Genomic DNA, 57,671 nt, shown 5'->3' with positions numbered 1-57,671 from the left:
ATAAAACAAAGGCACCGATGACAAATAAGACTGGGGAGAGTCCTTGTAATAAGCCTGCCGCTTTATCAAGGATAAATGAATCTAAATACGTTTTAGACATCAAAACAGATGCCCCGCGAGCAACTACGATAATTAAAACAACGGATAACATATCTTTGGCACCGTCGATAAATGCTTCAATGGTTTCTTTTTCAGTAAAGCGACCAATCAAGGCAGCAATGATCCCTAAAAGGAAGAACCACATCGCTAAGTCGCCAAAGTACCAGTCACCGAAACTGTTGCCTGTTAAAACAGACGTCCAGCCTTTGAAAATCGTCACTCCAAAGTCGTTCCATGGAATTAAGGAAACAATCATAACGACAAAACAGAAAGCGAATACCATTAAGATTTTTTTATGACGATTCGTAAATGGCATTTCTTTCGACGCTGCTTGTCCATACGTTTTTTCCATATCCTCTTGTTCTTGTAAAGATAAAATTGTTGAACCTTTGTCCGCCTTCACTTTTTTCGCATAACGCATCACAATGAAAATAGAATAGCTGGTAGAGGCCGCCCACAAAATAGCACCGACAATTAAAATAATTCCTGTATTCGGCTGAATGCCAATACCTCGCAACGCATCCATCGCTACCCCTGTGGAGAAAGGGTTAACCGTTGAACCGATAACACCTGATCCTGCACCCAATAGCACAGTCCCCACTGCGACAAACGTATCAAAACCAGCGGCGACCATGGTGGCACTCAATAAACCATAAAAAGGAATTGTTTCTTCTGCCATTCCATAAGTCGACCCACCAATAGAAAATAAAATCATTAAAATCGGAATGATTTTCAATTCGTTCCCTTTTAACTTTTTAACGACTGATTGAATCCCTGCTTCAAGAGCCCCAGTTTGCGTCACAATATTTAAAAAGCCACCGAGTACTAAAATAAAAATATTAATTTCAATGGCATCTTTAAACCCATTGAATGGAGCCATGATAATATCCGATAATTTGGCCCCTACCACGTGGTCAACCATTTTGCCATCAATTTCTCTTGGGGTAAATGGCTGGCCATTTAGCAAGACCGTTACGATACCTAAAACAATTAAAATAATAAATAAAATACTAAAAGACGAAAGCTGTTTTTTGTTTTTCTTCTTTTTTTCTGCCATATCCTTTTATACAGGAACCTACTTTCCTGTATCTCCCTTCTCTATGATTAATTACTCAATCGATCAATAAAGAATGGCGTATCTAGAAAAGTTAAGAATTTATGACTGTAGCTAATACGGTTCATTTGGACTAATTTTTTCATAACACTGCTTGCTGTTTCCCGCGTGGTTCCACTCATTCGTGCAATGTCATTAATGGTAATTGGACAAGCAATTGCAACGCGTTCTCTGTTGTCAATTCGTTCTCCTAAATCATTTAATAACATCGCCAGTGATGTCACAATCCGTTCACATGCATCATTGGTTGTTCCTTTTTGGATTTTGATCATACTTTCTTTTAAAAGGACCGATTGTTCTTGAATCCAATGAATCAATTGCTGGGGATTATTTTGGAGAAAACGCTCAAACAGTTTAACTGGCACAAACACAACCTCAATATCCGTATAGGCAATCGCGGAGTCGTAATGAACCTCATCTTGAAACAGTCCGATTCTCGGAAAAAGAGCCTGCTTTTTCATAAAATGCAGATAGGAAAAATTACCACTGCGATCATTTTTTTCAATTTTAATGACACCCGAAACCAATAAAATCAAATGATTTCTCGGATCACCTGGATAAAAAAGGACTTGGCCTTTTTTATAGGAGCGAACGAAACTCTCGTTGCGCAATTCTGTTAGTTCTGATTCAGAAAAGTATTGAAAATCTTGATTATTTTTAGTGATTATTTTCTCTATCATCATCTTAATTCTCCTAAATACTATACTTTATTTTGTCACAACCGTTCCTACGATTTCATCGCCGCTCATACTTCCTAAGTTTTCCAAAGAAGTGATAATTGCTTGTTTATTGGGTTGGCTTTCTACAAACTGAATGGCGGCTTCAATTTTCGGTAACATACTACCTGGTGCAAAATGACCCGCTTGTTTGTATTCTTCCAACTCTGCTACAGTGACATTGGTTAATTGTTTTTCATCTGGTTTGCCATAATTAATACACACATAATCCACGCCAGTTAAAATAACTAGTGCATCCGCATCCACTAATTCTGCCAGTTTTTCAGAAGCAAAATCTTTATCGATTACTGCTTCGACACCTTTTAATTCTTGTCCTACGACAGGGATGCCACCACCACCACATGAAATGGTAATTATATCATTTTTTATTAAGGTATTAATAGTCTCAGCCTCGTGGATGTCAATTGGCTTAGGACTTGGAACGACTTTGCGCCAGCCACGTCCTGCATCTTCTTTAAAAATAGCACCTGCTTGCATTGCTTCTTTGGCTTCAGCTTCTGTTAAAAATGGACCGATCGGTTTTGTTGGATTTTTGAATGCCTCATCTGCTGGATCTACGACCACCTGTGTTAAAACAGTAGCCACTTGTTTCTTGATTCCTGCTTTGTTTAATTCTTGATTAAGCGCATTGGACAACCAGTAGCCGATACTTCCTTGTGTCATAGCAACACACGTATCTAGCGGCATCGCTGGATTTTTTTCAGAATCAGCTGCTTGTTGTTGCAATAATAGATTACCGACTTGTGGACCATTGCCATGTGAAACAATCAACCGATGCCCTTGTTTAATTAAATGAACTAAATAGGCAGATGTTTGAACTAATGCTTGCTGTTGTGCGTGTGCGCTAGCATCATTTGAAAGGATGGCATTTCCGCCTAGTGCAACGACCATTTTTTTCCCCATTACAAATCCTTCTTTCCTATCATAATAAAGAATAGGCCGCCCTTCAAAAGAATCTCTTAAAGGGCGAAACGACTATTCTTTTTTCAATGTTTTTTCAGTTGCTTCCTACACACGAGGAATGAATAAATTGCCTAAAGTAGCTGCCATGATCGCTTTAATGGAATGCATTCTGTTTTCTGCTTCTTCAAATTGACGACCATATTTACTGCGGAAGACTTCATCCGTAATTTCCATTTCAGTAATGCCAAATTTTTCAGCAACCATTTCACCGTATTGTGTTTTCGTATCATGAAAGGCTGGCAAACAGTGTAATACGATTAAATCGCCATCCATATTTTCGGTTTTTTCTAACATAGCCATATTAATTTGATAAGGTTTCAACAGATTGACACGTTCTTCAAATTTATCTTCTTCACCCATGGACACCCAAACGTCTGTATATAACACGTTGGCTCCTTTAACACCTTTAGCAACGTCGTCTGTAATCATTAATTCTGCACCAGATTCTTTCGCAAATTCTTTTGCGTAATTAACGACTTCATCAGAAGGGAACAATTCTTTTGGTGCACAAATGCGAACATTTACGCCTAAAATAGCACCTGTCACTAACAAGCTGTTTGCCATGTTGTTACGGCCATCGCCGACATATACTAAAGTGATTCCTTCTAAACGACCAAAGTTTTCTTTCACTGTCATAAAGTCCGCAATCATTTGTGTTGGATGCCATTGATCCGTTAAACCATTCCAAACAGGAACACCAGAATATTTCGCTAAATCTTCCACTACTTCTTGACTAAACCCACGGAACTCAATCCCGTCAAACATACTACCTAAAACAATCGCTGTATCTTCAACAGATTCTTTTTTACCTAATTGAATATCGTTGGCGCCTAAATACTCAGGATGTGCCCCTAAATCAATCGCTGCTGTCGTGAATGCAGAGCGTGTCCGTGTCGAAGTTTTTTCAAATAAAAGAGCGATATTTTTTCCTTCTAAATAGTGATGTGGAATCCCTTTTTTCTTCAATTCTTTTAAGTGAATACTGAAGTCTACCAAATACTCTAATTCTGCTCTTGTAAAATCTTTTTCTGCTAATAAACTACGTCCTTGAAATACTGAATTCATGATGATTCCTCCTATTTTTGGGTGTTTTTTAAAGATCTTCACGGTAAAGTGGCATACTCATACAACGAGGGCCACCACGGCCACGTACTAGTTCACTTCCTGGAATGTAATTCAATTTCACGCCTGCTTCTTCTAGCGCTTTATTCGTAATCGTATTCCGATCATAAACAACAACTTCCCCAGGGGCAATTGCTAATGTATTTGAACCGTCGTTCCATTGTTCACGGGCTGCTGCTGTTAAATTTCCAGCACCGCAACGGATTAATTGAACATTGTCTAAATGCAAGTATTTGCATAAAATGTTATCTAATGTATCTTTTTCTTTTGTAATTTGGATGTCTCCATCTGCTTTTTCAGTGATCGAGTAAACAACCAAACCACCTTCGATTTCTGGATGAATCGTAAATTTATCATAGTCAATCATGGTAAAAACGGTATCTAAATGCATGAATTTACGATGTTCACCGATATCAAAAGCCAAGATATTTTTAAACCCTAATTTTTGTTCAAAAATATTTCTCGCAATTTTTTCAATTGACGCGGCATCCGTTCTTTGAGAAATCCCAATGGCCACTACTTCTTTTGAAAGAATTAATTCATCGCCACCTTCAATTCTGGTTGATTCTGAACGATCATAGACTCTAGGAACCTCTTTTCCAGCAAAACGAGGATGATAATCAAAAATGTATTGCCCAAAAATGGTTTCCCGTTGTCGAGTTACTGAATACATATGATTTAAAGAAATCCCGTGCCCCATTGTCGCAAAGTTATCACGCGTGAAGTATAAGTTAGGCATTGGATCAATAATGAATGGATAATCCGCTTCAACCATATCTGTTAAAAATTCTTGCTCATATTTAGGTAATTCTTGTTTTTGAATGCCAGCAATCGCTTTTTGAATAAGTTCTTCGTTGTCGTCAATTTCTAACATTAACTCTCTAACTTTTTCTTTTGCTGATTCGCTGCGAATATTGGCTTCTTCTAAGAATTGGTCAATAAATTGTCGGCGGACCTCTTCATTAATCAACGCTTCAGCAGCTAAGTCCTCTAAATAGACCACTTCGATATCTTTTGATCGTAACAACTCTGCAAATGCATCATGTTCTGCTTGTGCTTTTTCTAAAAACGGAATATCATCAAACAACAATCTCTCCAGATAATCTGGCATTAAATTTTCTAATTCCTTACCTGGACGATGTAACATCACTGTTTTCAATTTCCCGATTTCAGAAAATACATTAATTGGATGACTCATGTGAAATAACCTCCTCAACTTAATTACAAACACAGAATAACAGACCTGATTAACCTAGGACGTGAGCCATTTGCCAAACAAAATACCAAATATACAACGGTATTCTTTCTTATGCATATTTTCAACCTAAAAGAATGCGCTTTCATAGATATTCTAAAAAAATAATGCATAATTAAATAAAAAAAAATGCATTTATTCAAAAAAAATTATTTCTCCACACACTTCATAAAGTTATAATCTTATATAGGTAAAAGGAAGGGAGCCAGAAGTCAAAACGACTTCTGGCTCCCTTCCTTTTATGCGTTACTTTTTGACAAAGGTGTTGGCTGAATAAATTGTTGAAAATACTGCTCTAGTTCTTGTGCTTTTTCCTCGGATGATGAAACAATAATAACAGTGTCGAAGCCAGCGACAGAACATTTCTTTTCACACAAAGACACTTCATCAAGTACAGCTGAAAACAATGTTGCGTTGTCTGGTAATGTATGAACCACTAGTAAAAAGGCGACACGTTCAACTTTGGTCACTACCTCACGAATTGCTTGTATCAACTGTTCTTTTTTTCGTTCTTCTAAAGAAGTGAATTGTTCAAAAATCGTTAAACGGATCTCGCCAGAATCATCTAATGCTTTGACGACTTTTAATTCCCATAAATCCCGTGAAATCGTTGCTTGTGCGACATTTATCTCGCGCTTTTTTAATTCTCTTAACAACTCATTTTGACTATGAATTACAGTTGTTTGAATGATTTCTTTAATCAAACTTTGGCGTGTTTGCTTATTCACAAATAACACCCTTCCTCCAGACATTTACAAAGCAATACTAGCAGAATCTCTCTAATTAGAATAGAAAAAGGGTCGTTTAGCTAAAAGGTTCTCATTGATTTTGTCGGATATTTCGCATTCAAAAAAGTGAGACTTGCACAATTTAGTAAAACGTTGTACAGTGATTTTAGGGAATTACTGGCACCGTTTTAAATAACAGCAATGATGTTTTTTTGCATGATTAACTGAACTGGAGGAAAGTAATGAACCGATTAAAACGCCAAACGATGATTAAGCGATTGGTCACAGAAAATGAAATCCATACACAAAGTGAATTACTAGCATTATTGGAAAAAGAAAATATTCACACCACACAAGCAACTATTTCTCGTGACATTCGTGAGCTGAATTTAAACAAAGTAGACAATGGTCAAGGAGAAGCCTATTATCGTATCTTGAATAATTCTGCCCTTCGTCCAAAATATAAAACAGATGAAGAACGTCTTGTTGACATTATTATTGAAACTGGTGTTTCTTTAACACAAATAGAGTTCACAAATCTTTTAACCGTCTTACCTGGCAACGGGCAAGCCATTGGGGTTTTAATTGATCGCATACGTATCCACAACCCTCATATCTTGGGCTGCATCGCTGGGGATGATACCATCTTAATTCTTTCAAAAAATAAAGAAGATGCCCTTGAAGTTAACAACTATTTCCAGCAGTATTTGTACCACCCATAATTCATCACTTAGTAAAATCGACTATTTTTTGACATCATTGCTATTTTTATTAAAGATAAATAAAAAAAGGCGTCTCAGTGAAAGCTGAGGCGTTTTCTCATGAGTTTTTCTTTTGAACACCGTCTTTTTTTTGTATAATAATCAAAAAGCAAAGAAAGGGTTTCTTATGACTGAACAATTCATACTCACTTCAAACGATCAACAAACACAGCTCAATGTACGTCATTGGCCCTGTCCTTCACCCAAAGCCGTAGTTCAATTGATTCACGGCATGGCAGAGCATATCCAACGTTATGATGAATTTGCTCGTTTTTTAAATCAATTAGGGTTTGCCGTAATTGGGCATGATCATCTAGGTCATGGCGAATCTGTACAACCAAGCGCACCGATCTATGGTTTTTTTGGAGAACAAGGGCCTGAAAATGTCGTTACAGATATTCATCAAGTGAAACAATGGGCTGTGAATCGCTATCCACAATTGCCCTATTTTATGATGGGTCACAGCATGGGATCTTTCGCCTTGCGCAACTATCTGCAAGACTATCCTGTGACTATGCAAGGAGTCATTTTCATGGGCACTGGAACAAGTCCGTTACCTTTAACCGCAGCATTGCCTTTTATTAAAAAAATGGCCGAGAAACAGCCGAAAAAACCAGCTCCGTTCATTGATAAGCTGGCATTTGGTTCTTTTAGCAAAAAATTTCCTGAAGCAAGTTCCTTTAATTGGCTTTCTAAAAATCAAGCCAATGTGGCTGACTATGAAAATGACCCATTAATGGGCTTCGTATTTACCAACAATGGTTTTGCTACCCTTTTTTCGCTTGTTAAACGAGCCAATCAAAGGAATTGGTACCAAGCGATCCCAAAAGAATTGCCTATTTTAATCATTAGTGGCGCTGAAGACCCAGTTGGTGATTTCAGCAAGGGGCCAGCGAAAATTCAAAAGCAATTAAAGCATGCAGGTTTTCAGCACGTGACGTTACGACTATTTCCCACATTGCGTCATGAAATTTTATTAGAAACGGAAAAAGCTACAGTTTTTCAAGAAATTGGGCATTGGTTAACGGATTTAACGAATTAAAAAAGAAGGTTGATGTTGTGACATCAACCTTCTTTTTTAATCTATTTTCGTTAAACCGCCCATATAAGGACGTAGAACTTCTGGAATCGTTACCGTGCCATCTTCATTTTGATAATTTTCCAAAATAGCAGCCACTGTTCGACCAACAGCAAGTCCTGACCCATTAAGTGTATGGGCATACTGAACATGACCCATTTTATCACGATAACGAATCAACGCCCGACGTGCTTGGAAGTCTTCACAGTTTGAACAAGAACTAATTTCTCGATACGTTTTCTGTGCCGGAATCCAAACTTCTAAATCATAGGTTTTCGCTGCCGAGAAGCCCATATCACCTGTCGAAAGAGTAATCACTCGATAAGGGAGGCCCAATTTTTCTAAAATGTCTCCAGCATTGTTGGTCATTTTTTCTAATTCTTCATAGGAGTGTTCTGCATCACTAAATTTAACCATTTCTACTTTATGGAACTGGTGTAAACGAATTAATCCTCGGGTATCACGGCCTGCGCTACCCGCTTCCGAGCGAAAAGAAGGACTTAAAGCAGTAAAATAAATCGGTAACTCTTGCGCCTCTAAAATTTCATTATTATAGTAGTTAGTTAATGGGACTTCCGCTGTGGGGATCAGCGTCAAATCACTTTCTGCAACTTGGAAAACATCTTCTTTGAACTTAGGAAACTGACCGGTGCCAAACATTGCTTTGCTATTGACCAAATAAGGAGGAATCACCTCGGTATAACCATGTTCATTAACATGTTGATCTAACATAAAATTATAGACCGCTCGTTCTAAACGAGCCCCTAAGCCTTTGTAATAAAGAAAACGGCTACCAGATACTTTCGCGCCTCTTTCAAAATCTAAAATTCCTAAGGCTTCACCGATTTCCCAATGTGGTTTCGGTTCAAATGAAAAAGTTTTCGGCCTACTCCACCGCCGAACTTCTACGTTGGCGGCTTCGTCTGCGCCAACAGGTACGCTCTCATGAGGTAAGTTAGGCAGACGTTCTGCAATGGCTGTGCATTGTTCTTGCAAATGAACAACTTCTTGGTCTAAAACTTTAATTTGCTCGCTAACTTCTTGCATATTTAGTAATTGTTGTGAAGCATCTTTTTGTGCACGCTTTAATTGTGCAATTTCTCCTGATACCTGATTACGGTGTTTTTTCAGTTCTTCAACTTTAACAAGTAACGCTCTCCGTTCTTCATCTAAAGCCAAAAAGCGTAATAAAACTTCCTCGTCCACACCACGTGTTTTTAACTTTTTCTGTACCACTTCTACATTTTGGCGAATTTTTTTCATATCCAGCATCTTATTTCCCTCTTCATGATTAAATTTTAAACAATGGTGAATTTTACTTTTTCAAAAATTTCATTCTTCATTCGTTGGCCAGTCGCTGTGCCAGCTAAGCCACCTAAACCCGTTTCTCTCAATTCTCGTGGTAATTGACGGCCGACTTTATTCATGGCTTCCACCACTTCATCTGCTGGTATTTTATTTACAATTCCAGCTAAAGCCATATCTGCAGCGATTAACGCATTGCCTGCACCTACTGTATTTCGTTTGACACAAGGAATTTCGACTAACCCAGCCACTGGGTCACAAACTAAACCTAATAAATTCCCTAAAGCCATAGCAAAAGCTTCAGAAGATTGGCGTGGTGTTCCGCCAGCCGCTTCAACAGCTGCAGCGGCGGCCATCGCTGAAGCACTGCCTACTTCGGCTTGACATCCACCAACAGCACCAGCAATCATCGCATTGTTGGCTGTGACCATTCCAAATAAAGAACTGGTAAATAAGAAACGAATTTGTTGATCACGCGTTAAATTCAAGGTATTTTTAATCGCTGTTAAAACCCCTGGTAAGGTGCCACTTGCACCAGCGGTTGGCGTTGCGCAAACAACGCCCATTGCTGCATTGACTTCATTAGTACCTAGTGCGGCTTGAACTGCAGACATCATTAAATCACCTGATAACGTTTTGCCAGCTGCGCGGTATTTTTTTAAACGAGCCGCATCACCGCCCGTTAACCCAGTAGGAGAAAAAACGCCTGCTCCTTCTTGCGAGCGTTTGACAGCAGCATCCATGACATCCAAATTTTGACCCATCTGTGTCCAAATTTCTTCATAGCTTTTTTGGCTACGCTCCATTTCTTGCTCAATCATCAAATCAGAGATTTTTTTTCCTGTTTTTTCAGCTTTATCGATAAATTCTTCAATCGAAAGGTACATATGTCAAACTCCTATCATAATAAGATTATTTTCGATGTGTCATCTAGTGAAAACAGTTGTTCTTTCACCGAGGAAATTGGTGCCGAATCTAAGTCAAAGATGAATAAAATTTGATTCCCTTCCACATAACGAGACACCGCATTCACTTGAATATTATTTTTTTGTAACGTATCTTTAAAAGCTTGCATCGCCTGCTCTTCTTGATTAATGACTAACAAAATAGGTAAAGGACCATGTAGTTGTACATTGAAACCGTCTAATTCAATGTATTTCACCTCGATAGTGCCGCCACCTACAGAAATTCCTGTTAAATGAATTTCGTGCGTTGCATCACTGAGTGTCACACATGCTGTATTAGCATGCTTCACTGGACTTTCTTCACTCATTTCTAAAAATTGAATCTCGATTCCTTGTTCTTCCGCAAGTTCAATGGATTGTGTTACGTTGGCATCATCTGCTGCTAGTCCAAGAATTCCGCCAATAATTGCAAAATCAGTCCCATGTCCTTTATGCGTGTCTGCAAAAGATTCATAGTATTTAATCACAATTTTTTCTGGCGTTCCGCCGAATAACTTTCTTGCCGCTAAGCCAATCGCTAATGCTCCAGCTGTATGCGAACTAGAAGGACCAATCATAATAGGACCGATAATGTCAAAACAACTTTTGTAGTTCATTACTTTGTTCACTTTTTTAGGTTTATTGATGGCCATAGCTGTGTTCATACGTAACTCCTCCTTTGGTTTTTACTGCTTCTTTTTCTTTTTCACTGGTTACTTCCGTCGTTCCTTCAAATTCTGGTGTATTATCCACCGCTTCAATTCTGTAACGTTTAAAGACCAGCGCACCTAAAAATCCAAACATCAGACTGACCACTGTGATAATCGCTACTGCTAGTAAAGTCGTTTGAATGGCATTGTTACCTAATGTCACAAGTAAACCAGCCCACGGCGTTGCCATTCCTGTCACAGGTACTTTTAAGCCAAAGAAAGTCACTACAATACCACTAACCATTCCTGAAAATAAATTCGTTGCGTAAATAGGAATTGGATTGGAGCTGATGATATCGACTTGTGTTAATGGCTCAATTGCCACAGCTAACGGGGTTGAAGCTGTGCCTAGTTTTAACTTTTTAAATAGCGCCGCATTGACAATGGAACTGCCGTAACAAGTCAACGCACCGACAGCCATTGGTACACCAGTCAAACCAATCAAGGCAGTTAAAACCATTGAACTTAACGGTGTCATACCAACAATCGGGATAATAGCACCTAAAATTGCGCCCATCACATATGGATTGCCATCTACTGCACTTAAAATCGTGCCCCCAATAACTTCTAGGACACCTAATACAACGGGTTGAATAAAACCAGCAACTAACGAAGCAGCGACTGGAATGACTAAAATAACGACTAATAAGTCAATCCCTTCTGGAATACGTTTTTGCATCTGCTCAACAACAAAAGATAAAAGATATGCGGTAATAAAAGCTGGTAACAAGCTGACTTTAATCAATGACAGACCTAAAATAATTGAAAAAACTGGACTAACCCCGAAAGCGAGCGGCACAAGAGCTCCAGCTGCTAAACCACCTAGACTACCCATAGTTTCACCAATTTGCGACACATAATCTAAATGAAAAACGCCGCCTACTGCATACCGCAAAAATGCTTCTGGTAGAAAGGTGGCACAAGCTGCACCAGACAAAGCACTTAAAGATTTTTTCCCTCGCGGTGCTTTAAAAGAGAATAGGGACATGCCACATAAAACTAAGACTAACATCAAGATTCCTGATAACGTTTTCATTTCTTTGCCTCCAACTATATTTTTTTATAACGGATGGTACTCCTGAATAAAATTTTTATTGCTCAACAAGTGAAATAATGAGCGAACATTCCGATGAACTAAAGTACAATGAGTAACAAAAATTTCATTCCACATTCAGAGTATACGACTAAACAAAAGTTTAGTCAATGTATTTTTTTAACGTAAAGAATCTTATTGCTTTTCCATTAAAAAAGTATTACACTAAAATTAATTTCAGTGTAGGGGAGGATATCACTTGGAGTCATATTTACGTTTAAGTGAAGTAGATAAACAAATCTTACATTCACATGCCTTAATGCTTGATGGATTAGGGAACTTCTTTGGTAGTACCCATGAAGTCATTCTTCATAGTTTAGAAAATTTGGAAAGTTCAGCTATCAAAGTCATCAATGGACATTTCAGTAACCGCAAGGAAGGTGCCCCCATTACTGATATGGCGTTAAAAATGTTAAGTCAAGTAGAGTCGGAACATGATTACGCTGTGAAACCCTACTACAATAAAAATCAAAAAGGGGTTATTTTAAAATCTTCCACCATTCCAGTTATCGGTGAAAATGATCGTATTATTGGATTGATCTGTATCAATATGCATTTAGAAATGCCATTAATTGATTACTTGCAAGACTTATTACCTTCAGGACAACAAAATGATATGTCCCAAGAGCTTAAAAATTCTGAACATTTTTCTGACAATATTGACGAATTAATCACTACTTCACTGACAAAAGTAAAACAAGCAGTAGAAAGCGATCCAAATGTATCACATTTGAATCAAAATAAAGAAATTGTTATTCGTTTATATGATCAAGGAATTTTTAATCTCAAAGATTCTGTCATAAAGATTGCCGATCGATTAGGTATTTCAAAAAATACCATCTATTTACATATCCGCAATCATAAAAAAGAAGAAGCTTAAAACATCAAAGCCACCAACGCTAACTAGCGTTGGTGGCTTTGATCACTTCTCTTCTATTTTAATTTGGTAAATCAAACAAGTAAGGTGTCCCTATTTCTCCATTTAACGTAACGTCTAAGCGATTTTTTGTGCCGGGAACTAAATTACTGGCTGTGAAATTCCCTTGGGCATCCGCAGTAAAACTTGCTAAAATCACCCGCGCATCATCTGCACGTGACACTAAAATAGTTGCATTCGGTGCTGTTTTACCAGAAATTGTCCCTTGTTTCGGATCAATCGTAATATTGCTAAAAGAAAGCGCTGCTTCTTGTCCTGAACTTGGAATGTCAATTTGGACAGGTGCACTATTCCGTTGATCAACGGTTGCGATTAATTGAGTAGTCGCTCCCGCTCTGGGACTAATTACTGTAAAATTGCCATTGGCATCCGCATAAAAAACACCTGCTTGTGCAGAAGCATCACCGACTACCGTTGCTGTAATGGTTGCATTAGGTAATGTAGTACCATTAATTTCATTTCTTTCAGGATTGAAAACAACATTGGTAATTGTAATGTTTGTATCAGGTGCTTGGTTTTGAGGGACTTCATTCGTTTCATCAGTTCCTGCAGAAGGCTGCGTGGCATTTTCTGACGGATTTTCCCCTGTCACATTAGAATTTTGACCCGTGACAGACGAATGACTACTTTTCATTTCTTGTTGACTAGAGGATTTCTGCGTGGCTTTCTTTGTTTCTTGTTTTGGCTTAGAATCATTTGTGCTTGCTGTTTTTTTGTTTCCACATCCTGCTAGACTTAAAGACAATACACTGAACGTTAACATACTGAACAAAGCAATTTTTTTCATTTTTCGTTACCTCCAGAAATCTTTTTGTAACATTAATGTAACATTGTTTTAAAAATCTAGCAATAATTTTTCAACCGTTTTCCTTTTTGTTTAAAAAGAAAAAACCTGCACAAAGGCATTTAGCCTTTGTGTAGGTTTTTATCTGCTAAATAGATTTAATGTTTGCGATAGCTTAAATAGTAAAAGCCAGAAACAAAAATGGCACCACCAATGATATTACCTAAATAAACAAAAACAAAATTACGGAAAAAATCCCCCCACTGAACGCCGCCTTCAAAAATTGCGGCTGGAATGATGAATGCATTCGCCACACTATGCTGAAAGCCAATTGCAACAAAAATCATTACTGGAAACCAGATACCTAATAGTTTCCCCGCTGCATCTTTCGCACCATAACAAAGCCATAAGGCCAGACCTACGAACCAGTTACAGCCAATGCCTGAAATAATTGCTTGAAGCCAAGTTGCTGCAACTTTATGTTCTGCAAGAGAAAGAACCTGATTTAAATAGGCGCCGCTACTGGTTAAACCTAAATAATGGCCAAAAAAATAGGCAACAAATAGGGCGCCAACCATATTTGCCAATGTAATTGTGACCCAGTTCACGAGTAATTCTCTGAAAGAGACCTTTTTAGCAAACCAAGCCGTACTCACCGCCATCATATTTCCTGTGATTAACTCACCACCAGCCATTAAAATAACAATTAGACCAATTGGGAAAACCGCAGCTCCCACTAAAGCTTGAACACTGGCTAAATCTGCTGGAATAGAGGCGGAAACACGCACATAAGCCAAATAGCCGAGGGAAATCATAGCCCCGCCGATAAATCCTAAAATGAGTTTTGCTACCAAAGGCTTTTGAATTTTTTTCTGACCATTTTCAATACTGATACTTAAAATTTCATCTGGTGTATACAAACATTTCACTTCCTTTGTTTTTTGTCCTCCTTTACTTTACCCTTATATCACAGAAATTCAAGTACTTTTGTGTATTTTTTCACTAAAAACTGTAGTTCTTTTAATTTTATATGAAAACATCCTGAAACAAGTCCTATTTCTTGTTTCAGGATGTTTACTTATCCGTTTTTAAAGAGTTATCTTTTCACTTTAAAACAATAGGTTGCTGCAGTTAACGATAACAAGCTCAGGCCTAGGAAGCTCCCAACTGCTGAAGATTGTTCCCCTGTTTTGGGGAATTTTTTCTTGGCAATTTTGGTCGTATTATCCGCTTTTTTGACTGTTCCTGACGATTCTTGATTCGTCTGTATCTGTTTAGTTGCTTGGTTTTCTGCTACTGATTCCTTTGTTTGACTAGCCTTGGCAGAGGGCTTTGAATTACTTTGAGCGTCATTAGGATCTTGATTAGACTCTACCGCGTAAATGACAGAATTCTGGCCTTTGCTTTGACTGTTTTCGTTTACAGGGCTTGGGGTGCTACTCTCACTTGTACTGTTGGTTGCGCTGGTCGTACTTGAAGCACTACTTTCGCTGGTACTACTTGTTTTACTGGTTGTACTTGGTGTGTTGCTTTCATTTGTATTGCTTGTTTCACTTGTCGTACTTGAGGTACTACTTTCGCTGGTATTACTGGTTTCGCTGGTTGTGCTTGAGGTGCTGCTTTCGCTGGTACTACTGCTCTCACTTGTCGTGCTTGGCGTGCTGCTTTCGCTGGTATTACTGGTTTCACTGGTTGTGCTTGAGGTGCTGCTTTCGCTTGTGTTACTAGTTGTCTCTGTTGATTTTTCAACTAACAGAAGTAACGCCGTTTTTATGGTTTGTGTTAATTGGTTAATACGCTTTTGTGCATCTGCAGGCGTTTTAAAGCCACCAAGTGTTGGCTCTAATAATTCTTCATCTGACCAAGCAAGCAGTTGTTGTAACTGCTTAGAGCTTCCTTCGCCAGTTGTTGTATCTATTAAGGCTTCTTGCATGGCTTGCCAAGAGTCTGTGGTATATACAGATTCGTCTAATTTATGGACGATTGCCAGTTCATTTTCTGCTTCTGTACGCTCTAGCGTGATATCGGCTTTTTTGACTAATACTTTCATTGCAGATTGCAAATTACTTGTTAACTGATCCACTTGCTCTTGGGTTTTGTCCTGACTCTCCTGACCTTCTGCTAACAATTGTGTCGCCTGCTGATAATAGGAAGGAACAATTGTTTTAGGCCCAATGGCAGTGAATAGCTGCCAAGAGTAAACTGTATATTGGTTTGCTTCACCAATCGAAGCATAAACGGTTTGTAGCTGGAACAAATCAAGCTTTTTTGCCGGAGCCTCTACCGTCACCGGTACGTTCACTGTTACCAATGAACCTGTTTCATAAGTTAATTGAACAGTCACTTTTTGTTGGCCGATTTCATTTAAGACCTCTGGATTGACGATTTTAGCGGCTGGGACTGCTTCATCCGCGTCATTTGTATTAGCAACCAGTTGCTGCGGATCGATTGATTGTCCTTGCACAATCGTTGTAGCCACAGGGGTTGCTAAAGTATTTCTAACCGGAATTGGCGTATTTTTGTATTGCTCATAAAGTGTTGGTGAAATTAATGATTCCCATGTTGCTGGCATTAAGCGATAGTCCTCCTCTGTCCAATTTTCTACCAATAATTGGCCGTTTTTAAGGCCATCATCTCGAGTATTGTCTTTCACAAAACTCGTTTCTGGTCGGAAACCACCGCCACTAGCGATTAACAATTCCCGACGTCGATTTTGCGGAATATTATGGTAGTTAACAAACTGATTGTTGATAAATACGCCATTGAACACATTGTTATTTCCTGTATGTCGATTGTATTCCATCCCAATTGCATATTGATTGTCCCAATACTTCCAATCAAAAATGTTATTAGCCACTAGCCAGTTGGATAATTCTGAAATAGCTCCCTCTGCTTGCGTTTCTGCCAAACCAATCTCTGGTGTTCCATACATAATGAGGCCTGTATTTCGCAAATAATTATTCATAATCGTAATATTACGACCTGATTTAAACTTAAATCCGCCAGCTGGACCATTTTGTAGTCCACGTAAATGATTCCCCACCACCGTGATGTTTTGGGCGCCACGGAAATAAATTGCATGATCTCCCACTAGACCATTCAAGTTTTCATTATCATAGGGTGAATAGAAAAAATTATGTTGGACAGTTACATCCTTCAACATATTAAAAGAATTAACCCCGGTGGATAGATAATTTTGTTCATTAGGTACTGAAATAGCACCGGCTTCAATGGCTGTTTGCAAACGTGTAATAGTCGCTGCTAAGTCTGAACGACTGGTACTTTTAATCGCATCTAATTCTGTCACTTTTAAACCAAATAGATTGTCCACGATGTCTACATCTGACATATACTGGAAGCGACTTGGCGTTGAATAACCACCAATGTAAATCGCTCGGTTAAAATCACCTCCCGATTGCATATGTGCCGTGTCTCGCATGAAAATATTACCTGAAATTTTAACGCCAATATCTGCATTTAAATTGACCACGAATCCTTTTAATGGATTATAAAAGATATTGTTTGCTAGCGTTAATTGATTCGTCAATTTTAAGGTCACATTGATGCCGTCAAAAGCAATATTTTGAAGTCGTACATTGGTTTTCGTCCCGTACGTTGTGTCTGTTAGCTGAATCGGTGCACCTGTAGCATTATGTAAAATAGTGGCTCCTGTTGTATCGCCAATTAATTGATAATTTGAAGAAATCACAATATCTTTTGACAGAGCATAACTTCCCTGTGGTAAAAATAATGCCCGTCCTTCCCTTGCTGTCTGACTCAGCAACGTCTGTAACTTCTCTGTTTGATCCTCTGTGCTATTAGGCACCATCGCTTGCGCACCAAAAATCGTTGTATCTGTTGCGTTAACTGGTTCAACCGCTTCAGTCACCATTGGTAGACCCACCACTGTCAATAAACCAAATAGAAGAATGAGCATTGTTTTCTTCATGTGTTTCCCACTTTTCATTCCGTTACTTCCAACGGCTTATTTTGTAAAAGTTGATACAGCGTAATAACACGACTGTCTTCGTATGCATAAATTTTTTTAAATTTTGGATTCATATGTAAGATACTTGTTACCTTTAACAAGTTTTGATTTGTGACTTCTAATTCTAAAGCCTCAACCAATTCCTTTAAGCGAACACCGGCACTATTTTCTTCACAACTTAAAATTTCTTCAATTTGTTCCATCCGTTTTTTCATCTCATCCCGCCTTCCTTCCCTTGCTCTTTCTATTATATAGAAAAATTCTTGTGAGAACCCTCAATATTTTTTAACTGACTGTTAAAAAAAGTAGTAGTTCCTTTGCTATCAATAGCTAACCATCTATTATTTACGATAAAAAAAGCAAAAAAAGTACCTTTTTGACATAATTTTCAGAAGAATTGACGCAGTATTTATTAAAAAACAACGAGAAAACGTCAATAAGTAGGTAATCAACACCTACTTATTGACGTTTTCTTCTTGTCTTTTTTTACTTTTTAGAAAAATTTTTTTACAATTTATCGGACATATGCATCAAAAAAGCCCATTTTTTGATTTTTTATTAAAGTGACGTGGTTCTTTTCTCGTTAATTTTTACTATTTTTTGGTTCAAACGATTATATTGCTCAAACGTTAACTCACTTGAAAGTAAAAAGATCTCTGGATGGCCCGTTTCTACATCTGCCAAAGAAGTCACTAATAGTAAATCAATATTTTGCCATTCTTCTTTGCTTGCTTCACTGTATCGTAAAACTTCCAATGCATAAAACCGACGAAAATTATTTTCAATCGAAAGTTTCACCCGTTCTTCTTCCAGTACTGGCAAGCCTGATTTTAACCCTAAAACAATTTTTTGTTCACGATGAATTAAATCATTAGAAAGCGCCAAAACACTAGAATAACGCAAAGCCAAAAATTCTTTATTTGTAAATAATTCATTGCCTGTTTGTTCGTAAAGTTGATTTAAGCCTTGGCTTAATTCTTCTAAAAGAACCGGATATTTTTCTTTGACTTTATTCCAAAAGACATTATACATTTTCACATTTTGGACATAGTAAAGTTCGGCAAATAAATGTGTAGCAAACAAATAATAAAAAATTTGCGGACGAATTTTTTCCAATTGCGGCGTCATTTGTATTTCTTCTAATAAGAAATGTTGGACTAAATGAGTCAACATATAAACAGGCGCTTCAGACTCATCAAAATGCGCTAAAATTGCTTGTGCAGTGGCTTCATCTTGATAAAATTGGTCATTGGCTAACAAGAAAAAGTACACAAAAGTTAAATCGTTTTTGTTAAGGAAAAGGGTTGTAGCTGTCATCTCTTCTATAAAGGCTTGGTAATGTTTATTACCTTCTAAATAAGTTTCTTGCTCGGCTGAAGGTCGATATTCGGCGCCTTGCGCACTACGGACTTTTGAGATAGCGACCATATATTTAACTCGGCTAATCACCGTTTCCGCAACTTCTACGTTGAAAAAAGCCATCATTTTTTGGACAGTTTGTGCGACTTCCGTTTCTTGTATATAGTCAAAAGGCCACGTATCACGGATTAAGTCCATAAAAATAGTGTAAGCAAAATGGCGCAAATACGCTTCATTGCCTTCAATTTTCCAAGTACTTTTATTAATTACTAAACCCAATGGTGCTAAAATTTCTGTAAACCCTTTGAGCAAGCGCCGAATCGTGGCATCACTGGTATGATATTTTGCTGTCGCTGGCACAATCCCATTAAATCGACCCCAGAATAAATCTTCCATTACTTGATAAGTTAAACTATCCCGAAAAATTGCTGTATAAAGTTTCTGGAACGCTTGGCTAGACGCCAAGTTCAAGCGATAGCCATGCCCCTTTTCAAAAGCCAAAGAAGCATCATTATCCACAGCATAATACGTAATGTCATCTTTTAGGAGTTCTACGTATTTTTTGACTGATTTTTTGTTTAATTGTAATTCTTCTGCTAACTCATTGATGTCAATCCAGCCTTCATTAATTGGCAAGTTTCTTAAAATAATAATTTTAGAAACGACATCTGTATCGAATATATCAACATATTCATCCCATTTCACTGTTCACTCAACTGCCTCTCTTCTGTTCTATTGTACACAAAATGAGAAATCTATTCCACGAAAAAATAACAGTTGTTTCTTTTATTCTTTCGTAGATGTGGACGTTTCAGGAACAAACACGTTGAGTCCCCCAGCTTCCACCGTTACTTTAATCGGTAAATCATCGGTAGGATCGCCATCTGTTCGTGTTTGGACTTTCTTGTCTTTTTCGCCCCTAATTTTAAATTGACTCCCAGAGAAATACACGACACCAGGAATTTCATTTAATTGTCCTCTGATAATTTTAGGTAAATAATAGACAAACTTGTAAAAAACTAACTTAGGCAAAATGATAATGTGCACTTCGCCGTCATCTGGCGTGGCATTGGCATCGAAATTGGTAAAGCCGCCAGCAGAATTCGTCATGGTCATCGTTAATAATTGGGCTTTGCCATGCCAACGTCTTTCATCGCCATCAATTTTTAGTTTGTACTTTTTCTTTTTCATTAATAAGCGGAAAAATTGCTTTGTAAAGGCTAAAGGACCATATTTTTGTTTCTCCTGTTGGGTCACATTTGCTGCTGTGTCCGCTAATAGTCCAATCGTTAAGGTCGAAATCATCACATCTTGATTTACCATTCCAAAGTCAACTGGCGTGGTCTGTCCTGCCAAAATGGTCTCAAAGGCGTCTTCTTCTTTCAAAGGAATACTTAACACACGCGCAAAATTATTGACTGTTCCACCTGGAATAATCCCTATTTGATAGTCACGAATGGTGTCTTTAAAATTTTGAACGGCATGATGAATGGTCCCGTCACCACCAATGACGACCAAGACACCCACTTGATTTTCTTTGGCATTTTTCCGCATTTCTTCAGGATCAATGTCTGGATTGGAAGGTTGCAAAATAACCGCTTCCCCTTTCGCTTCTGCAGCTTTTTTAAAGCGTTCTGCAATCTCTTTACTTTCACTACTTCCTGAAGTTTCGTTGTATAAAACCATCATCTTTTTCATCATTCTATCCTCATATCTCTAACTAAATTTCTTGCACATGTAAAGTGTACAATATTTTAGCCAAAATACCTAAAGATAGCATCGAAAAACAAAGGCTGAGGCACAAGCGATTTGCTCCAAGAACTCAGTAAGTTCTGTTCAAAGGCTAAACTGCGATGAAGGCTTACCTGAGAATGTCAATAAGAAGGAGCTACTTTTGTTCAGTTGATTAGCTTAAGATGAAAAAACAGGCCATCCGTCGAAAGGACGGATGGCCTGTTTTTTTATAGCTTTTGCTTATTTCTTGCTCTTTTTATAGAAGAGCCAACTTGCCAAACCGACCAACAGGAGGCCGATAAAGACAAAGAAGTAATTGACTTGTGTGTTGGTTTTCGGTAAACCAAGCCAACCTGTCTCTCTAGCTACTTGTTTCGTTGTTGGCTGATTTGGTTTTGTTTTTTTGGATACAGGTTGTTTCTCGTTAACAAACGTGCCCGCATCCACGAGTTCAGGTTTGTCTTTCGCTGTTGCCGCAATAGTGAATGCGACAGCTTGCTTAGACAGTTGGTAACCATCCGGTGCTTTTGTTTCCACAAAGGTATATTTTCCTGGTTGTAAGTGGTTCACTTGAACTAACCCTTGGTTGTCAGAACGTAATGAACGAGCGACAGTTTGCCCTGTCTCTGCATCTGTCACTTTAAATTCAGCACCTGCTAAGGCATTCTTTTGCTGATCAATTTTCACCAGCTTGGCAGCACCTTGGTAATTAATAAAAGGTGCTTTAAGTACCACAGTGGCTGGTTTGCCTTGGTTGTCTTTGGCAATCGTAAAGCTTGCGCTTGGCGTTTCATTAAGAAGATAGCTAGTTGGCGCTTGTGTCTCCACAAAACGATACGTTCCCGGTGCTAAGTTTTTCGCAATGACTTTGCCTTGCTTGTCAGACATCAGATTGGTTTGTCCATCTACGGTTTGCCCTGTTTCATCAATGACCTTAAACACCGCACCTGCCAATGCTTCACCTGTTTCGTTTTCTTTGGTTAATTGAGCAGTTCCTTGATAATTGATAAGATCGCCTAAAGCAATTGGCTGCTCTTTTCCTAATTGGGCGGTTACATCAAATGGATGTGGCGTTGTGTCTAACAGATAGCCTGTTGGTGCTTTCGTTTCCACTAAAACGTAATGCCCTTCATTCAGCCCTTTAGCGTAAATTTCGCCAGTCTTATCCGTTGTTATTTCAGAAACCTTTTCTCCTGCACGATTCAAGAATGTTATCGGTGAACCTTGTGGCTGATTCTGCTCATCGGCATTGTAAATTGCAAAAACTGCACCCGCTAAGTTTTGACCTTGCTCGTTGACTTTACGTCCCGTTACTTCCGCTTGATAATTTACAAACTCTAACTCATCTAGTGGTTGTTTATCATTTGAATTCTTCTTCACTACAAAATAAATGGGTTGTTTATTGACGATATAGCCATCCGTTGCATCCAGTTCATCTAATTCATAGCTACCAGCGCCTAAATCCTCCATAGCCAATGAGCCATCTTTTTCAGCAGTTACTTCTCTTTCAAAGATTTTTTCCCCGTTTTCGATTCGATACAATTTAAAAATTGTTCCTGGAAGTGGGTTCGCATTGGCATCAATTTTCTTAAAGACGGCGCGTCCTTTGAAATTGGCGAAGGCCCCTAATTGGAAGATCTCCGGATCGCCTTTGAAATCACCACGAATTTCTACTTTTACTAATTCAGGATAAATAATATAATCTGCGCCATCTGGTAATTTTGGTGCTTTGATTTCTTTGTAATAATAGGTACCTGGCGCCAAGTCTCTAAAGATAATTTTGCCATCTTTGCCACTCGTTGCTGTAATCCCTAATGATTGTTTATTGTGATCATATAATTCAAAAACAGCACCTGCTAATGGTTGGTCTGCGCTATTCGTTTTCACGATTTGGAAAGCCCCTTTGTAATTCACAAAGTTGTCACTAGCAACAACGACCGCTGGTTTACCAGCATTTTTCTCAGCAATTTCAAATGGGACTGGCGTGGTATTTAATAAATAGCCTGTTGGTGCTTTGGTTTCTACAAAGCGATATTTACCTGGGGCTAAGTGCTCTGCAATAATTTCCCCTTGATTATTTGTCGTCAAGCCTGTTTGAATCGTTTGTCCCTTCGCATCAAGCACTTTAAATGTCGCACCACTTAATAAGTGTCCATTCACATCTTTTTTGATTAATTTAGCTGCTCCTTGATAGTTAACAAAGTTAGCCGTTGCTATAACTGTTGCTGGTTTGCCCCGATCGCTTGCTGCAATCGTGAAAGCACTTGGTTCAGTGTTTAAAAGGTACCCTGCTGGCGCTTTAGTTTCCACAAATTGATATTTTCCTGGGGCTAAATCCGTCACTGTGACTTTTCCGTTTGCATCCGAAACTACGTGTTCTCGAACCGCTTGTCCTGTGGCATCAAGGACCGAAAATTCAGCATCTGCCAATGGATTCCCTGCTTGATCTTTTTTAATTAGCTCAGCAGAACCTTGGTAATTCAGCATTTTAACGTGAACGTCACGAATTTGCCCACTCATACTTTGTGTCACAATGAATCGTTTTGGCCTAGTATCTAAAAGATAGCCTGTCGGTGCTTCGATTTCTGTAAACTGATAAAGACCTGGTTTTAAACTATCCACCTCTAACTGGCCATTCGCGTTGGTTCGATCCGGCGCAAGGGGAACTTCTTCCCAATGAGTAAACGGCGTGGTTACGGCATGCTCTAATTTAAAGCGAGCATTGACTAACTTTTTACCCTTCTCATCCATTTTTTCTAAAAATACTTTATTGACATCGTTTTTAATAATGGTTGGTTGTGCTCCTTCGGCTGAAGTTTCTTCATCAATAGTAATGACTCGGCCTTTAGCTAATTCGTCCGAAACTGTATAGCCTTCTGGTGCTTTTGTCTCCACCAAAATGTATTGCCCTTGCGGCAACCCACCAAATGTGATAACCCCAGTGGCGTCTACTGTACCTTCACGTAGGACTTGTGTTTTAGCTTGGTCCCAAATTTGGAAATGGGCGCCTGCTAAAATAGTCGTCCCATCCATGGCTGTTTTCTTCAGCTGAATTTTGCCTTTGGTCCCTGTAGCATGCCCGCCACTGTGATCAATGTCAACGACCACATCGCCATTGTCATCCCCATGAACGACTTCTGAACCATTTCCAGTAATTGACACTTGGTTGGATACCGTGTCTGTACTCCCCGCTGCTGAAGAAGTCACTAAACTACGATATTCCATATAATAAGGTGCTTCAATATGGGCCATTTTAACGACAATTTTTTGTTGTCCTGTTTCATTATCGGTGGTAACTTCCAGTGTGTAATCTTTTCCTTCTTCTAAAATAACAGATTTATCTGGCGTAATCGTTCCGTCTTCTGTTACGTTGGTACCGTAAATCACCCATGATTCGGGATCTAGCACTTGGTTTGGTGAGGGTGTATCAGTAATAACCACATCGTCTAAAACCGATTGGGCGCCATTGATCATTACATGCCAGTACACATGATCTGGATCATCTTTGTGGTATTCGCCACCTTTTTTCACTGATTCGCCACCATGTTGAATAGAAACTTTTCCTGTCACATCACGTGAAGAACCTTGGTTTGTATAAGATGCGGTATTGTCATAACTAGCCGAACCTTCGATAACTTTTTCATCAACAGACGTCTTAAATTCAATCACATACGTACGACTATCATTAGGAAAATCAACACGCCAAGTATTTTGGTTTTTCTCGCTTGGTTCTTCCATTGTGATATCCGTCAACGGTTGCGTTGGTTTCACTTTTTCAACCGAACCATCTGGCTTCGTATTGCCTTCATAGACCTTCAAACTCCCAGCCAAATAGGTTTGATTGGCTAAAATTGGATCCGTTAAAAAGGCGTCGACTAAACGATTATTACTTAAATTAACCGCAAGCGTCCAAGTGATTTCTTTGGTGACGGCATTGTAAACACCGCTTTTTTGCGCATTTAAATCAAAAGCAGGTAAAGGTTTAAACGGTTTACTATCTTCTGAATGATGATTGTTTCCCGCTTCATCCGTCCAATCAATGGCAGCGGTATTTCGATAATGGTCCAACGCAGGATTGTTAGCATCTAACTCGGTAACATCGAAAAAGGTAGTATAGGTTATGTGGAAGGCATCACTTGTTTTGGCATACGCCCCTATAAAACTTACCTTAAAGCCTGTTTCACCATCTGCATTGCGAGTTATTTCTACCATGAAATCCTTACCTAACGTCAACTGAGCACCAGTGGTTGTATCTTTAACAACCAACGAATTGGGTACCATAGTTAAGCCAGGAACTGGTTCGTACGTATCCGTAATCACGGCATTTTCCATCAAATAATTATTTTGATTCACAGCTAACGTCCAACCAATCGTTGAATTTTGATAATCAACTGCGCCAGTGTTTTTAATAATATTTTGTTGACTGGCTGTGCCATCACCTTCTGAATGCTGACCAGTGCCGACATCCACACGATTATTCACGGCAACATCGCCTTCGACAATTCCATCAACTTTGGTTTTATAATCAATCTTGACTGCGCCATTCACATCATGTAAAAAGTCAATTGCAAAGGAACCGTCTCCGTTGATTACCACTTTGTAATCTTTTCCTTCCACAAGTTCTGCTCCAACGACTTCATTTCCTTTGTCATCAAACGTCACTGAATATAAATGTAAAGAATCTGGTTCAAACGTTAAATTATCCCCCATTGTGTCTGTAATGACTGCTTGGTCTTTTGGAATAGTTTGTTCACCATAGTTGTAGTTAATTTCCCAAGTGAATTCTTGATTGGCTTCGTCGTAATCTATATTGCGCTTGTCTAGCATTTTGCCATAGGTTGCCGTCACAGTTGCTTCAGCATCTAACCCATTTGGATTATTATCACTTGTTAACGTCGCGTGATTTTTAAAAGGCACGTCGCCGCCGCCATCTGGAATAACCGCCTCGTCAATCGTCGTTTGGTACTCAAGACGATACGCTTTATTCGTGTCACCTTTAATCATCACATTGCCATTTGCATCATACGTATATTCATCTGGGCTAAGTTCGCGCCCCACTTCTTTAATTGTTCCATCAAGATTCATCACTAACTCATAGACTTTCACGGACTTAAAGGTATTCCCTGTTGGCCATGTTTCCGTCACAGTTGGATTTGTTTGATCTTTCATCGCTTGATTGATATCTACCGTCCAAGTAATCGCACTAGGATTGGGCGTTCGATCAAAATGGCCTTGTTTATCAATTTGTTGTTCGGTATCTGGGACAATCGGAATCACTACAGGCGGCAAATCTTCTTGTGTAGGAATATCAATCACCCAATCTCCTGGGCCCCGCCCATCTGAATCATTCAAATGAGTATCTAAAGAAAAGTCCCCGTGAATGTCACTTTCAGACGTGATTCGCTCATTAAAGGTAAAACGAACCGTACCATCTTCACTAATTGTGTAGGTTCCATAGACATTGCCTTCTGCATCAACTAAATCACCTGAACCTGGTTTATTAGGTTTCAAATTGCCAGGTAATTGAAACTCGAAGTAATCGCCTGCTTTCATTTGTTCCCGCACATCTTCTGGAATCGACCAGTTAAAGTTCCAATGAATGGTCACATCTTCTTTGTACGGCGGTGTTGCTGGTGTGCCATCAGGATTTAAATAAATCGGATCCTCAAAATTATCGATAATCGTTGTTTCATCACCTGTAAAATAGTTACTGATATTTGTTGGTCCTGCTACGCGCGGTTTGACAGTCGTCGATTCAGTTGTTTTACTTTCTATCGCTTTTGTCGTGCTGGCGACAGTTTCTTCGGACGAACGAGGAACAGAGGAGTTTGTAGATGCTTCTTCTGTTGAACCTTCATTCGCTGATGCGGCTGGCGAACTCGTGATTGTCGTTGATTCTGTCGGATCAGTACCAGTATTTAACGTCAACGCTCGTTGCTGTTGTCCATAAGAAAACGTCACATCTTCTGTAGTTGATGGGTTCAACGTTAGTACCAGCGTGTCTGCTAACGCTTGCTGATTCAATTCAATTTGAATCTGTTTCTTCTGGTCATCTACTTGAATCTTGCGCGTATTATTGGGCGCTGCCCAATGTGCAGCTTTGATTGACATATTGGCACTATAATGCACTACAACCTCTTGTGTTGCTGGTTGTGCTTTTCCTTGAAGCGCTAAGGTCATTTCTTGCTGGCTGGTTTGCGTCACTTCTCCTAACGTTAGCTGGCCATCGCTGTTAACCTCTTCCGCCAAAGCCATGAGTGGTGTGCCATAATTTAGAACAAGTAACAAACACATCAACCCGTAGAGCCAACGGTTTACCATTGGACCATTCTTTCTCATTTCTTTCATCCTTCCTCTACTAACGACACATAGAAGAGAACGTTCACTTCGTACCAATTTTTTATTTTAAACCAAATAAGTGAGTGCTCTTCTGTTGTCTTTCTTCCTTGCTAAAACAGACAGCCAACACACCTTTTCTTTTTATCTCCTCAAAACGCACTCTTACTTCGAATGCGGATTCATTTTCTGCTTTTTCCTATAGACTCTTCTATAAGAATAAGAAGAGTATAACGAGATTTTTCAGCAAAAATTATCAACAACTTCTCCTCCAAATAGAAAAAGTTGATGAAATCCCAGAAACCCTTTTCATCTTTATGAAAACACTCCTTTAATCCTTTTTTATTTGTACTAGTCCTTCTTCCACTATACCGTTTTTTTAATTTTTTTTCATAAGAACTAACCAGACAAAAAAGCCTATTTGTATAAGCTATTTAAGCTAAAAAATCAATAGACTCAAATTGTCATTTTCGTTATTTAAATGTTTTATATAAACCATTTGTTTTTCTTAATAATTTTTTGCTCTATCATTTTTTATCCGCATTTTCTTCTATTTAACACATTTAGTTCTTCTTGATTTTTAAGAATAGATACAGTAGCATAAGAACAACTAGTTCTTTCACTGGCAATTGTCAATATCGCTTAGAAAAGAATGCTCTATCTGTATTATCTGAAAAATCAAACAAGCGTAACCAATAGAAAGGTGGTTATTATGCATAACTTATTAACCAAACAGGAAATTCAGTTGCTTTCCCTAATTGAATACTTGTATGACAGTAAAGAAAAAGTCCCCATGCAAGTACTCCGGCGAAAATATGAATTTTCCCATTACAATATCAACAATTTATTGAATCAATTAACTTTATTAATTTCTCGAGTCAATACACATGAAAATGTACATATTCGCATTATTAATAATCAACAGTCCATAGAATTAGTCGCCGATGAAAATATCCCGATTGAGTTAATGAAAGAAGCCGTAGTTCGCGGGTCATTAACTTATATGTTAGCCTTAGATTTACTTTTAAAACGCTATACTTCAGCCAAAGATTTCTGTGAAGAGCATTTCATTAACTTTTCTATTTTTAAACAAGTCAGTGACCGTTTAAACAATTATCTAGCTAGATTTAATTGTTATTTAAATTTAAAAAGGCGAGAAAAAATTTGTGGCAAAGAGAAAGATTTTCGTAGTTTCTTTTACTCCTTATTTTTCATTTCAGGAACGTCTCTCGTTCCTTTTTTATCTAAAACCAATCAAGCGCAATTGCAGAATTTTATTGAAATCATCAAAAACCGTTATCCTTACTTTACATATACCGATTTACGCAAATTAAAATTAATTATGTCCATAGGTTTACTCCGTTACCAATCTGATTTTACAATCAGCGATTATCCTGAAATTGCTACGATCAATTTAGCCTTTCCTTATTCAGAATTTCAATTATTAGTGAATGATTGTTTTATTAATGAACAAAAAGAACCCGACACATGGCGGGCTGAAATTCGTTTCTACTATGATTTTTTCAGCACATTAACGATGTATTCACTTGAACAAATAGAAACGGTCAACTTTGCCAACTTAGCGATTATGGGCATGGATGAAAGTCCCCATGTCACCTGGATTTTTGAAAAATGTACGCAATTACAGTTGGATTTAAGCGCAATAGAAGTAGTCTTTTTGTTGGTTAATTTATCCAATGCCAGTGAACGACTGATTCATTTCCCTGTGGAAGAGGAATTGAGCTATGAGGTTGCTAATGTCTCTTTGTATGAAAAACAATACCCAAACGTTTCACGAACAACCAACTATTTCTTAAAACGTTTGCCTTTTGACAAACAACATCCACTAGATGCATTATTTAAAGAAACCATTTTTTTAATTATTCGGAGTGTTTTATTAAACAAACAAATTCCGGTTAAAATTTTACTTCATTCATCTATTAATCAGATACAAGAAAATTGGTTAGCGAAGGAAATCAATAATTATTGCGATGTTCCTTTGAAATTTGTTAATCATATTCAAGAAGTGCCTGACTTAGTCATTACTGACAAAAATAATCCGCTTTTTCACGCCAGTAAAACCTTTTATTGGCATCCCGTTCCTTATTTAGACGAATACCATAACTTAAAACAAGTCGTCCGCAAAATTTATTTTGCCAAATTACGTGGGGAAAACAGTTTGGAGGGAATCGGATGTTAACAGGATTACTTGATGTACCTTATCGTAAAAGTTTTGCTCTTTTAGAAGAGTTACTCGAACGTCGTGAAGCAGAAGAGCAAACATTGGCGATTTCTACTTTAGCCACTCAATTAAAAATGCAACAAAATACCATTCTACAATCTGTAGCTTTGCTCCAAACAGAAATTGAAAAAAACGGCTGGGAGAACTTATTTTCTTTATCAGCAAATGCCAAAGAAATCACATTTTGGTTTGCACCCTATTTCCAACTATCGTTCTTGATGCCTTACTTTGTCAAAAAAAGTTTCGCATATCAAGTGTTGACCTATGCCTTTAATCATAATGCAATTGATAGCAAACATTTTGAAAAAGTCCTAGAAATTTCTTCGTCAACCTTTACACGAAAAATTGGTCAACTAAACCAATGGCTCCAAAAATATCAGATTGAAATCAATTTAAAACGTACCAATGTGTTGGTGGGCAAAGAAAAAGATATCCGGATTTTCTTTATGATGCTTTTTTGGAACAATTACTCTGAAGGGGATTGGCCGTTGCACACGATTACTAAAAAAGAAGTCCATAGTCTCTTTCGACGTTTAAAACACTCTGTTTCTTTCAATACAACACAAGATTTTACAAAAGACTTAATTTTTTCTGCGGTGATTTTAGCGCGTTGGAAAGAGGGCTTTTTTATCAAAGAAACTTTCGTAGAGGAAGAAGCGATTGTTAATCCCTTTGTTAATCTGAGTGAATTTGAATTATTTTTTAAAGAAGAAGCTTTACACCAAGTTCCAACAAAATTTATACAAAAAGAAGGGCTTTTTGCCTTTTTCTTATTAACGATTAGTGTCAGCTACGCCACACAAGAGGTCTTGGAAATTCCAGCAGCACGGATGCATATGGTCCAGCTATTAGGCTCACCCATTAAAGAGATCATTTATCAACTGACGTCTTTTTATCAAATTAAATTGACATTTCACGAGTACCTTTATCTATATACTTCTATCCAAAATTTAAGTGTCTTTTTTAAGACCTTTGTTACGATTGCCAATCCATTTGTGCAAGAAAGCTTTTTAAAAGAAGCACTTCAAAAAAATCCGAGTCTCTACAAAGATGTGAAGCGACTTACAATTGAAATGCTTCCAACATTGATGGGCAATGAAAAATTGTTAGTTGACTGCTTGTTCATTCTTTTCTGTACACTGAAAACGAAATCTTTACCACCGATTCGTGTCTTAGTACGGACTAACCAAAGTAACTTAATTTTAGATACCCTTTATGAAAAGCTAAGTAAAGCCGTGGATAAAAAATTAATTTTTGTCGCTTCACCAGAAAAGCCTTTCGATGTAATTATTACAAATATCTTTTCAGAAATTAGTGTCAAATCAACGATTCCTACTTATTATGTTGATTTTTCCGCTAGCATTGGTGAACTAGCGCAGAGCTTAGAAAACTTAAATACACAAATTGTCACCAAACAAAGTCCACGCCACTTTTAAAAGTTTTCACGTGAAACATTTTAAGTGATAAAAATTACAAAAAACGCCAAAAGGTAGCAGAAAAACTGCTACCTTTTGGCGTTTTTTACGAAAATTTTCAATGTTCCACTCTAGTGATACCGAAACGTAGAACATTCATTTACTAACTACTCATTTTACATGACGTTGTTATTTTCTGTCACCAATTCTAGCTCTTGCAAGTAATGATCCAAAGTCGCATGATGTTGATCGACATCGGCTAACTCTGTTTCAATTTTAGCTAAACGCGTGTTCATACGTTGAATTTCCGTTAGTGTTTGTTGTAAAACGTTTAAAATCCGTTCATCGTTAGGCATTGAAATCACTCCTTGTCCATTTATAGTTCTGAGCCGTGTTCAATCTCTTCAATCGTTTCAAGAGACAAATCTTTGGCATCATTTTTAGCTTTGTGGAAGACCATATATAAAATAGTACAAACGATTGGGATACAGCCTGCTAAGAAGTACATTTGTTGGAATGACATAAAGTTACGTAATTCACCTAAAACGTACGGACCAACCCCTAATCCAAGGTCTAAACCAATGAAATAAGTCGATAAAGCAATCCCGATACGGTGAGGACTTGGGCTTTCTTGAAGACAAACCGCTTGGCCATTTGACATGAAAGTCCCATAACCTAAGCCAATTAACCCACCTGAAACTAATAACATCCAACCCGACGTAGTCATACTTAATAAGAACAGGCCTAGTGTTAAGAAAATGTAGCTCGGATACATGACGTAGCGTTCACCTTTGACATCGAAAATCCGACCTGTCGATGGACGTGTTAAGGTAATCACGACCGCATAGACGATAAAGAAGAAAGTGCTGACGTCAACTAAATCGATTACTTTGACATAAGAAGATAAGAAAGACAAGACACTTGAATAAGCAAGACCCATTAAAAAGGCGATAAATGTAATAAATAAAACTTTCTTTTCAACAAAACTATCAAAATTCCATTTAGATAAAGCTTCACGATGTTCAGGTGTTAACTCAATATTTTTCACTGGGAAAATGAAGCAAGCAATGGTTGTTAACAAAATTAAAATAATTGAAAAGTTAATAATGACATGGAAGTTGGAAACATTTAACAATAACATCCCAATAAATGGCCCAATGCCGGCTGCTAAACTAGTACTCAAACCATAATAATTGATCCCTTCCCCTTTTTTGTTTTTAGGGATATAGGCGGTAACAATTGCGTTGGTCGCTGTCGAAACGGTTCCGTAACCAAACCCATTTAAAAAACGGACCAGATAAAGAATGCCCATACTTGGCATATACATATACGCAACAGTCGTTAAAAGATAAAACAAAGCCCCATAACGTAAGACTTGTTTGCGCCCAATCAGTTCAAGGAGTTTTCCCATGAAAAGTCGTGCAAGCAATGTCCCGATGATGTAAATTCCTGAGGCCAAACCCGCTTGACCTAAAGTAGCGTGTAAGCTATCTTGCGCAATCACCGCAATAATAACCATTAATAAATAATAAACAAGATAGACAATGAAATTAATCACTGTAATACTGATAAAGCCTTTATTCAAAAGCTTTGTTGGTGTTTGTTCTGTCATAATTCTTTGAATTCCTCTCTCTTTTGTTCTGTTTATTTTGTGTTGCTATTTTTCAATAAAAGACCGCTATCCCCTCACTTTGATGACTTATCAAAAAATTTTCTGAAATTCATTTGCAGTTATTACTATACGAGATATCCGTTACAAAAAAATGTAAATTTGTGAATGATAAACGTTATCTACAAATAACTTCAACAAATGTTGTTGATTTTTGTTGAAGAAAGAGTCCTCAACTATTCTCAAAATATCGAATGGTTGAGGACTCTTTCTTTTAATTAAAAATAAGTTCACATCTATTACAAACTGTCTATAGTTTGACTCTGTATGTCTAAGACATCGGTTACTTTTTTACCAAATTGTCCTTGGACCGACTTTTCTAAGCCAGTATTTGCATTTTCTATTGAGCGTTTGGCTTGTCCTAAAGCATTTTTTTCCCTTCGCTTGCTTTTCTGTACTTTTTTACTCTGTTGTTGTAACAGCGATAAACCGAGAGACTTCGCTGTTACTTTTTGCAGATTCTTTTGGTATTCTTTCCATAATTTCTCCAATAACTCCATGAATATCCTCCTTCGTTAACTTTCCCGCTGTGCATTTAATTTTCTATACGTTATTTCTAACTCTTCCCTCTGACGGTAAAGTTTTCTCTTAGCATGACTTACTTCTTCTGAAAAGTCATATTCTAATCGGCCAAGCGCTTGTCTCGCTTGTTGTAGTGGTTGCTGATTTTCGGCAATCATTCGAATAGCAGACTGAATGTTATAATAGGTTTCTTCAGCGAGTTGTTGGCTTTTTCTCTGATAAGAAGCTAAGAGCATTTCTTGCTCATCTAACTCCCGCAATTGTCTGCGGCATCTTTCTAGCTCATCGGCTGTCGTCATGTTAAGGCTCCTTTCAGTTGGTTCGCTAATTCTTGATCTCTCTGAACCAATTCATTTATTTTAGCGGTAATTTGTTGGGTTAATTGAACAAATGAAGTTCTAATACGATTGATTTTGCTGAATTTTTGCTGGAAATATTCCAGATCTTGGTCAACCATCGTTTGTTTCGTACATTGGACTTGATCCATCGCCTCTCTCATTTCTGCATACGAAAGTTCTGGTGTATGTCGTTGAATGAGTTGCAATCCGTTTTCCCAATCTTCTTGTAATTCTTGCATCACTTTTTTGTAAATATGTAGGCACTCTTCCATCGCTACATCAAATTGTGATGCGGCGACTTTAACAACCGCTAAAGCTTGACTATCTTCTAAATAAATCCGTTCATTACTAGATAATCCGCCACCGCTCGCCGTTAAAGAAACACGTAATTCATTCAACTGATTAAATTGTTTTAGTTGTTCTTGAAGCCATTTGTTTTCTTTTTTTAAACGGTTGATTTCTGCCAATGTCTCAGGATTCGTGCCGTCGTAAGTCTCCAGCCCACGGATTCTATTTTTATTTTCTAAAATCTGCTGCGCCAGGATGGTTTGCTCGATTGCAACGCCACCATGCCCATCTGAATAGACAGCAATATCGCCAAATTTATCAATATAATTACCGGCATCATCAGTTTTAAACATATCCAAATCATGGCCGAACGTCTTTTTAACCCAACCGACAATTACGCCACTATAATTATCAACTCCAAAACTATAAAAAGGAATTTTCCCTTGTCCACCTGTTACAAAACTGCTGGTGACCGCATCTGAAGTATCATAGAAATTAATAATTTGACCTTTGTAGTTTTTAATTTGTTCGTCTGTCAATCCTGAACCAGCCGCACCATACGTGATGGCATTGTAGCCTTTCAAAACCGCAACGTAAATTGCTTCGGCACCACCAAGAGAATGACCCGTCGTGTTAATTGTATAGCCAGCTTCAGGAGAATATTGGCGCTCAATCTGACTGGCATATGTTAAAGCAGATTGGAACGCTCCAGCTTGGTGTTTGTCATTAAAGCCAATTTCTCGAAAATTGGTTTTCCAATCTTGCCATGATTTGGTACCAGCGTAGACAATGGTGAGATTTTGGTTGATTACGGATTGGGGATAGCCTGGTACATTTTTTAAATCAACCTCTTCTTTACCCTTGTATTCATCTTTGAGTTCTGCTACTGTCATGGCTTGCATGCTATTACTTCTTGGTTCATGTTCGTACCCGAGGGTATCTTTATCAGTATCGATGGTATTGATTACAAGGTACTTCGCCCCTTTGTATTTAATAACATCTCCTGAATTTGTTGTTTCTTTCTGCACTCCATATACTGTTTCAGAAAATTTCCGATAGTTATCCATTACTTTATCCCTCCTTCATAATACATAATTTTATTCTTGGACATTGTTACAGAAGTTGGCTGTTCTTTTTCTTCTAAAACATAATTATTTCTCGTATTTCCTGGATCCAAACTATAGCGAAATTTTCCTGTTTCTGCTGAGATAGTACTTAATGTTGTATTATCTTCATACACATCGTTAATAATAAATTCGACCTCTAAACCTTTCATTGGTCCTATTGAAAAACTTGTAAATTCTATTTTGGTAATGTCGGAGTATTCTCTTAACGCACTTAATTTATTAAAATACTCCTCTTCTGAAATACTTCCTTTTCCCTTATTAAACTCTTGATAAATCTCTTCGACTTTTTTTTGATTTCTCGTATAAATCCGATAGTTATTATACAAATAGTTCGCTAAGTCTGTTTGGATTTCGTGTAGTTTTGCTTTTTCTTGTTCGTCCATGTACCATTTCCCTCCAATTCCTATGATTAAAATAATGAGTAATCCGATTAACCATTGCTTCCTATGTTTCACTGATTCACCTCCTTGTTCTTTATGTACGATAGTTATCCATTACTTTATCCCTCCTTCATCATACACAATTAAGTCTTCTGGCATTCTTTCCTTTGTAGGTTTATCTTTTTTTTCAATGTAATAGGGACCTTTGCCTGTACCGTTTGTTATGCTATAAATGAACTTTTCAGTTTCTGCTGATATCGTGTCTAAATCCACTTCTTCTTCATACACGTCGTTGATGGTAAAATAAACTTTTAATGTATTCATTGGTCCTACTATAAAACTAGTAAATTCTACTTTGTTGATATTAGAGTATTCTCTAATACTTTTCATTTTTTGTAGATATTCTTTTTCTGTTATTGAACCATTTCCTCGATTATATTTTTTCTTTATTTCTTCCGATTTTTCTTTATTTTTTGTATAAATCCGATAGTTATTATACAAATAGTTCGCTAAATCTGTTTGGATTTCGTGTAGTTTCGCTTTTTCTTGTTCGTCCATATACCATTTCCCTCCAATTCCTATGATTAAAATAATGAGTAGTCCGATTAACCATTGCTTCCTATGTTTCACTGATTCACCTCCTTGTTCTTTATGTACGATAGTTATCCATTACTTTATCCCTCCTTCATAATACATAATTTTATTCTTGGGCATTGTTACAGAAGTTGGCTGTTCTTTTTCTTCTAAAACATAATTATTTCTCGTATTTCCTGGATCCAAACTATAGCGAAATTTTCCTGTTTCTGCTGAGATAGTACTTAATGTTGTATTATCTTCATACACATCGTTAATAATAAATTCGACCTCTAAACCTTTCATTGGCCCTACTGCAAAACTGGTAAATTCTACTTTGTTAACGTCGTAGTATTTTGCAATCTCATCTAATTTATTTGAATACTCTCGATAACTCAAGTCCCCATTTCCCTTATTATATCTCTTCTCTAATTGTGCTCTTTCTTGCTCATCAAATGTATAAATTCGGTAGTTATTATACAAATAGTTTGCTAAATCTGTTTGGATTTCGTGTAGTTTCGCTTTTTCTTGTTCGTCCATGTACCATTTCCCTCCAATTCCTATGATTAAGATAATGAGTAATCCGATTAACCATTGCTTCCTATGTTTCACTGATTCACCTCCTTGGTCTTTATGTACGATAATTGTCTACTACTTTATTCCTCCTTCATAATAAATAATTTTATTCTTTAGCACTGTTACAGAAGTTAGCTGTTCTTTTCTTTCCAAAACGTAATTATTTATCGTGTTGCCTGTGTTAAAACTATAGCGAAATTTTCCTGTTTCTGCTGAGATAGTACCTAATATTGTATAGTCTGGATAAACATCATTGATAATAAATTCGACATCCAAACTATTCATTGGTCCCACTGTAAAACTGGTAAATTCTATTTTGTTGATATCGGAGTATTCTTTTAGTTTTTCAAGCTTGTCAAAAAACTCTTGTTCTGTCAGGGAACCTTTACCTCTATTAAATTCTTTAAAAATTTTCTCTTCTTCTTTTTCGTTCACTGTATATAACCGATAGTTATTATACAAATAGTTCGCTAAGTCTGTTTGAATTTCGTGTAGTTTTACTTTTTCTTTTTCGTTCATATACATTGCTCCTCCAATTCCTATGATTAAGATAATGAGTAGTCCGATTAACCATTGCTTCCTATGTTTCACTGATTCACCTCCTTTTTGCCACGCAACGACTTTTTAATTAAATTTTAACAAAACCACCTATCAAAGGAAAGTTATATTTAATCTAATTTTAATAAACTGGATAATATTAAAGAATATAAAAAAAGAGTTTGGACAATCGCCCAAACTCTTCTGAAAAATCTTCTCTATTTTCGTCCTAAAATCCATGAAACGATGGCAACTAAAATCACTGCCCCGATAATCGATGGCACAATAGCCATCCCAGCTAAGCTTGGTCCCCATGTGCCTAAAATGGCTTGACCAATTGTTGAACCAACTAACCCTGCAATGATATTGGCAATAATGCCCATCGATGATCCTTTTTTAGTAATTGCTCCAGCGATTGCCCCAATGACCCCGCCGACAATTAATGCCCAAATAAAGCCCATGATTGTTTCCTCCCTTTAACTGTTTATTCTACACGTGGTTCCATATTTTCTTTGACTTGTTCTGTTCCTTTATTCACAGCTTTTTTTGCTTTTTCTGTTTGTTCAGAAGCAAATTCACCGGTACTTTTGGCAGCGCCTGTGACTTTATCTTGAACCGTTTCGCTATCTTCTTCGTATTCTTCTTTTGATTTGATATCAACTACGTTAACATTCACTTCAATCACATCTAAGTGGGTCATTTTTTTCACTTCACGACTGATTAATTCTTTCATTTTTTCGTAAATGTCTTGAATATCTTTGCCATATTCTACCACGATATCCATATCAACAGCGACTTGTTTTTTACCAACTTCGGTATCAATACCCGCTGTGACGTTATCTGTGTTTACTAATTTTTCAGCAATATTTGAGAAAAAGCCGCCATCGACTGTTAATAGACCATCGACATTTTCTAAGGCTAAACCGATAATTTTTTGAACGACTTTATCTTCAAATGTTAATTCACCTTTGATTGCATGATCTTCTGGTGTGTGTGGTCCGTTTCCTGCTGGTTTTGGTACATTATTGAATTTTTCGTTACTCATGGTTCATTCCTCCTAGTTTCTTCTATTATTGCTTTATTTTTAATAAAATAATAACCAATTATTGAACACGAGGTACCGTGTTTTCTTTGACTTTTGTCTTGCCTTTAGTTACCGCATGTTTGGCTTTGTTGGTTTGTTTTGACATAAAACTACCTGTCGCTTCAGCGGCGTTGCCAAGTTTATCTTGGACTGTTTCACTTTCTTCTTGGTACTCTGCTTGTGTTTTGATATCTACTACGTTGACATTGACTTCGATTACTTCCAAGTGAGTCATTTGTTGGACTTCGCGAGTAATAACCTCTTTCATTTGATCATAAATGGTCTCGATATCTTTCCCGTATTCGGCTACAATGTCCATATCCACTGCGACTTGTTTTTTGCCGACCTCGGTGTGAATGCCTGTTGTAACATCTTCACTGTTAATCATTTTATCTCGTAAATTCGAGAAAAAACCACCGTCCACAGTTAACAAACCGTCGACTTCTTCCAAAGCAATGCCAATAATTTTTTGGATTACTTTATCCTCAAACGTCAACTCACCTTTAACAATCGATACATTTGCATTTTCCATAGCCAAAACCTCCTATTTATGATGAAAATAATTTTTGACAATGCCTGTCTGTTCCAAATACAAACCTAGCCAAATACCTAGTCCTGTCAGGAGTACTACTAACAATGTTTTAAAGAAGCCGATTGACAGAAACAAGATTGCAAAAACCAAGCCGACTAGGCCACCAATTAACGGAACGGCATATTGTTTTATCCATTCAACCATTGTACATCCCTCCTACTCCACACGTGGTTGTGTTTGCTGTTGTTGTGGTCGTTTCATTGATTGAATATCTTCAAAATGAACATCAATCGTAATCTTGTGACCAGTTCCCACCAAACGAGCAAGCCGTTCTTCCATTGTTTTTGACCAAGCTTCTGTTTGTCCAATTAAATCTGCCGTTCGTTTCAGTGTGCCTTTGACATTGACCTTAATGCGCCGTTTTGTCGCCTTTACACGAATGGTTGGTGCTTCCAGAAAGTCACTGTCTTGCAAGCTAGAGCGTACAAATCCTTCGATGGCTTTACGGTGTAACACTAACTTTCCTTGCTCTTCTTTTAATTCAAACGTGCCTTTTCTTCTTGGGAATAAAAGAATGAATAAAAATAGAAAGAGCATAATTCCTAGTAAAACCAGCGCTACCCAAAAGATTGCTTGACGTGCGTACTCGTTGTCTTGCAAGAACCATTGGACATTATCTGGTGGTTGCCAAGCTGTATCGGCTGACCAAGTGGTGATGGCCACCGCGCCAAATAATGCCATTAAAATCAGTGAACCTAGAAGCAAAAGTATTTTAACAACTTTATTCACGGAACATCCCTCCTAAAGATTAATTGCTTCTCCACCAGTTACGCCATAAACTTGAGCCGTAACATAACTTGCATCATTGGACGCCAAGAAAACATAAACAGGGGCTAATTCAGCAGGCTGACCTGCACGTTCCAGTAAAGAATGTTGCCCAAATTCTGGCAACTCTTCAATTGGTTGTCCATGATCTAACTGTAACGGTGTCCAGATTGGTCCTGGAGCCACGCCATTTACCCGAATGCCTTTTGGTGCCAGTTGTTTTGCTAAACCAACGGTAAAGTTGGCAATTGATGCCTTCGTTGCTGCATAATCCAACAAATGCTCACTGGGATTAAAGGCTTGGACGGAAGTCGTTGTCACAATGCTACTTCCGGCAGGCAAGTGAGGCACTGCTGCTTTGACAATGCCAAACATCGCAATAATATTAACATGGAAAGTGTCTATCACTTGTTCCATTGGCAATTCTTCAATAGCGACACAGGAAATTTGTTGGGCTGCATTTAAAACAAGGGTATCCAAGCCGCCTAATGCTTCATGAGCTTGTGCAACCAATTTTTCAGGTGCCTGTTTATCTCTTAAATCTGCTGGCAAAAGAACGACTTTTCGGCCAGCTTCTCGTATATAGTGCGCCACTTCTTCGGCGTCTTTTTCTTCACCTGGGAAAAAATGTAAGGCGATATCTGCGCCTTCACGAGCAAAAGCAATCGCCGCAGCTCGTCCAATCCCAGAATCACCGCCTGTAATTAATACCCGACGATTTTCTAATTTGTGATTTCCGACATAGCTGTCTTCCCCACAATCTGGTTTAGGGACCATTTTGTCCTGTAATGCGGGAGTTTCTTGATCTTGTTGCGGAAATCCATCACTATAAAATAACTTTCTTGGGTCTTTTAAGTTTGGTTCTGTCATTAAATCTCCTCCCTTTCTACTATTACCTTAATACAATTTTTTCTTTTTGAAAAATATTTGAGCACATAAAATAAAAAAAATATTTTTAATACTCATTAAGCGAAATTTTTGGCAAAATTATCTAAAAGCTGATTTTATTTTTCAAAATAGCGTTTAATTGACCTTTTTTATCAACATTTGTTATTGACATATGATGTCCAATTCGCTTAAATAAGAAAGAAGCCCAACAGGCAAAAACAAAAATATTTAGAGATAATTGAGGAGTTACCGCCAATGAGAAATGTTTTACAAGACTACTTAGATGAACATTCCTTTCGAGTCGTTGTAAAAAAGAAGAAAAATTATTTAACTTATGAAGGACTGCAAGATCGTTATGCCTATATTTTAAAAAGTGGCATCATCAAAACTAGCGTTATTTCCAAAGACGGTCGTGAATTTAATTTACGTTATATCAACAATTTGGAAATTGTTTCATTGCTACGTGATGAATATTCAGAATTTATTGATGCACCTTTTAATATTCGCATCGAATCTCCACAAGCAGAACTTTACCAAATCGACCGTGTTCAATTTTGGCGGGATATCAATAATAGTAAAGACTTGCAAATGTATGTCAAAGAATACTATCGGGACCGTTTAATGCATTCCATGAAAAAGATGCAGCAAATGTTGATGAATGGCAAATTTGGGGCCGTTTGTACACAAATCTATGAAATGTACGATTCATTTGGCGTAGAAACAGAGGAAGGTATTTTAATTGATTTCGTGGTGACCAATGAAGAAATTGCGCATTTTTGTGGGATAACTTCTGCTAGTAGCGTTAACCGGATGATGCAGCAACTAAAAGAGTTAGGGGCAATTGAACTACGTAACCGCAAAATTTTGATTAAAGATTTAGATATGATTAGAGATAACATTATTGTTTAACATCAGTACCCCCCGCAAGTTTGACCTTGCGGGGGTACTTTTTCATCCACTTGACAACACGTATTACACGTATTAAAATATATCCTGTCAGGAGGTATTGTGCACATGCCAATGACACAAAAACAAATGGTCAAATTGCTAAAAAAGCACGGTTGGTTACCAACCGATGGTGGAAAAGGCTCCCATATAAAAATGGAGATGTCTGGCAAAAGACCCATCATTATCCCACACGGAGAATTGAAAAAAGGAACCGAAATAGGGATTTTAAAAGAGGCAGGGCTGAAATAGCCTTCCTCAATGATTGATAAGGAGGCATCATTCATGCTAATTAGTTATCCTGCATGTTTCTACAGTGTCGAGAATGGTTACTATGTTTATTTCCCAGATATAGGTGGTTCTGGTACGCAAGGAGATACAATTCCTGATGCAATTGCGATGGCTTCCGATTATTTAGGTATGATGTTATCTGATGATATTGAACATCAAAGAACAATCCACCAGCCATCTCCTATCAATACGTTGTCATTAGAAGATAATAATCCCTTTAGAGATGACGATGACTTTAATTTTAACCTTGCAGACTCGTTTGTTTCTATGGTAAATGTAGAACTAAATGATTATTTAGGAACAAATACGTTAGTCAAAAAAACCGTCACCATTCCCAAGTGGTCTGATGAACTCGGGAAAAAAAATAAATTGAATTTTTCTAAAACCTTGACCGATGCCATCGTTGAAAAGTCGCTACATGTTTTAAAGTAGCCTTGAGAAAGCACCCCCGCACGCTTGACCTTGCGGGGGTGTTTTTTATTTTTCAGTGACAATATTCACAGGAAATTGTCCATAATCTAAATTAAATGTCCGACCAGCCGTCAGCTGAAGCATTTCTTTTTTCATGCCTTCCGCCAAACGTGCATCCCCAAAACTTTCAATCATATCAATAACGGTGATTACTTCTTTATAATATCTCATTTTGCCAGTGTACAGATAATACGTAAGATTTTTTAAATAACGTAAGTTAAAATGAATATAGTAGATTTCGGCAGGAATCGTGGTAACACTCATTAGCGCTAAATATTCCCGGGCTTTCGCATAATTTTTCTTATAAAGTTGCGCTGTAATGATATTTAGGTAAAAACCATAGGCGACATTTAATGTTTGGGTATCACGTAATTCAGCATCTTTGACAGGAAACATCTGCTCAAGAATCTGAAGGACTTCGTTTTCAGAAAATAACGCCCCTGTATTAGTCACCATTTGATAATCGTAATATGTATAGTAGCTTTTGCTAGAGATAAGTGCGAGAATTGCCATTCGATCAGTTTCATCAAATTCTGGAATTTCCTCCCAATCATTACTGAAAGTTAGCTTAATATCTGTATAAATAGACATCTCTACTGCGTTTTTTTGGGGATTGCGCTCTAATTGATAAAAGTAATGAATCAGGTTCTTTTTTTCACTTGTATTGTTCAACCCCATTTGACAACATTCAATTTGATGCATAATTTTAGATGAAGCCGTACTTCTTGTTTCAGAGACCATATGAAAAAATTCATTAAAGGTAATCCCAAGTGACTGTAATGCTGTCATTAAATCCTCGTAACTTAGCTTGGCTTCACCAATTTCGATTCTTCGATAGGTTTGTTTCCCTTTTTTTGGTAAAACATCTTTCTGAGCAATTTTTTTCTTTTTTCTAAAATACTTTAATGCCTCTAACACATCCATAATATGCTCCTTTCTATTAATAAGTTAATATTAAGTATTATTTTTTTATTAACTAAAATATACTATTTTCTAAAAAATTATTTCTATGAACTTTAATATTATCAAATAATCGAATAATATATTTGTTTGAATTATTTTTTCGCACATTATAATTGTTAGACGTCAACAAATTTTAAAAAAACTTTTCTAATTCGTTCTTGAAGAAACTAAGATATCTGTCTTATAATGAAATTCAATATAACTCAGAGCAGGAGGTGTCGCAATGTTTGGTTTCAATATTAGTTTATTTCTTATTACTCGGTTCCGTTAAACCCGCTCTTCACTAACCATTGTACAATCAATTTCCTTGAATATCTATTTCATTTTTATTAAATAACATTTTTAATAAAAGTACATATATTTTTATTTTCGGATATTTTCTTTAATTAAATGAAATATATTTATTAAAACAAATAAATTACATTCAATTAAATCAGAAGGAAACAGATTGTAGCAAGTGAAGAAAAAAACAGCTCTTGAGTGATATTTTCTCAAGAGCTGTTTTTCTATTTTATTTCAAAAGCGGTTTGCGTTGTGGGGTTATTACTTAATAAGGTATTTTTATACAGTAAATAGTACGCTGCCGCTGACCAACTAAAGTTTTTCGTACTTAGGCCTTTCCCTGTTAGTGGATCATAATTTTCATGAATAGGTCCTTCTCCCATCAATCCTTCGGCATGTAAGAAGAGTTTTTGTGTCATTTCTTTTGCTTCTTTTGTATAGTCATAGTTTTGAAGAGCTTCTACACCAAACAAGGCTTGATCAAGCCAAACTGGTCCCCGCCAATATTTCGTTGCAGCAAATTTTTCATTGTCTTTGGATGCCGTTGGGAATGGCATAAAGGTATTGAACATTTCTTGATTCATCATGTTTTTCTTAACTGCCGCCGCCTGTTCTTTGGTCGCTACTTTTGCCCAGAGCGGCAACCAGCCTTCTGTTCCTTTGCCACGATTGACTAACAATTTTGTTTTCGAGCCGTCTTCATTTATTTGTAAGTCATAGAAGAAGCCGGTTTTTTCATCAAACATATTTTCTTGAATATATTTTTTTAGTTTCTTCGCTTCTTTTTGATAGTTCTTATAGTCCTCTTTTTTGCCTAGTTCTTCTGCTATCGAAGCTAAATAGCCCTTTTCAGCGTAGAGATACGCATTCAAATCCACTGATTCTTGATTAATCGAATACCCCACTACTTTTCCTTTATTTTTGTTTTCAAAAACTTTAACTCCGACGTCGCCTTTGCCCACACCTTCTTTGTCAAACCGTGTAGCGTTATCCATGCCACTTTCCCACGCGGCTGCTTCAATAACAGCATCATCGTCCACTTTAGGTTGGCCATTTTTATCTTTAATGATTTGATCCTTGTCGTCTTTTTGCCAGTGGGCATCACTGACCATGCTTCCATATTCTGCTATCCCATTTTTATTGTGGTCTCTGTTGGTATACCACCAATTATGATAAGCCACAAGTTTGGGATACATTTCTTTTAAAAATTCCTTATCTTTGGTTTCTTGATAAATATGCCAAACTGCCCATGCAGCCAATGGTGGTTTAGAATTTCGTTCATTCCAGTTGCCACCTTCACCACCACGCGCACTGTCTTGATTGTAAAAGACAGCATCAATGATCGCTCCTGCATCTTGTGGACGTACGGTATCATCTTTTTGAATTTGATAATCAAACAAGGCCCGCATATTATTTTTAGCTAACTCAGGATTAAAATCAGCCGTTGCTACATCCGCTTTCCACGAATCCCAAGCCCACATACCAATAAACCATTTATAAGACATGGACGGAACAATCCCGTCATGCTTAAAGGCACCTGCCGCACTTCGCCAATTGGTATTAATCGTTTCAATCGATTTGACTAGCGCATTTTGATATTCAGGAAATTCTGCTGTTTTCTTTTGATCAAACGTTTTATCTAGATATCCTTGCCATCTTTGCTTGTTCTCTTTGAAATAGCGCGCCGCATTTTTGGTATATTCGGGTGCTTGTTGTTGTTCCTTTGCCTCTTCCTCTTTTGTAAAAGTATAGCTTTCTGTCGTATAGGTGTTGTACGTTTGTTTAGGCTTCAATTCAATTGGTTCAGCGGTCGCTGTATAATTCCGATTATCAATTTTTGTTGAAACTTTATCCGCATGATGAATCGTATATTTTGTGTCTTTCGTAGCAAAATAATTCCACGTTTCTCTGACTTCAACAAAATTCACTTGAATGTCATTGTCTTTAGCAGTTAAACGAGTACCAATATCTAAGGTTTCCGTTCCCTCTTGAATTTTGTCAAAGACCGCACCTGTCCAGCTTGCTTCAAGTGACAAGGGATCTTCACCAGTGTTTTCAAGTGTCGTTTGGATAAGCGCCGTTCGATTGCTGACAAAAATTAAAGCTAAATGAATCGTTACATCGTCTAATTCATAGGTTTGCTCTAGGCGCCCAGGATAATAAGACAGGTCCATGCGGTTGCTTTGGCTTAAATCATAGGTTTCTCCCGTTTTTTTATTTTTGACCGTTAATTTGTTTAAACTTGCCGCCAAGTTTACCGGATATTCTTCCGCAATAATCAATGGCCCCGCAAAACCACCCAGTAGCTCTTTATTGCTTTTTTCAGGTAAATAGTAGCCATGCCATGCACCTAAATCAGAAAAATTATTAAAATAATTGGTATCGTATACGCCATTCGTCCGTTCAGTTGGTGATGCACTCACATCTAAAACATTTGCAAATTCATCAACTTTTGTTCTTTCAACACTTGCTTGCACTTCCCCGCTTAACGCAAAACAGCTGACTACGGTGATTCCTAACGCTAACCAAGTAGACACCCGTTTCTTTTTTGATAAACCCTTCATAAAACCCCTCCTATAAAATGATAGCGCTTTATACACTGATTTATTATCAGCAAGGACTATGCCAAATGGAGTGTATCCCTTTTTATTATTGAAAGATTCAACTTTCTCTAGAAAAAAAGCGACCGTATCGAAGTGTATTGATCAAAAAATAACGAGTGTATCGATAGTGTATTTAGTTTATGCTTGATTCTGTTTTATTTTCGTAGCTTCCACAAATTTTTCAGTAATTTTTTGCGGTCGTGTAATAACAGATCCCACCACCACGCTATAGGCACCTAGCTCCAGAACACGTTGGACTTTTGCTGGCGTATCAATCATTCCTTCTGCAATGATTGGTGTAGTAAAATGCTTCTTTGCTTCTCTTAACAGTTCAAAATCATTTTGTTCAATCCGCTGATTTTCACTTTGCGGCGTATAGCCGACTAACGTTGTGCCAATATAATCAAAACCTAACTCCGCCGCTTCAATCATCTCTTCCAGCGTGGAACAATCCGCCATCCATTCTTGGTTAGGATACTTTTCTTTTATTTTTTTGAAAAATGTGGCTAACGTTTCGTCATTTGGTCGTTTCGAATGGGTTGCATCGAGAGCAATAATTTCTGGCTGAACAGCCATTAATTCATCTACCTCACGCATAGTTGCGGTAATATATACTTCTGCGTCAGGATAATCTCGTTTAATAATCCCAATGATTGGTAAATCAACCTCTTTCCGGATTGCTCGAATGTCTACCACAGAATTTGCTCGAATGCCTTTAGCCCCTCCTTGTTTAGCGGCCAAAGCCATCTTGGACATGATAAAAGAACTATGCAACGGTTCGTCTGCCAACGCTTGGCAAGAAACAATTAATGCCCCTTTGATTTCTTTATTCAACATTGATCCCTCCAATTTAAAAGCGATTACAAACACAGTATACCTACAACAGCTGAAATATGCCACTCTCCCAAATAAGAACAAACGTTTCACGTGAAACAAAAGAAAGCAAGCGGTTAAGGCTTTCTTTCTTTTGTTCCCATTTAGCATTTCACCTTAAAATATAGCGGATTTGATTATATCATGATACGATAATTCATATCGATAAGAAAGAGGTGATAAAATTGACAGAATACATCTACTTAGCTAGCGAGCAACCTTTATCTACAGGCAGTATAACTTTAAATGGACTGAGCAATCACACGGGCAATCTATTAAATAAAGAGTTCTTCTTTTTTATAAATGATTTTGAAGGTGAGTCACCAGGTAAATTTTCATACAGCAACTATTTAAAAACATTGAATTATCAGGTTTGCTCTATGTGTTCTCTACCGTCAGATAATCAAAATATTGAAACACCCTCAGCAGTCGCTCTTCTTGGCTACATCCGAAATCATTTTAAAAATACCTGCACAACTAAGTTATATATTTTGTCCGCTTTAAATGGTTTTGAAAACAAACCGATATCAAAAATAGTTACTCGTACACTGTCTGATTTATCTTACAAAGATTTATATTATCAAGAGATGAAACTTTTAAAAATTATTCGTTAATATACTTATAGTGGTCTATCAAAAAAAGAATATTTATTCCGTTACATAAACTTTGAAAAAATGAAAAATAAGACCTTCAACATACTCTATCCTGTTGAAGGCCCTTCTCTCTTATTTAACCCTTTAATTTTTACGACCCTCTAAATAATCATACCCAAAATGTGCATACGCAAATGGCGTTGCAATTCGTCCTCGTGGTGTTCGTTTAATGAAACCTTTTTGAATAAGATAGGGTTCATACATATCTTCCACCGTTTCGGTTTCTTCACCGATATTTACAGACAAGGTACTTAAACCAACTGGACCGCCGCCGTATAAATCAATCATTGTTTTCAACAATTTTTGATCGACATAATCCAAGCCTTGATGGTCCACTTGCAGCAAGGTTAACGCTTTGTCTGCAATCGCTCGGTCGATTTTGCCATCTGATTGGACTTGGGCAAAATCACGGACACGTTTTAACAAACGATTAGCAATTCGGGGGGTTCCTCTTGAGCGGCGCGCAATTTCAAAGGCACCTTCCTCAAAAATCTCCGTTTGAAAAATATCCGCGGAACGGAGAACGATTTCTTTTAAATCCTGCTCTTGATAATACTCCATGTGAGAAATAATCCCAAAACGATCTCGTAATGGCGCTGAAAGCATCCCTGCCCGTGTGGTAGCGCCCACTAAAGTAAAAGGCGGTAACGGAAAATGAACGGGATGTGCCGTGGTTCCTTGACCGACCATGATATCAATGTAAAAATCTTCCATTGCGGAATACAGCATTTCTTCCACCACTCGCGGCAAACGATGAATTTCATCGATAAATAACACATCACCAGGCTCTAATTCGTTCAAAATAGCGACTAAATCTCCCGCCCGTTCGATGGCTGGTCCACTTGTGGTACGAATGTTCACATTCATTTCATTGGCGATGACCATCGCCATTGTCGTTTTCCCTAAACCTGGCGGACCATAAAGAAGAGTATGATCCAACGCTTCATTCCGATTTTTCGCCGCTTCAATATAAATCGTTAGTTCTTGTTTTACTTTGTCTTGACCAATATATTGTGCTAAAAATTGTGGACGTAACGATTTTTCAATTGAAGCTTCTGCTTCTTGACTTGCAGCTGAAAGCAACCGTTCTTCTTCTGTCATCGTTATTCCTCCTTAGCGTTTCATCATGAATTTTAACGCATTGCTTAAATAGACATCTGTCGTTGTCTCACCTAACGCTTCCAATTGCTTAGTGATACGCTTAATCTCTCGGTCACTGTAGCCTAGGGCACTTAATGCTTCTAACGCTTCTGCCAATGCTTGATTGCTTGTTGTCACCACTTCGGTTGCGGTCATGGCCGCAACCGCTGCTTCGGAAGACTCTAATTCCCCTAATTTTCCTTTTAAATCTAAAATCATTTGTTGGGCTGTTTTCTTGCCAACACCTGGGAACTTCGTTAAATATGTAACATCTTCCCCTTCAATTGCATTGATTAAACCACCATGATCAGCCACAGAAGCCATGATAGCTAAACCACTTTTAGGGCCAATTCCAGAGACACTGATTAATTTTAAGAACAATTGTTTTTCTTCTAAACTGCCAAAACCAAATAATAGCTGTGCATCTTCCCGCACGACTTGGTGAAGATATAGTTTAATATCCGTATCCATTTTTCCTGAATAGCGATACGGGTTATCAACTGAAATCTGATAGCCAATGCCATTTGTTTCAACGACAATATAGTATGGGCTAACAAACGTTACTTTTCCAATAATATATTCGTACATGTTGTCACCTTTCCAATTGCTGATTGCGTACATATGTTCCATTTTAACACAAAGCATCAAAAAGCCATAGCGGAGAATTTTTATCATCGACCTTGGCTACATCTATTTGTTACTTTTCACTCACTAGGGAATTAAAAAGTGCGTACTGTTTTTTTTGACATGCTTGCGTAATAATAGCGGTAGCTTCAAAAAAATAACCAAAAAGGAGACTACATACATGAAATTAAGTATCTTAGATCAATTAACGGTTCCTAAAAATCAATCAGCAAGCGACACATTACAAGAAGCCAAAGAGCTCGCTCAATTAGCGGAAAAACTTGGCTACACAAGAATTTGGTATGCCGAACATCACGGCTCAGACGCCTTTGCCAGTGCAACGCCAGAAATTTTAGTTGCACATATTGCTAGTGCCACCGAAAAAATTCGTGTTGGCGCGGGTGGCATCATGACCATGCATTATGCGCCATTTAAAGTCGCAGAAACGTTTAAAACGTTAGCAGCTTTATATCCTGATCGAATCGATTTAGGCATGGGCCGCTCGCCTGGTGGCAGCCCTTTAACTACGTTGGCGTTAAATAATGGTCAGCCACCTCAGCTAGACCAATTTGATAAATTACCTGAAATTTTACTCTTTTTAAGAGAGGAATTTCCTGAAGATCATTTATATTCTAAAATTTCAGCTGTTCCGCGGGAAGTTCTATTACCACAACCCTGGTTACTAGGTGCTAGTAAAGAAAGCGCACGTTCAGCTGGTGAATATGGCATTAATTTTTCCTTTGCGCAATTTATTCATGGACATTTGCCCAAAGAAGTATTGTCCGCATATTACAAGCATTTCCGACCAGTAACTGAACAACAAGAGCCGCAAGTGAGCGCTGCGTATTTCACTTTTGCCGCCGACACGAAAGAAGAAGCAGAATACCATGCGGCTAGTTTTGAGCATTATATCTTTGCCACCGAACATGGGCTTCCAAATAAATTTTTATCGCCAGAAGAAGCACTAGCTTTCCCTTACAGTGAAATGGACAAACTGGTTTTAGAACAAAATAAACAACGCTTTGTCATTGGCAGTAGCCAAGAAGTTGCGGAGTTTTTCCACCAACAAGAAGAACTAGGGTTGACAGAAGCGATGCTAATCACTCCAGGTTATGACAAACAAACGCGCTTTCAATCATTTGAACGCCTAGCAAAAGAATTATTATAGAAAGGAAATGAGAAATGTTAGAGGTTTTAAAAAGAATTAATACGCTTGCACAAAAAGAGCGTGAACAAGGCTTAACATCTGAAGAACAAGCTCTTCGTGTCGATTTGCGACAAGAATATTTGCGGACCATTCGTGAACAATTCAATAAAACATTAATGGGCGTCACTATTTATGATCCTACTGGTGAAGATGTGACCCCAGAAAGATTAAAAGAAGAACAGCAGAAATATTTTGATTAAAAGAGACACAGAACAGTCGATTTGACTATTCTGTGTCTCTTTTTAACTACTCTTCTGTCACATATGTCCACTTATAATCATATTGTGCGCCAGCACCATGGGCAACGACGCCTTTCACTTCTTTACTGCGTAGATGGGCAGTCGCCTTTTGATAAAGTGGTGCTAAAGCGGTCTCTTCACCAATCAATAACTTCTCAGCCTTAACCATGTCTTCCCAACGTTTTTCAGGATCTGAAGCATCTCTTGTGGCTGAAGCCTCGATCAACTCATCGTAGGCTTTACTTGAAAAACGCCCGCGATTATAGTTATTGCCAGTGACAAAAAGGTCTAAGAAACTACTTGGATCTGCGTAATCCGCAGCCCAACCACCTAAGATTGTCTCAAAATCGCCGCGACTACCTCGATCAATTCGAACTGAAAACGGCACTGGGCTCACTGTTACATCAATGCCCTCTAAAGTATCCTTTAACGTACCTTGAATATATTCCGCTAACTTTTTCGTAGAATCGACATCATCGGCAACAATATCCATTTTGAGTGTTGTTATACCCAATTCTTTCTTCGCTTTTGCCCAATATTCTTTTGCTTTTTCTGGGCTATATTCAACAATTTTTTTATTTTCATCAGCAAAATCTTTGTCATCTGTCGGCGAATAAGACATCCCTTCTGGAATTAAGCCGGTAGCGACTACTGAGCCGTCGCCTAAAATTTTATCTACTAATGCGTTGCGATCAATCGCTGCTGAAATTGCTTTGCGTAAATTCACATTATTATACGGTGAATTTTTATCTCGCTGATTAAATTCCAAATAGCTGGTTCGTGCTTCTTTTTCGATAACCAATTCTGGATCCTTCGCCATTTGCTGGGCCAATTCGCCGCTTAAAATAACATCGTCTGCCTGGCCATCTTGGAATAAGTTCAAGGCAGTTGGCGCCTCCTTGACAACATCAAAATTGATTTTATCTAATTTGACATTGTCTTTATCCCAATAGTTTTCATTTTTTTCCAAAGTCCAATTGGTATCTGAGCCAGCCCCTTCAAAGTTAGCTAAGACAAACGGACCATTATAGACTGCTTTTTCACTGGAAGCAGCGTAATCTTTGCCATATTTCTCTACGGTTGCTTGATGTTGCGGGAAAAATAGTGGAAAGGCCAGTAAATAATCAAAATATGGTGTTGGTTTTGCCAGTTTAATTTCTAGCTCGTAATCTCCGTTTGCTTTAATGCCTAATTCAGAGACTGGTTTCTTACCAGCTACAATATCTGCGCCGTTTTCAATCATTTCTAGAAAATAAGCATACTCAGCGCCAGTCTGAGGATCTGCTGTACGTTGCCAACTAAAAACATAATCGGCAGCTGTGACAGGATCACCATTGGACCATTTTGCTTCTTCTCTTAGTTTCACTGTGTACGTCAGACCATCATCACTGACTTGCACTTTTTCTTTAGCCCCTGCTGGTTGCGGCTTGCTTTTATCATCTAAACGATAAATTCCTTCATACGCATTATTCAGTGCCGTAAAACTAATTGTATCTGTTCCTAAAGATAAATCTGCAGAAGGCATTTCTTGTTGAACTACTACTTTAAATTCTTGTTTAGCGGCAGTTTTCTCTGATCCGCCCTTTGCTTTTTCGGCGCCAGCTCCCCCATCACCACCACAAGCAGCTAAAACTAACAGCGTTGTTAAACTTAACCCGATAAGTCCTTTTATACGTTTACTTTTCATGCCTTTCTCCCTTCACAGAAAAAACTCTTCATTTTTTAATTTTTAGAATATTCTTATAATACTAAAATTAAAAACAAATGGCAAGCATTAAAATAAAAAAAGAACCAATCCCGAAGGACGGTTCTTAAAAAATGACTAACTAGCTTTGTTACGTCGTTTATAAATATACCAGCCAGAAGAAGAAAGTCCAACGAACAGTAAACCATATAATGCAAGCGTTTCTGTTTCTGTACCCGTTTTAGGTAAAAAGCCGCCATACTTTTTCTTCTCTGTTACGGATGGATTGCTCTGTCTTGCTCCCGCTTGGTTTTGTTTATTAGTTGCTACTGGTGTTTCTGGTGTTGGTTTTGGATCTGGTTTTGGCGTCTCTCCTCCACCGATTAACTCTTTGTAAGCTTCTTCCGAAATAGAAACAATTCGTTCGCCTGGGAATGGTTCTTTATATTGTGCTAAATCAATCGTCGTTGCTGCACGATACAACCGCAAGCTGGTTGCACTTTTCAAGTATTCAATTAAGACAGCATCTAGTGAAATCCCTTCTTCTCGTTCACCACCTAGCATATCGTAACCATCACCACCAGCAGCTAAGAAATCATTGGTAGCCATCCGGTATTGTTTCTTCTCATCCAATGGTTCAAACTTTTGCGTTTGCCGATTTTTAATTTCTATTCCTAATACGCGACTACCGACAATCGTTTGTCCTGTTTCATTGCCTTCGTCACTAGCCAAGCGAGTACCTGGTTTTGTGGAATCATAGTGGATACGAATGGAGCTTGAAACATGTAGGAAACCACCATTTGCGCCAAGTTTTGGTTGGCCAGCATCATCTAGTAAAATTGTGCCATTCTCATCTTTTTGTGGAATCGAACGAACAGACATTTCAAACATTTCTTTAACTTGAGCGCCGGTTACTTGAATTTGCGCAATGCTATTGCCAAAAGGTAACACAGCAATGACATCCCCAACTTTAATTGGCCCTTGTTTAATATCAGCGCGAATGCCGCCACCATTGGTTACTGCAAAATCAGCAGGTTGGCTAAACGCGTCTTGGCCATATGACATAATCGCATCACCAATCAAATTCCCTAAGTTGGTCTCTCGTGTGCGCACATTTTCTCGTTGTCCATCCAATGTGAATGGAATATAATCGACAATTACTTTTTCATTTTCAGCGTTAAAATTCGTACGTGCTTCATCAACGATGGCTTTAACTGCCGGGTTTTCTGGCAATTCTAGCAGCTCTGCTGCTGAAATCAATTTTGCTGTTTTCTTAGTTGGTTCACTCTCTGGTGCTGTGACGATCCCAACATTATTTAAATAATTACCTGTTTGAGCATAGATCACTTTGCCATAACGTTTGCCGCTTTCGACGGCTGTATGCGAATGTCCATCAATCACAGTGATATCTAACTCAGGATATGTTTGACTAAGGGTTTCTGCTAGCGTATCACCACGCCAGATATGCGGCGTCGTTTCATCTACGCCTAAATGCCCAGTAACCACGAAAGCTTGAATATCCGCGTACTTCTCTTTAATTTCATTAATCACTGCTTCTACTTCTGGAATCGGGTCTTTAAATGTTACCTTCTCCACGTTTTTCGGGTGTGTTTTCGTTGCTGTTTCTGGGGTCGTCACACCTACAATGGCAAACTTTTTCCCGGCTTTTTCTACGATTGTATACGGATCAAAAACCCGTCCACTGCCATCTTTGTAATACGTATTACTAGATAAAATCGGAAAATTCAGTTGGTCTTTATAACCTAGTGCAATCTCTAAACCAAAATCAAACTCGTGATTTCCCACCGCCATGGCATCATAACCAACTTCATTCATTGCTTTGGCCATATCCGCGCCTTTGGAGAAATTGGAGATTGGTAATCCTTGGAAAACATCCCCTGCATCCACCATCAAGGTTGGGTTTTCTTGGTCTTTAAAGGTTTTTAGACGCGCCATACCTAATTCGCCTTTCCCTGCTTCTAGTCGGCCATGAACGTCATTTGTGTGCATAATGGTATATGCATTATCTAAATCAAAGCCCGCATTACGGACATCTTGTTTCGTAATAGCGGCGGCGTTTGGTGTACGTCCATCAGGAGAAGTCGGAATTTGAAGAGTGCCGTCATTCACTAATTCGATTGCTTTGGCACGCCATTTTTCATCAAAATTTGTCCCAATAATTGACCAATTTCGTTCGATTTCTTGTTCTGGATCAAGCGTTCCTTTTTTCTTAATATAATCAACAATCATTCCTCGTAAGGTTTCTGGATCAGAATTTTTAATAGGTTCTCCTACTTGAATCCCTTGGCTAGCTAAACCGCCGTAACGATAATTATTCATAGCAATCGTATATTCTTTGGCAGGATCCAACGGTTGGCCGTCAATTTTCGCATCTACAATTCGTTCACCCACTGGTTTTGAAATGTCAATCTTGTAGTCCACTCCAGAAATCATGTCATAGTTATATACACGAATGTTTGGATTAAAACTAACGGTCAAATCATCTGGCTGTGTTTGGTTATAGTACGCCCCTTGTTTTTCCAAATACTTCAGTAAGTTTTCACCGTTAATGGGAACACTCACTAAGGTATTCGGGTATTTGTAGATATCAAAAATCGTGGCATAGGAAATCTTCCCCGCAGGTAATTTACTGTCGTATTTAAACAGCGCTGCCGCACTTAATTGTGCGCCCGTTACTTCTTTTTGAACGTTATTAATTAAAGAAATCATCGCTGTTGGTTGTAATTGTGCTTCGGGAATTCCTTTAATTTCTTGTTTTGGTAAAAAATCAGCTGTTGCTGTGCCGATCTCCTCCTGAATAAACGCTCGCGTTTTTTCATGGTATTCTTTTGTCGCTGCCTTAACTGCTTCATCTGCTGGAACATTCGTTGTTGGTACAATCGTTGCTGTACCTTCTTGCACTTCCCACTTATCGGCATTTTTAGCAACTGAAAGATCAATTTTGACAACTTCTGTCCCTGTATCTTTAGGTCCCCCTACCGGTACAGTTTTTCCATTCGGCGCTGCTCCTTGCTTGGTAAAAGAAAGGTGGTCATGACCCAGAATATACGCATCAATCCCCGCGACATTTTCAATTACTTGGTCGGCACTGGCAGCCGGATCACTATTTTGTTGTCCCGCATGAATCGAAGCAACAATAATGTCAGCCTGATCGTTAGTTTTCAACTCAGTAACTGCTTTTTCTGCTTCTTCTTTCAAAGGTAAAAAATTAAGCGAAGTAACACGAGGGCCATCCCACAAAGGAATGTGCGGGATTGTTAAGCCGATAATCCCAACTTTTAAATCTGGCTGCCCATCTTGATTAAGATCAAGTTCCTTCGTGGTAGTCCCTTCAACAAAACGACTACCATCCTTATTGTAGGTATTCGCAGACAAGATTGGAAAAGTGGCTTCTTTTTGAATTTTTTGGATTAACGGTAAACCAAAATTAAACTCATGATTCCCCAAAACCATTGCATCATACTTCATCACATTCATGGCGGTAATCATTGGATGGGTCTTTTCATTCACTAAAGGCGCTTTATTATACAAGTCATCTGTTAAAATAGTGCCTTGAATATTGTCGCCATTATCAATTAAAACGGTGCCTGCTGGGTTTTGTGCCCGGACTTGGTTGACGACTGTACTTACTTGGGACAAACCAACTGGTAATTCTTTATCATCTTCATAAGACCAATTCCATAATTGACCATGAACATCTGACGTACCTAAAATTGTTATTTTTTGCGGCGTGCTCGTTTCTTCTTTTTCAGCGGTTGACGTTTCTAAATTCGTCGTCTCTGTTGGTGCTGTGGTTTCTTGTGACTGCTTGACACTGTCACTCGTAGCCTGATTTGGTGCTTCTTGTTTGATGTCTGTTGTTTCCTGTGTAATGACTGGTTCTTGTTTTCTACTTGAATCGGTGGTACTTGTTACTGCTTCTGAACTTTGTTGACTCGTTGTTTCTACTGCATATGCCGTACTAGTAACGCTTGGCGCTATCAACGCAACAGCCATTAAAAAATGCATGCCCCACTTCACTTTTTTAAAGCTCAACTTTTTCACAAATTTCCTCCTTGTGTTTCAACCCATTTGCAACAAACAATTGTCAAAGTAACAAACAACAAAAAGAGCCTTCCCCCATCACGCTGCTCTTCTTTTCCTATCATAATATATCCGTTAAATAAAAAACAGTAAATTCCGTTAAAATAAGATGTTTTTCCTGTAAATTGTTTTTATTTTTGGACAATATAGCGGATTTGTTTGTGAAAAAAATAGTAATTTTGACCAAAACACGAACTTTATAAAAAAGAAAGTCTTTTTATATTGGAAAAGCGGAACAAAAACTATTTTTTTGAAAAAAATAACTAAAAATACCGAATAAACAGCATTGGTCTAGCCCTTGAATGTCTCTAAACAAATACTAGCAGCAATTGGTCTAGTCTTTAAGGAGGAAAAAGAACGCTCTTTTGCTTAAGCAAAAGAGCGTTCTTTTTTATTTGAGGTTAATCCTTCATATAAGGTAACTTTTTAGCATAGCCTTCTTTATTCACTTGACGTGCCCGGGCAATCGCCAAATCTTCTGAAGGGACATCTTCTGTGATGGTTGAACCAGCAGCAGTCACCGCATGATCACCAATCGTGACTGGCGCAACAATGTTCGTTGCAGAGCCAATAAACGCGTGATCACCCACGACTGTTTGGTGTTTATTTTTGCCATCATAATTAACAAAAACAACGCCGCAACCGACATTAATATCTTTGCCTAATGTTGCATCACCAACGTATGTTAAATGGCCCACTTTTGTGCCTTCATCGATTGTTGCATTTTTTACTTCCACGAAGTTACCAATGTGTACGTTTGCCCCCACATCTGCTTTAGGACGTAAATGTGCATACGGACCTACATCGGCCCCCTCGTGAACCACACTTTCTTCAATCACAGACTGTTTAACAACCACTTGATTGCCGATGTGACTATCAACGATTTCTGAATGTGCGCCAATCAAGCAATCTTCGCCAATCACTGTTTTTCCTTTGATAGTGACTCCCGCTTCAATGACTGTGTCTGAACCAATTACCACGCCTTCATCAATATACGTTGTGTCTGGATCAATAAATGTAACACCATTTCGCATATGCATCTCATTTAACCGACGATGCATAATTTTATTAGCAGTGGATAAAGCAACACGATCATTTACACCCATTGCTTCGTCAAAGTCTGCCATTTGGTAAGCTGCGACAGCTTTGCCTTCTTTTTTCAAAATTTCAATGATATCTGTTAAATAGTATTCCCCTTGTGTATTGTTTGTATCTGTTTTCGCTAACGCTTCAAACAATGATTCATTATCAAAACAGAAGGTTCCTGTATTAATTTCTTGAACACGTGCTTCTTCTTCACTGGCATCTTTTTGTTCCACGATTCGTTCAACAATGCCCACATGGTCACGAATAATTCGACCATAGCCTGTTGGGTCTTCCGCATGCGCTGTTAAAATAGTCGCACTTGCATTCTTACCTTGATGGTAATCGAATAAATTTTTCAAGGTTTCCGCAGTTAATAACGGCGTATCCCCTGTAATAACTAATGTTGTTCCTTGTTTACCACCTAATAACTCTTGTGCTTGCATGACTGCATGCCCAGTTCCCA

The 57,671-nt window shown here is 38.0% G+C and carries 51 protein-coding genes (2 of these 51 cut by a window edge); 11 read left to right on the top strand and 40 right to left on the bottom strand.

The window, feature by feature from the left end:
* The 6 genes from IGL86_RS00510 to IGL86_RS00485 all read right to left on the bottom strand — a co-directional run.
* Positions 1–1,156, bottom strand: the 5' portion of a protein-coding gene (locus IGL86_RS00510; RefSeq protein ID WP_002383451.1) for a YfcC family protein. Its footprint begins 296 nt before the window's first position; the window shows 1,156 of its 1,452 coding nt (coding positions 1–1,156); its start codon is at positions 1,154–1,156; its stop codon lies off the left edge, out of view.
* Positions 1,157–1,203: 47 nt separating this feature from the next.
* A complete protein-coding gene (locus tag IGL86_RS00505; protein WP_002363490.1) occupies positions 1,204–1,896 on the bottom strand; it encodes a Crp/Fnr family transcriptional regulator in 693 nt (230 codons plus the stop codon).
* Positions 1,897–1,920: 24 nt separating this feature from the next.
* A complete protein-coding gene (arcC, locus tag IGL86_RS00500; protein ID WP_002356132.1) occupies positions 1,921–2,853 on the bottom strand; it encodes a carbamate kinase in 933 nt (310 codons plus the stop codon).
* A 105-nt stretch (positions 2,854–2,958) separates the two neighbouring features.
* Positions 2,959–3,981 carry an ornithine carbamoyltransferase gene (gene argF, locus IGL86_RS00495; protein ID WP_160747730.1) on the bottom strand — a complete coding sequence of 341 codons (1,023 nt, stop codon included), beginning with the start codon at positions 3,979–3,981 and terminating at the stop codon, positions 2,959–2,961.
* 25 nt (positions 3,982–4,006) lie between these two features.
* Positions 4,007–5,233: an arginine deiminase gene (gene arcA, locus IGL86_RS00490; protein WP_002356129.1), complete on the bottom strand. Its 1,227-nt coding sequence runs from the start codon at positions 5,231–5,233 to the stop codon at positions 4,007–4,009.
* Positions 5,234–5,529: 296 nt separating this feature from the next.
* Positions 5,530–6,042, bottom strand: coding sequence for an arginine repressor (locus IGL86_RS00485; RefSeq protein ID WP_016618550.1), 513 nt, complete (start codon positions 6,040–6,042; stop codon positions 5,530–5,532).
* A gap of 218 nt (positions 6,043–6,260) precedes the next feature.
* Between IGL86_RS00485 and IGL86_RS00480 the strand changes: the two genes are divergently transcribed.
* Positions 6,261–6,740: an arginine repressor gene (locus IGL86_RS00480; protein ID WP_002356125.1), complete on the top strand. Its 480-nt coding sequence runs from the start codon at positions 6,261–6,263 to the stop codon at positions 6,738–6,740.
* A 130-nt stretch (positions 6,741–6,870) separates the two neighbouring features.
* The gene (locus IGL86_RS00475) at positions 6,871–7,821 is read left to right on the top strand and encodes an alpha/beta hydrolase (protein WP_002396728.1); all 951 of its coding nucleotides are present in this window, start codon (positions 6,871–6,873) and stop codon (positions 7,819–7,821) included.
* A 36-nt stretch (positions 7,822–7,857) separates the two neighbouring features.
* Here IGL86_RS00475 and serS read toward each other — a convergent pair whose 3' ends face one another.
* From serS to IGL86_RS00455, 4 genes are read right to left on the bottom strand one after another with little or no spacing between them, the layout of a single operon-like run.
* The gene (gene serS, locus IGL86_RS00470) at positions 7,858–9,129 is read right to left on the bottom strand and encodes a serine--tRNA ligase (protein ID WP_033625717.1); all 1,272 of its coding nucleotides are present in this window, start codon (positions 9,127–9,129) and stop codon (positions 7,858–7,860) included.
* A gap of 26 nt (positions 9,130–9,155) precedes the next feature.
* A complete protein-coding gene (gene sdaAA / locus IGL86_RS00465) occupies positions 9,156–10,049 on the bottom strand; it encodes an L-serine ammonia-lyase, iron-sulfur-dependent, subunit alpha (protein ID WP_002356122.1) in 894 nt (297 codons plus the stop codon).
* A 14-nt stretch (positions 10,050–10,063) separates the two neighbouring features.
* The gene (gene sdaAB / locus IGL86_RS00460) at positions 10,064–10,759 is read right to left on the bottom strand and encodes an L-serine ammonia-lyase, iron-sulfur-dependent subunit beta (protein ID WP_002387470.1); all 696 of its coding nucleotides are present in this window, start codon (positions 10,757–10,759) and stop codon (positions 10,064–10,066) included.
* Positions 10,746–11,852 (bottom strand): PTS sugar transporter subunit IIC, encoded by a 1,107-nt coding sequence (locus IGL86_RS00455; RefSeq protein WP_033625672.1) that lies wholly within the window; start codon positions 11,850–11,852, stop codon positions 10,746–10,748. The genes sdaAB and IGL86_RS00455 overlap by 14 nt, the downstream gene beginning before the upstream one ends.
* 316 nt (positions 11,853–12,168) lie before the next feature.
* On the opposite strand from IGL86_RS00455, the gene IGL86_RS00450 reads away from it, so the two are divergent.
* Positions 12,169–12,789: a helix-turn-helix transcriptional regulator gene (locus IGL86_RS00450; RefSeq protein ID WP_002383467.1), complete on the top strand. Its 621-nt coding sequence runs from the start codon at positions 12,169–12,171 to the stop codon at positions 12,787–12,789.
* 58 nt (positions 12,790–12,847) lie between these two features.
* Here IGL86_RS00450 and IGL86_RS00445 read toward each other — a convergent pair whose 3' ends face one another.
* From IGL86_RS00445 to fss1, 7 genes are all read right to left on the bottom strand, one after another.
* Positions 12,848–13,633 (bottom strand): lipoprotein, encoded by a 786-nt coding sequence (locus IGL86_RS00445; RefSeq protein ID WP_002356118.1) that lies wholly within the window; start codon positions 13,631–13,633, stop codon positions 12,848–12,850.
* Between the two features lie 155 nt (positions 13,634–13,788).
* Positions 13,789–14,550 (bottom strand): formate/nitrite transporter family protein, encoded by a 762-nt coding sequence (locus IGL86_RS00440; protein WP_010707950.1) that lies wholly within the window; start codon positions 14,548–14,550, stop codon positions 13,789–13,791.
* A gap of 176 nt (positions 14,551–14,726) precedes the next feature.
* The gene (locus tag IGL86_RS00435; RefSeq protein ID WP_033625673.1) at positions 14,727–17,597 is read right to left on the bottom strand and encodes a glycosyl hydrolase family 28-related protein; all 2,871 of its coding nucleotides are present in this window, start codon (positions 17,595–17,597) and stop codon (positions 14,727–14,729) included.
* Positions 17,594–17,833, bottom strand: coding sequence for a hypothetical protein (locus IGL86_RS00430; protein ID WP_002356115.1), 240 nt, complete (start codon positions 17,831–17,833; stop codon positions 17,594–17,596). The genes IGL86_RS00435 and IGL86_RS00430 overlap by 4 nt, the downstream gene beginning before the upstream one ends.
* A 343-nt stretch (positions 17,834–18,176) precedes the next feature.
* Positions 18,177–19,682: a helix-turn-helix domain-containing protein gene (locus tag IGL86_RS00425; RefSeq protein WP_033625675.1), complete on the bottom strand. Its 1,506-nt coding sequence runs from the start codon at positions 19,680–19,682 to the stop codon at positions 18,177–18,179.
* An 81-nt stretch (positions 19,683–19,763) separates the two neighbouring features.
* Positions 19,764–20,678 carry a diacylglycerol/lipid kinase family protein gene (locus tag IGL86_RS00420; protein ID WP_010707947.1) on the bottom strand — a complete coding sequence of 305 codons (915 nt, stop codon included), beginning with the start codon at positions 20,676–20,678 and terminating at the stop codon, positions 19,764–19,766.
* A gap of 273 nt (positions 20,679–20,951) precedes the next feature.
* Positions 20,952–27,050, bottom strand: coding sequence for a fibrinogen-binding MSCRAMM adhesin Fss1 (fss1, locus tag IGL86_RS00415; RefSeq protein ID WP_154224957.1), 6,099 nt, complete (start codon positions 27,048–27,050; stop codon positions 20,952–20,954).
* A 709-nt stretch (positions 27,051–27,759) separates the two neighbouring features.
* Between fss1 and IGL86_RS00410 the strand changes: the two genes are divergently transcribed.
* Positions 27,760–29,247, top strand: coding sequence for a helix-turn-helix domain-containing protein (locus IGL86_RS00410; RefSeq protein ID WP_010775476.1), 1,488 nt, complete (start codon positions 27,760–27,762; stop codon positions 29,245–29,247).
* Positions 29,241–30,725, top strand: coding sequence for a helix-turn-helix domain-containing protein (locus IGL86_RS00405; RefSeq protein ID WP_010711884.1), 1,485 nt, complete (start codon positions 29,241–29,243; stop codon positions 30,723–30,725). Before IGL86_RS00410 ends, IGL86_RS00405 begins: the two co-directional genes overlap by 7 nt.
* A 155-nt stretch (positions 30,726–30,880) precedes the next feature.
* On the opposite strand, the gene IGL86_RS00400 is transcribed toward IGL86_RS00405, so the two are convergent.
* The 15 genes from IGL86_RS00400 to IGL86_RS00330 all read right to left on the bottom strand — a co-directional run bounded on the left by IGL86_RS00400 (position 30,881) and on the right by IGL86_RS00330 (position 40,025).
* Positions 30,881–31,060, bottom strand: coding sequence for a hypothetical protein (locus IGL86_RS00400; RefSeq protein ID WP_002381345.1), 180 nt, complete (start codon positions 31,058–31,060; stop codon positions 30,881–30,883).
* 20 nt (positions 31,061–31,080) lie between these two features.
* Complete coding sequence (locus IGL86_RS00395; RefSeq protein WP_002356101.1) at positions 31,081–32,316, bottom strand: MFS transporter; 1,236 nt, start codon at positions 32,314–32,316, stop codon at positions 31,081–31,083.
* A gap of 296 nt (positions 32,317–32,612) precedes the next feature.
* Positions 32,613–32,879: a hypothetical protein gene (locus IGL86_RS00390; protein WP_050443841.1), complete on the bottom strand. Its 267-nt coding sequence runs from the start codon at positions 32,877–32,879 to the stop codon at positions 32,613–32,615.
* Positions 32,880–32,888: 9 nt separating this feature from the next.
* Entirely contained in the window at positions 32,889–33,194 is a 306-nt protein-coding gene (locus IGL86_RS00385) for a hypothetical protein (protein ID WP_016630651.1), read from the bottom strand.
* A complete protein-coding gene (locus IGL86_RS00380) occupies positions 33,191–34,588 on the bottom strand; it encodes a DUF2974 domain-containing protein (RefSeq protein ID WP_033625678.1) in 1,398 nt (465 codons plus the stop codon). The genes IGL86_RS00385 and IGL86_RS00380 overlap by 4 nt, the downstream gene beginning before the upstream one ends.
* Positions 34,588–35,103, bottom strand: coding sequence for a hypothetical protein (locus IGL86_RS00375; protein WP_033594356.1), 516 nt, complete (start codon positions 35,101–35,103; stop codon positions 34,588–34,590). Before IGL86_RS00375 ends, IGL86_RS00380 begins: the two co-directional genes overlap by 1 nt.
* Positions 35,104–35,142: 39 nt before the next feature.
* A complete protein-coding gene (locus IGL86_RS00370) occupies positions 35,143–35,658 on the bottom strand; it encodes a hypothetical protein (protein WP_033625650.1) in 516 nt (171 codons plus the stop codon).
* A gap of 39 nt (positions 35,659–35,697) precedes the next feature.
* Positions 35,698–36,213 (bottom strand): hypothetical protein, encoded by a 516-nt coding sequence (locus IGL86_RS00365; RefSeq protein WP_331457583.1) that lies wholly within the window; start codon positions 36,211–36,213, stop codon positions 35,698–35,700.
* Between the two features lie 39 nt (positions 36,214–36,252).
* Complete coding sequence (locus tag IGL86_RS00360; protein WP_033625541.1) at positions 36,253–36,768, bottom strand: hypothetical protein; 516 nt, start codon at positions 36,766–36,768, stop codon at positions 36,253–36,255.
* A 164-nt stretch (positions 36,769–36,932) separates the two neighbouring features.
* Positions 36,933–37,175 carry a GlsB/YeaQ/YmgE family stress response membrane protein gene (locus tag IGL86_RS00355; RefSeq protein WP_002356092.1) on the bottom strand — a complete coding sequence of 81 codons (243 nt, stop codon included), beginning with the start codon at positions 37,173–37,175 and terminating at the stop codon, positions 36,933–36,935.
* 23 nt (positions 37,176–37,198) lie between these two features.
* Positions 37,199–37,759 (bottom strand): Asp23/Gls24 family envelope stress response protein, encoded by a 561-nt coding sequence (locus tag IGL86_RS00350; protein WP_002356090.1) that lies wholly within the window; start codon positions 37,757–37,759, stop codon positions 37,199–37,201.
* A 58-nt stretch (positions 37,760–37,817) separates the two neighbouring features.
* Complete coding sequence (locus IGL86_RS00345; RefSeq protein WP_002396760.1) at positions 37,818–38,330, bottom strand: Asp23/Gls24 family envelope stress response protein; 513 nt, start codon at positions 38,328–38,330, stop codon at positions 37,818–37,820.
* 12 nt (positions 38,331–38,342) lie between these two features.
* A complete protein-coding gene (locus IGL86_RS00340) occupies positions 38,343–38,534 on the bottom strand; it encodes a DUF2273 domain-containing protein (RefSeq protein WP_002356087.1) in 192 nt (63 codons plus the stop codon).
* Between the two features lie 12 nt (positions 38,535–38,546).
* Positions 38,547–39,119, bottom strand: coding sequence for an alkaline shock response membrane anchor protein AmaP (gene amaP, locus IGL86_RS00335; RefSeq protein ID WP_033625540.1), 573 nt, complete (start codon positions 39,117–39,119; stop codon positions 38,547–38,549).
* Positions 39,120–39,131: 12 nt separating this feature from the next.
* Positions 39,132–40,025 (bottom strand): SDR family oxidoreductase, encoded by an 894-nt coding sequence (locus IGL86_RS00330; protein ID WP_033625539.1) that lies wholly within the window; start codon positions 40,023–40,025, stop codon positions 39,132–39,134.
* Between the two features lie 273 nt (positions 40,026–40,298).
* Here IGL86_RS00330 and IGL86_RS00325 point away from each other — a divergent pair, with 273 nt between their 5' ends.
* The 3 genes from IGL86_RS00325 (at position 40,299) to IGL86_RS00315 (ending at position 41,711) form a co-directional block, all read left to right on the top strand.
* Positions 40,299–40,952 (top strand): Crp/Fnr family transcriptional regulator, encoded by a 654-nt coding sequence (locus tag IGL86_RS00325; RefSeq protein ID WP_002356081.1) that lies wholly within the window; start codon positions 40,299–40,301, stop codon positions 40,950–40,952.
* A gap of 105 nt (positions 40,953–41,057) precedes the next feature.
* Positions 41,058–41,240 carry a type II toxin-antitoxin system HicA family toxin gene (locus tag IGL86_RS00320; protein ID WP_002367585.1) on the top strand — a complete coding sequence of 61 codons (183 nt, stop codon included), beginning with the start codon at positions 41,058–41,060 and terminating at the stop codon, positions 41,238–41,240.
* 33 nt (positions 41,241–41,273) lie between these two features.
* Positions 41,274–41,711: a type II toxin-antitoxin system HicB family antitoxin gene (locus IGL86_RS00315; RefSeq protein WP_010707936.1), complete on the top strand. Its 438-nt coding sequence runs from the start codon at positions 41,274–41,276 to the stop codon at positions 41,709–41,711.
* A 45-nt stretch (positions 41,712–41,756) separates the two neighbouring features.
* Here the strand turns inward: IGL86_RS00315 and IGL86_RS00310 are convergent, their stop codons facing one another.
* The 3 genes from IGL86_RS00310 to IGL86_RS00300 form a co-directional block, all read right to left on the bottom strand.
* Entirely contained in the window at positions 41,757–42,674 is a 918-nt protein-coding gene (locus IGL86_RS00310) for a helix-turn-helix domain-containing protein (protein WP_010713649.1), read from the bottom strand.
* Positions 42,675–43,219: 545 nt separating this feature from the next.
* A complete protein-coding gene (gene ygjK / locus IGL86_RS00305) occupies positions 43,220–45,559 on the bottom strand; it encodes an alpha-glucosidase (RefSeq protein WP_430605622.1) in 2,340 nt (779 codons plus the stop codon).
* Positions 45,560–45,736: 177 nt separating this feature from the next.
* Complete coding sequence (locus tag IGL86_RS00300) at positions 45,737–46,435, bottom strand: N-acetylmannosamine-6-phosphate 2-epimerase (protein ID WP_033625538.1); 699 nt, start codon at positions 46,433–46,435, stop codon at positions 45,737–45,739.
* Between the two features lie 212 nt (positions 46,436–46,647).
* Here IGL86_RS00300 and IGL86_RS00295 point away from each other — a divergent pair, with 212 nt between their 5' ends.
* Positions 46,648–47,085 (top strand): hypothetical protein, encoded by a 438-nt coding sequence (locus IGL86_RS00295; RefSeq protein ID WP_025192084.1) that lies wholly within the window; start codon positions 46,648–46,650, stop codon positions 47,083–47,085.
* Between the two features lie 123 nt (positions 47,086–47,208).
* Here the strand turns inward: IGL86_RS00295 and ruvB are convergent, their stop codons facing one another.
* Both ruvB and ruvA read right to left on the bottom strand, forming a co-directional pair.
* Positions 47,209–48,225, bottom strand: coding sequence for a Holliday junction branch migration DNA helicase RuvB (gene ruvB / locus IGL86_RS00290; protein WP_002381340.1), 1,017 nt, complete (start codon positions 48,223–48,225; stop codon positions 47,209–47,211).
* Positions 48,226–48,237: 12 nt separating this feature from the next.
* Positions 48,238–48,852, bottom strand: coding sequence for a Holliday junction branch migration protein RuvA (gene ruvA, locus IGL86_RS00285; protein WP_002361491.1), 615 nt, complete (start codon positions 48,850–48,852; stop codon positions 48,238–48,240).
* 217 nt (positions 48,853–49,069) lie between these two features.
* Here ruvA and IGL86_RS00280 point away from each other — a divergent pair, with 217 nt between their 5' ends.
* A complete protein-coding gene (locus IGL86_RS00280; RefSeq protein ID WP_002356071.1) occupies positions 49,070–50,056 on the top strand; it encodes an LLM class flavin-dependent oxidoreductase in 987 nt (328 codons plus the stop codon).
* 14 nt (positions 50,057–50,070) lie between these two features.
* Positions 50,071–50,295, top strand: coding sequence for a DUF896 domain-containing protein (locus IGL86_RS00275; protein ID WP_002373729.1), 225 nt, complete (start codon positions 50,071–50,073; stop codon positions 50,293–50,295).
* A 46-nt stretch (positions 50,296–50,341) separates the two neighbouring features.
* On the opposite strand, the gene IGL86_RS00270 is transcribed toward IGL86_RS00275, so the two are convergent.
* From IGL86_RS00270 to glmU, 3 genes are all read right to left on the bottom strand, one after another.
* A complete protein-coding gene (locus IGL86_RS00270; RefSeq protein WP_002361487.1) occupies positions 50,342–52,021 on the bottom strand; it encodes a peptide ABC transporter substrate-binding protein in 1,680 nt (559 codons plus the stop codon).
* Between the two features lie 135 nt (positions 52,022–52,156).
* Complete coding sequence (locus tag IGL86_RS00265; RefSeq protein ID WP_071646504.1) at positions 52,157–56,083, bottom strand: 5'-nucleotidase C-terminal domain-containing protein; 3,927 nt, start codon at positions 56,081–56,083, stop codon at positions 52,157–52,159.
* Positions 56,084–56,523: 440 nt separating this feature from the next.
* Positions 56,524–57,671, bottom strand: the 3' portion of a protein-coding gene (glmU, locus tag IGL86_RS00260) for a bifunctional UDP-N-acetylglucosamine diphosphorylase/glucosamine-1-phosphate N-acetyltransferase GlmU (RefSeq protein WP_016618502.1). Its footprint extends 238 nt past the window's final position; 1,148 of the gene's 1,386 nt are visible here — the last part of the coding sequence; the start codon falls outside the window, past its right edge — the gene reads right to left on this strand; the stop codon is at positions 56,524–56,526.

This window comes from Enterococcus sp. DIV0774 (genome assembly GCF_050539095.1).
GTDB classification, from domain to species: Bacteria; Bacillota; Bacilli; order Lactobacillales; family Enterococcaceae; genus Enterococcus; species Enterococcus faecalis.
The sequence above is the reverse complement of the archived record's forward strand: the minus strand, read 5'-3'. Positions and strand labels throughout refer to the sequence as shown.

Excerpts from the sequence above, each read along its gene's own strand:
- IGL86_RS00420 (WP_010707947.1), bottom strand. The coding sequence starts at position 20,678 with ATGATGAAAAAGATGATGGTTTTATACAACGAAACTTCAGGAAGTAGT.
- IGL86_RS00310 (WP_010713649.1), bottom strand. The coding sequence starts at position 42,674 with ATGGATGTGTTAGAGGCATTAAAGTATTTTAGAAAAAAGAAAAAAATT.
- ruvA (WP_002361491.1), bottom strand. The coding sequence starts at position 48,852 with ATGTACGAATATATTATTGGAAAAGTAACGTTTGTTAGCCCATACTAT.
- IGL86_RS00405 (WP_010711884.1), top strand. The coding sequence starts at position 29,241 with ATGTTAACAGGATTACTTGATGTACCTTATCGTAAAAGTTTTGCTCTT.
- IGL86_RS00275 (WP_002373729.1), top strand. The coding sequence starts at position 50,071 with ATGTTAGAGGTTTTAAAAAGAATTAATACGCTTGCACAAAAAGAGCGT.
- IGL86_RS00480 (WP_002356125.1), top strand. The coding sequence starts at position 6,261 with ATGAACCGATTAAAACGCCAAACGATGATTAAGCGATTGGTCACAGAA.
- IGL86_RS00345 (WP_002396760.1), bottom strand. The coding sequence starts at position 38,330 with ATGGAAAATGCAAATGTATCGATTGTTAAAGGTGAGTTGACGTTTGAG.
- IGL86_RS00315 (WP_010707936.1), top strand. The coding sequence starts at position 41,274 with ATGCTAATTAGTTATCCTGCATGTTTCTACAGTGTCGAGAATGGTTAC.
- IGL86_RS00400 (WP_002381345.1), bottom strand. The coding sequence starts at position 31,060 with ATGCCTAACGATGAACGGATTTTAAACGTTTTACAACAAACACTAACG.
- IGL86_RS00355 (WP_002356092.1), bottom strand. The coding sequence starts at position 37,175 with ATGGGCTTTATTTGGGCATTAATTGTCGGCGGGGTCATTGGGGCAATC.
- fss1 (WP_154224957.1), bottom strand. The coding sequence starts at position 27,050 with ATGAGAAAGAATGGTCCAATGGTAAACCGTTGGCTCTACGGGTTGATG.
- IGL86_RS00445 (WP_002356118.1), bottom strand. The coding sequence starts at position 13,633 with ATGAAAAAAATTGCTTTGTTCAGTATGTTAACGTTCAGTGTATTGTCT.
- arcC (WP_002356132.1), bottom strand. The coding sequence starts at position 2,853 with ATGGGGAAAAAAATGGTCGTTGCACTAGGCGGAAATGCCATCCTTTCA.
- IGL86_RS00455 (WP_033625672.1), bottom strand. The coding sequence starts at position 11,852 with ATGAAAACGTTATCAGGAATCTTGATGTTAGTCTTAGTTTTATGTGGC.
- sdaAA (WP_002356122.1), bottom strand. The coding sequence starts at position 10,049 with ATGTACCTTTCGATTGAAGAATTTATCGATAAAGCTGAAAAAACAGGA.
- sdaAB (WP_002387470.1), bottom strand. The coding sequence starts at position 10,759 with ATGGCCATCAATAAACCTAAAAAAGTGAACAAAGTAATGAACTACAAA.
- IGL86_RS00325 (WP_002356081.1), top strand. The coding sequence starts at position 40,299 with ATGAGAAATGTTTTACAAGACTACTTAGATGAACATTCCTTTCGAGTC.
- IGL86_RS00380 (WP_033625678.1), bottom strand. The coding sequence starts at position 34,588 with ATGGATAACTATCGGAAATTTTCTGAAACAGTATATGGAGTGCAGAAA.
- serS (WP_033625717.1), bottom strand. The coding sequence starts at position 9,129 with ATGCTGGATATGAAAAAAATTCGCCAAAATGTAGAAGTGGTACAGAAA.
- IGL86_RS00505 (WP_002363490.1), bottom strand. The coding sequence starts at position 1,896 with ATGATGATAGAGAAAATAATCACTAAAAATAATCAAGATTTTCAATAC.
- IGL86_RS00395 (WP_002356101.1), bottom strand. The coding sequence starts at position 32,316 with ATGACAGAACAAACACCAACAAAGCTTTTGAATAAAGGCTTTATCAGT.
- IGL86_RS00320 (WP_002367585.1), top strand. The coding sequence starts at position 41,058 with ATGCCAATGACACAAAAACAAATGGTCAAATTGCTAAAAAAGCACGGT.
- IGL86_RS00450 (WP_002383467.1), top strand. The coding sequence starts at position 12,169 with ATGCTTGATGGATTAGGGAACTTCTTTGGTAGTACCCATGAAGTCATT.
- IGL86_RS00410 (WP_010775476.1), top strand. The coding sequence starts at position 27,760 with ATGCATAACTTATTAACCAAACAGGAAATTCAGTTGCTTTCCCTAATT.
- IGL86_RS00435 (WP_033625673.1), bottom strand. The coding sequence starts at position 17,597 with ATGAAAAGTGGGAAACACATGAAGAAAACAATGCTCATTCTTCTATTT.
- IGL86_RS00385 (WP_016630651.1), bottom strand. The coding sequence starts at position 33,194 with ATGACGACAGCCGATGAGCTAGAAAGATGCCGCAGACAATTGCGGGAG.
- IGL86_RS00340 (WP_002356087.1), bottom strand. The coding sequence starts at position 38,534 with ATGGTTGAATGGATAAAACAATATGCCGTTCCGTTAATTGGTGGCCTA.
- IGL86_RS00300 (WP_033625538.1), bottom strand. The coding sequence starts at position 46,435 with ATGTTGAATAAAGAAATCAAAGGGGCATTAATTGTTTCTTGCCAAGCG.
- IGL86_RS00330 (WP_033625539.1), bottom strand. The coding sequence starts at position 40,025 with ATGACAGAACCAAACTTAAAAGACCCAAGAAAGTTATTTTATAGTGAT.
- IGL86_RS00350 (WP_002356090.1), bottom strand. The coding sequence starts at position 37,759 with ATGAGTAACGAAAAATTCAATAATGTACCAAAACCAGCAGGAAACGGA.
- IGL86_RS00430 (WP_002356115.1), bottom strand. The coding sequence starts at position 17,833 with ATGAAAAAACGGATGGAACAAATTGAAGAAATTTTAAGTTGTGAAGAA.
- IGL86_RS00270 (WP_002361487.1), bottom strand. The coding sequence starts at position 52,021 with ATGAAAAGTAAACGTATAAAAGGACTTATCGGGTTAAGTTTAACAACG.
- ruvB (WP_002381340.1), bottom strand. The coding sequence starts at position 48,225 with ATGACAGAAGAAGAACGGTTGCTTTCAGCTGCAAGTCAAGAAGCAGAA.
- IGL86_RS00485 (WP_016618550.1), bottom strand. The coding sequence starts at position 6,042 with ATGTCTGGAGGAAGGGTGTTATTTGTGAATAAGCAAACACGCCAAAGT.
- arcA (WP_002356129.1), bottom strand. The coding sequence starts at position 5,233 with ATGAGTCATCCAATTAATGTATTTTCTGAAATCGGGAAATTGAAAACA.
- ygjK (WP_430605622.1), bottom strand. The coding sequence starts at position 45,559 with ATGAAGGGTTTATCAAAAAAGAAACGGGTGTCTACTTGGTTAGCGTTA.
- IGL86_RS00280 (WP_002356071.1), top strand. The coding sequence starts at position 49,070 with ATGAAATTAAGTATCTTAGATCAATTAACGGTTCCTAAAAATCAATCA.